Consider the following 41056-nt stretch of genomic DNA (forward strand, 5'->3'; position numbering starts at 1 on the left):
GCCACTTTTTTTTAAACCCCCACTCATAACCCACTGGGGTCCCGGGGGGGGGGGGGGCCGCCGGGGGGACCGGGCCCCCGGCGCCCCCCGCGCCCGCGGGGGCCCGGCCCGGCGGTCGCGCCACCCCTGGCTATGCCGCCGGTGCCTCCCGGACCAGCCGCCGGACCTCGTCGGCGCAGCCCCAGGCCACGGTGACGCCCGCGCCGCCGTGGCCGTAGTTGTGCACGCACCAGGCGCCGCCGGGCAGCCGCTCGCCCTCCAGGCGGACCGCTCCACGGGCGGGCCGCAGCCCCACCCGGTGCGCCAGGACCTCGGCCCCGGCGAGCGCGGGGAACCGCCGGGCGGCGCGCGCCACGATCGCCTCGGCCACCGCCGGGTCGGGCTCCGTCGACCAGGCGTTCTCGTGCGCGGTGCCGCCGATCACCACGCCGTACGGCTGCGGCAGGACATACGTCGTGTCCGTGGCGCCCGAGGCGGCGGAGACGTACCACTCCTCGACGCCCGGGTCGGCGACCACGACCAACTGGCCCTGCACCGGGTGCACCTGCGGGTCCGGCACCAGCTCACGGGCGCCGAGGCCCGAGCAGTTCACCACCGTCGCCGCCTCCTGGCCCGCCTCGGCGAGCGAGGTGAACGTGGCGCGCTCCACCACGCCGCCCGCCGCGCGCAGCCGCTGCTCCAGGTAGTGCAGATGCGTCGGCATGTCGAGGAGCGGGGTCCGGGCCCGCCAGCCGGTGTGGCCCTCAGGCACCTCGTCGGGGCGGGCCCGCCGCAGGCCGGGCACCGCCGCATACCAGGCGGCGAGCGGATCGGCATCGGCCTCCGGTCCGCCGGTGGCCGCGGGCTCCGTCATCGTCCCGGCCACCATCCGCGCACCCGTCTCCCGCGGCCGGTCGGCGAGCTCCGCCAGTACCTCGAAGCCACGCAGCGACCACCGCACCGCGGGGCCGTGGGGCCGGATGCGGTAGGGCCAGCACAGCCCGCCGGCCACCGCCGAGGTGGAGTCGGCGGCCGGGTCCCGGCTCACCAGCCGCACCCGGTGCCCGTCCTCGGCCAGCGCGATTGCCGAGGTCAGACCGATGACACCGCCACCGATCACCAGAATGTCGTTCGCCTCGCTCGTCATGCCTGGACGCTATCGGCTGTCGTCCGACCGGGCGAGAGTGGGCCCGCCCACGGACGGCGTACGCGACCGGGTGACCGGGCCCGGTTCGGGCGCGGGCGCGGTTTCGGCGGGGCGGCGCGCGACGGGCGAACGCCCCGGGCCCGAGGCACGCCCCAAGGGCCGCCTCACCAGGGATGATGGGACAGACCTTAGGCTGGGGACCAGCACCGTCGGCCGATGTCGCCCCTCGGATCGTGTGCGTCATCCGTCGACTGAGGAGGCACATGCCCCGCGCCCCGCGGGCCGTTCCCGCCTGGCTCGCCCACCCGTTCCGCTGGCAGCGCCTGCCCGTGCCGTGGCCCGCCGTCGTCCGCGGCGCGCTCTGCGCGGGCCCGCTGCTCGGCGCCGGGATCGCCACCGGCCACCCCGTGCCCGGCGTCCTGACCGGGCTCGGCTCGATGATGGCCGGGGTCAACGACCGGCCCGGCACCCGGCGCACCGGCATGGTCCACATCGGGCTGCCCGCCCTCGCCTGCGGCCTCGGCACCCTGATCGGCGCCTCGCTGCAGTCCGCGCACGCCGGGTGGTGGACGGTGCCCGCGCTGTGCGCCGTCGCCTTCGTCTCCGGCGTCGCGAGCGTGGCCGGGCCGGTCCGCTCGACCGCCGGGATGCAGATGCTGGCCACCGCCGTCCTCGGCGCGGGCATGCCGCTGCCCGGCGCGCCGTGGGCGAAGAGCCTGTACGTCCTCGCCGGTTGCGCCTGGCTGCTGCTGTTGCGGCTGGTACTGCGCTCCCCGCGGCCGGCCGGCGGTGCCCTCGGCGGCGAGCGGGCCGCCGTCGCCGCCGTCTTCGACGCGCTGGCCGATGCGTTGACCGCGATCGGAGGGGAGGGCGCGGAACCGGCCCGGCGCCGTCTGACCTCAGCCCTGGACCGGGCCGACGAGGCGTTGCGGCTGCGCCGCCTCACCGACCGGCTGCTGCGCCGCGCGGTCCGTGCCGAAGAGGCGCTGCTGGCCGAGCGGTTCGCGGCGGCGACCGCGCTCTGCGAGGCGAGCGTGGCGCTCCTGTGGGAGGGCCGCCCGCTGCCCGCCGCGGTCGCGGAGAGTCCCCGCCGGTTCGCCGCGGCGCTGCGCACCGGCGAGGCACCCGGGCGCCTTTCCGCTCCCACGAACAGCTCGGCCGCGCGCGGCGCCTTCGACCGCGCGTTGCTGGCCGCCGCTGTCGTCTTCGCCCGGTCGGAGCCGTCGGCGGCGTACGGGGCGCAGGAGCCGCGTGAGGCGTCCGCGCCGTACGGGCCTTCGACGCCGTACGGGCCTTCGACGCCGTACGGGCCTTCGACGCCGTACGGGCCGGTCGCGGCGTCGATGCCGTACGAACCGTCGGCGCAGCCTGCGCCGGCCGGCCGGCCGGCCCCGGTGGTGTCGCCGCCCACCGCATCCGGGCCGCGCCGCCCGGGCCGGTGGCGCGCCCTGCCCGGTCGGGTCCGCGGGTTCCTGGACCGGCGTACCCGCCGCGGCCGCGATCTGCTGGGGCCCGCCGCCCGCGACTACGGGCTGCGCGTCGCCGTCTGCATCGGTGCCAGCACGGCGGTCGCGCTGCTGCTCCACCCCGAGCACTGGTACTGGCTCCCGGCCACCGCGACCTTCCTGGTCAAGCCCGATCTGGGCCCGCTGTTCTCACGGACCGTCAACCGCTTCGCCGGGACCGTCGCGGGCGTCCTGATCTTCGCGCTGGGCGGCGCGGTGCTGCCCGGCTCCTGGTGGCCGGCGCTCGCCGCGGGCATCGGCGGCGCGGTGCTGCCGTTCGCCACCCGCCACTTCGCGCTGCAGACCTCGGCGATCACCTTCATGGTGCTGGCGTTCGTCTGGGTGGGCGGCGACCCCCAGGCGGCGGGGGAGCGGATCGCGGACACCGCCATCGCCTGCGGCATCGTCCTCGTCGTCGGCCATCTGCCGCGCCTGGCCGATCCGCGCCGCGGTATCGCGCAGCGGGCGGTGTCGGCGCTGCACGCCACCGAGGCGTTCTTGCGGCACGTCCTGGCGGCCGAGCCCGGCGCCGGGACCACCGCCGAGCGGCTGGCGCTGCGCCGGAACGCCTACCACGCCCTGGGCCAGGCCCGGACGGCGGCCGAGACCGCCGCCGCCGAACTCCTCGCCGCCCGCGACCGCACCCCCGACTGGCCCGCGATCCTCGCCGCCGCCGAACGCATCGTCGACGCCGCGACCGCCGCCGCGATCCGTATCGACCACGGTGCGCGGCGGCCCAGCCCCGAGGAGGCCGCCCGGCTGGGCGAGGCGCTGTCCGCGATGGCCGGTGCCCTGGCCGACCCCGGCCGCCGCCTGCCGCACCTTCACGACCGGCCGGTCGCACCCGTCCCGGACTGCGCCACGCTCACCGACGTGGCGGCCGAACTGGAACGGATGCGGGGCCACACGGGGGCGGTCTGAACGGGCCCGGGCCGCACGGCTGGGCCGTGGGCCGGTACCGATGGCTCGGCTTCCCCGCCGGCCGGGCCTCCGCGGGGACGGCCCACCACGCCCGCCGGGCCCCGGCCCCGCTCAGCGCCGCCGGCCGCCGCCCTCGCCGCCGCCGAGCAGACCGGCCCGGCGCAGCGCGTCGGCCATCGCGTCGTTGGCGGGCGCGGGGCCCTGGCCGCCCCGGCGGTCGCCGCCGCGGCCGCCGCCCGACCGGGGTGCGCCGCCCGACCGGGGTGCGCCGCCCGATCGGGGTGCGCCGCCGCTCCCGCCGGAGCGCTGTCCGCCCGGCCGCTGCCCGTCGCGCCGTTCACCGCCGCCGCGCCGTTCACCGGCCGCCTTACCGTCGCGCCCGGGCTCGTCGTCCAGCCGCAGCGTCAGTGAGATCCGCTTGCGCGGGATGTCGACGTCGAGGACCTTGGCCCGCACGATGTCGCCGGGCTTGACCACCTCGCGCGGGTCCTTGACGAACGTCTTCGACATCGCCGACACATGCACCAGACCGTCCTGGTGGACACCGACGTCCACGAACGCCCCGAAGGCCGCGACGTTGGTCACCACGCCCTCCAGGATCATCCCCGCCGCGAGGTCGCCGATCTTCTCCACGCCGTCCTTGAACGTCGCGGTCCGGAACTCCGGACGCGGGTCGCGGCCCGGCTTCTCCAGCTCCTGGAGGATGTCGCCGACGGTCGGCAGACCGAACGCGTCGTCGACGAAATCGGCCGGGCGCAGCGACCGCAGCACCGCGGTGTTGCCGATCAGCGTGCCCACCGCACCGCCCGCCGCCCCGGCCATCCGGCGCACCACCGGGTACGCCTCCGGGTGCACGCTGGAGGCGTCCAGCGGATCGTTGCCGCCGCGGATCCGCAGGAAGCCCGCGCACTGCTCGTACGCCTTCGGGCCGAGCCGTGACACGTCCTTGAGGGCCTTGCGGGAGCGGAACGGGCCGTTGGCGTCGCGGTGCGCGACGATGTTCTCGGCCAGGCCCGAGCTGATGCCGGAGACCCGCGAGAGCAGCGGCGCGGAGGCGGTGTTGACGTCCACGCCGACGCCGTTCACACAGTCCTCGACCACCGCGTCCAGCGACCGCGACAGCTTCACCTCGGACAGATCGTGCTGGTACTGCCCGACGCCGATCGACTTCGGGTCGATCTTGACGAGTTCGGCCAGCGGGTCCTGGAGGCGCCGGGCGATCGAGACCGCGCCGCGCAGCGACACATCCATCCCCGGCAGCTCCTGGGAGGCGAACGCCGAGGCGGAGTACACCGACGCGCCCGCCTCGGAGACCATCACCTTCGTCAGCTTCAGCTCCGGCTGCGCGGCGATCAGATCGGCGGCCAGCTTGTCCGTCTCGCGGGAGGCGGTGCCGTTGCCGATCGCGATCAGCTCGACGTCGTGCTCCTTCGCCAGCCGCGCCAGCGTGGCCAGCGACGCGTCCCACTTCTGCTGCGGCACATGCGGGTAAATCGTCTCGGTCGCGGTCACCTTGCCGGTCGCGTCCACCACGGCCACCTTCACGCCGGTACGGAAACCGGGGTCCAGGCCCATCGTCGCGCGCGTCCCGGCGGGCGCCGCCAGCAGCAGATCGCGCAGGTTGGACGCGAAGACCCGCACCGCCTCGTCCTCCGCCGCCTGGCGCAGCCGCAGCCGCAGATCGATGCCGAGGTGGACCAGGACGCGGGTGCGCCAGGCCCAGCGGACGGTGTCCAGCAGCCAGCCGTCGGCGGGCCGCCCGCGGTCGGCGATCCGGAACTTCGCGGCGATGGACTGCTCGTACGACGTACGGCCCTCGACGGGCTCCGCGTCCGGCTCCAGCGCGAGGTCGAGGATCTCCTCCTTCTCCCCGCGGAGCATCGCCAGCACCCGGTGCGAGGGCAGGTCGGTGAACGGCTCCGCGAAGTCGAAGTAGTCGGCGAACTTCGCGCCCGCCTCCTCCTTGCCGTCGCGGACCTTCGCGCCGACCCGGCCGCGCGACCACATCCGCTCGCGCAGCTCACCGATGAGGTCCGCATCCTCGCCGAACCGCTCGGTCAGGATGGCCCGCGCGCCCTCCAGCGCCGCGGCCGGATCGGCGACGCCCTTGTCGGCGGAGACGAACGCCGCCGCGGCGGCCTGCGGCTCCACCGACGGGTCGGTCAGCAGACCGTCGGCGAGCGGTTCCAGCCCCGCCTCCCGCGCGATCTGCGCCTTCGTCCGCCGCTTCGGCTTGTACGGGAGGTAGACGTCCTCCAGCCGCGCCTTGGACTCCGCGCCCCGGATCCGCTCCTCCAGCGCCGCGTCCAGCTTGCCCTGGGACCGTACGGACTCCAGGATCGCGGTGCGCCGCTCCTCCAGCTCCCGCAGATAGCGCAGCCGCTCCTCCAGCGCGCGCAGCTGCGCGTCGTCGAGCATCTCGGTGGCTTCCTTGCGGTAGCGCGCGATGAACGGGACCGTCGAGCCGCCGTCCAGCAGCGCGACCGCGGCCATCACCTGCCGCTCCTTGACGCCGAGTTCCCCGGCGATCCTCGCTTCGATGGACACCATGACCTCGGTGGATGCCGTCACGTTGAACCAGACCCGCCTTCCCGCGCTCGCTTGAGCCTGCATTGTGCAGGTTCACCGGCCGCGGTGTCGCACCGCCCGGCCGGGAGCGCCGGGGTGTGAGAAGGCGCACGCCCGCCCGGCGCTCCCGTACGGGAACGGCGGACGGGCGTGCGGCCGGTGATCGGCCGGAGAGCGGGGCCTACCGGCCGAACAGCTCCGCCGGGAACGCGCCCGCCGCCATCGCCGCCTGGGTGAACGCCCCACCGATCTCGGTGAGCCGCGCCACGCCCTCGGCGCCGAGGTGCTCGTACGGTGCCCGGTCCAGCCGGTCGGTGGTGTCCTCCAGGTCCTCGCGCAGCCGCAGCCCGGCCTCGGTCAACTCGCCGCCGGCGTCCAGCAGTCCGCGCCCGCGCAGCCGCTCCTGCGCGGCGGCCCACTCCTCCTCGGTCCAGCCGCGGGTGCGCATGACGCCCAGGTAGCTCATGCCGCGGCCGCTGGCGTGATGGGTGACCAGCGCCTCCAGGCCGTCCAGTTCCGCGTCGAGCAGCGCCATCAGATGGGCGTCGCCGCGGTGTTCGCGCAGCAGCGTCGCGGCGTGCCAGTACGCCAGGTGCGGGGCGTCCGGGACCGGCAGATCGGCGTGGGCGGCGAACAGCGGCCGGGCGTACCGGGTGCCCGCCCCGGCGGCGCGCAGTGCCAGCTCCGCCGCCTCGGCCATCTCCGGCGACTCCAGCGCCTGCTCGCCCAGCAGCCGCCGCAGCGTGGTGTCGGCCGCCCGCAGCCGCGCCTCCAGGACGGCCTCGGGCGTGACGGTGTCCCAGACGGCGGGGACGTGCCGGGCGACCAGGGCGTGGCTGAAGTTGTAGAACGTCGCGGTGACCGTGCCGGGGCCGACCGCGCCCATGGCGGCGGCGCGGACGGCGAAGTACCCGGCGCTGCGGTTCTCGATCCCGGTCTTCGCCAGCTCGGCGCCGAGGTCGGGGGAGAAGTAGTGCGTCGAGTGGAACGGGTTGACGACGTGGTGGCAGTGCCGTCCGGCGCGCGGCGCCAGAGAGGTCGCAGAGGTCATGCCAGGCAGGTTACCGACCCGTTGGTATGGCGGGAAGGGCGGTGGGGGGGGGGCCCCCCCCCCCCCCCCCCCACCACTCCGCCCGCGGCCGGGGGGGCGCGGGCGGTGCGAGCCCGCCCGCGGGGGCCCCCCTCCGCCGTGTCGCCGCCGGCGTGCGCCCGGGCCGCCCAGTGCGCGGCCCGGCGGACGGCCTCCTCCGGCGGGACGTCCCACACGCCGTCGGCCAGCTCCTTCGCCGCCGTCTGCGTCATCGACGACCGGCTCGCCAGCACCGCGGTGAACTCCGCGATCCGCGCGTCCAGCCCGTCCGCCGCGCTCACCTCGTCGACCAGCCCGGTCCGCAGCGCCCGCGCACAGTCGATCAACTCCCCGGAGAACAGCAGGTACTTGGCGGCCGACAGCCCCACCAGGCGCACCAGCCGCCGGGTGGCCGATGCCGGATAGACCACGCCCAGCTTGGCCGGAGTCACCCCGAACACCGCGCCCTCCTCGGCGAACCGCAGATCGCAGGCGGCCGCCAACTGCGCGCCGCCGCCCACGCAGTGCCCCCGTATCGCCGCCAGCGTCGGCCGGGGAAAGGCCGCCACCGCCTCCTCCGCCGCGACCGACAGCTGCTGCGCCTCGCCCGCGCCCTGCCGCAGCGACGCGATGTCCGCACCGGCGCAGAACGTCCCGCCCTCGCCGGTCAGCACCAGCGACCGGACCGCGCCGTCCGCGGCCAGCCGTGCCAGCAGCGGGGGCAGCTCCCGCCACATCCGTGGCGTCATCGCGTTGCGCTTGGCGGGATTGCTGAGGACGACGGTCGCTGTGCCGTCGCTGACATGCGTGTTCAGGCCCGGTTCCATGCCCGGATATTAGAGGGACCACCGGCGGCCGGGCCGCTACGATCGGTGGTCTGATGTCAGCCACTCTCGTCGCCAAAGACCTCACCGCCGGCCACGGTGAACGCGTCCTCTTCTCCGGCCTGGATCTGGTCGTCGCCCCCGGCGATGTGATCGGACTCGTGGGCGCCAACGGCGCGGGCAAGTCGACGCTGCTGCGTCTGCTCGCCGGGCTGGACACCCCGGAGCAGGGCGCCCTCGCCCTCAGTCCGCCCACCGCCACCGTCGGCCACCTCCCGCAGGAGCCCGACCGCCGCCCCGGCGAGTCGGTCCGTGCCTTCCTCGCCCGCCGCACCGGCGTCGCCCGCGCCCAGACCGATCTCGACGCCGCCACCCAGGCGCTGGTCGACGAGCGCCCCGGCGCCGACGACGCGTACGCCACCGCGCTGGAGCGCTGGCTCGCCCTCGGCGCCGCCGACCTCGACGAACGGTCCGAGGAGACCTGCGCCCAGCTGGGCCTGACCACCGGCCTCGACCGGCCGATGACCGCCCTCTCCGGCGGCCAGGCCGCCCGCGCCTCCCTCGCCTCCCTGCTCCTGTCGCGCTACGACGTCTTCCTCCTCGACGAGCCGACCAACGACCTCGACCTCGACGGACTGCGCCGCCTGGAGGACTTCGTCTCCGGGCTCCGCGCCGGGACGGTCCTGGTCAGCCACGACCGCGAGTTCCTGACCCGAACCGTCACCCGCGTCGTCGAGCTGGACCTCGCCCAGCAGCAGGTCAACACCTACGGCGGCGGCTACGCCTCCTACCTGGAGGAGCGCGAGCGGGCCCGGCGCCACGCCCGCGAGGAGTACGAGGAGTACGCCGACACCAAGGCGTCGCTGGAGACCCGCGCGCACACCCAGCGCAACTGGATGGCGAAGGGCGTCCGCAATGCCCGCCGCAAGGCCCCCGACAACGACAAGATCGCCCGCAAGGGCCGGGTGGAGGCCACGGAGAAGCAGGCGGCCAAGGCGAAGCAGACCCAGCGCCTGATCGACCGGCTCGACGTCGTCGAGGAGCCCCGCAAGGAGTGGGAGCTGCGGATGGAGATCGCCGCCGCGCCCCGCGCCGGATCCGTGGTGGCCACCCTGCGCGGCGCCGAGGCGCAACGCGGCACCTTCCGCTTCGGTCCGGTGGACCTCCAGATCGACTGGGGCGACCGGGTCGCGATCACCGGCCCCAACGGCTCCGGCAAGTCGACGCTGCTCGCCGCGCTCCTCGGCCGGCTGCCGCTGGCCGCGGGCGCGGCGGCGCTGGGCCCCGGCGTGGTGGTCGGCGAGGTCGACCAGGCCCGCGGCCTCTTCACCGGCGACGCCCCGCTGATGGACGCCTTCCGCGCCGCCGTACCGGAGATGGCCCCCGCCGACGTACGCACCCTGCTGGCGAAGTTCGGGCTGAAGTCGGCGCATGTGCTGCGTCCGGCGGACACCCTGTCGCCGGGGGAGCGGACCCGTGCCGCCCTCGCCCTCCTCCAGGGCCGGGGCGTCAACCTCCTCGTCCTGGACGAGCCGACCAACCACCTCGACCTCCCGGCCATCGAGCAGCTGGAGTCCGCGCTCGCGTCGTACGGCGGCACGCTGCTGCTGGTCACACACGACCGGCGGATGCTGGACGCGGTGCACACCACCCGCCGGATCGAGGTCGACGCCGGGACGGTCACCGACCGGGCGGTGTGACGCGGTGACCAGCGGCGGGGCGGTTTCCGATCATCGATTTGGTCCTGCGCCGGGCGGCCCGTATGGTGGGGCGAACCGACGCGGGGTGGAGCAGCTCGGTAGCTCGCTGGGCTCATAACCCAGAGGTCGCAGGTTCAAATCCTGTCCCCGCTACTCACAGGCGAAGGCCCGGTGCCCAGGCACCGGGCCTTCGCCGTTCCCGTCCCCCGCTCGCTCTGCCCCGCCCGCCGAAACGCGGTATACCGGGACGAAGTGGGCTTTTGGAGGAGGCGGCGATGACCGGCAGATCCGCTCGCGACCGTACGCCGGAGCAGCGCTCCGCCGAGTTGGGCCGCGGCTTCGGCAGGCTGATGGCGCTCGGCATCGTCCTGGTCATCGCGGGCGCGGTCGGCCTGGCGTACGCAGGTCTCGCCACCCTCACCTCGATGCTGCTCTTCGGCTGGCTGCTGCTGATCGGCGGCGCGGTGGGGCTGCTGCACGCCCTCCAGGCGCGGGGGTCGAACTTCGTCTGGCTGGCGGTCATCGTGGCGGCGCTGAACCTCGCCGCCGGTGTCGTGGTGATCGTCCGGCCCGATGTGACCGCGGCGGCGCTGACGATGTTCGCCGCGCTGCTCTTCCTGACCGGCGGCGTATACCGGCTGGTCGGCGGGGTGGTGGTGCGCGGGCCGCAGTTCGGCTGGACGCTGGTGCAGGGCGTCTTCGACCTCCTGCTGGGCATCCTGGTGCTCAGCAACTGGCCGCACAGCAGCCGCTATGTGCTGGGCATCTTCATCTCCCTCGCGCTGCTCTTCGACGGCCTCGGCCTCTTCGCGATGGGGTTCGGCGGACGCCGGATCGTCGGCATGGTCGAGGAGGGCCGGTACGACGAGGCCCGCCACGGGCCGGGCCGGACGGGGCAGGGCGTGGCGAATGGCTCGGAACATGCGTCCGCCGCGCCCTGGAGCTCCCTGACGAAGAAGCAGAAGCGACAGAATCGGTCATCCGAGTGAGTAAAACCCGCTGAATCGGTCGGGTGCCGATTGGCGCTGACTTGTGTTCGGTGGGCCGGGCCGGGCCGGCCCACTCCCCACACTCGACCTGTGAGGACGCCTCCCGGCCCACCCGCCGTGGCCTGCTGCTACCGGCCTACCAGCCCGCCGCGGCCCCCGTGAGCTCCCGCACCGCCGGACGTGCCGCGTCCAGCACGGTCATGAACCACGCGGAGAACGGACCCTCGGCGTGCCGCTTCTCCAGCTCCTGCGGCGTCACGAACGCGATCTCGCCGATCTCCGCCGGATCCGGCTCCGGCACCTGGCGCACCAGCCCGACGAAGAGGTGGTTGTACTCCTGCTCCACCAGGCCGGACGCCGGGTCCGGGTGGTTGTAGCGCACCGTGCCCGCCTCGGCCAGCAGCGACGGCGCCAGCCCCAGCTCCTCCGCCGTCCGGCGCGCGGCCGCCGCGAACGGCTTCTCGCCCGGGTACGGATGGCCGCAGCAGGTGTTGGACCACACGCCGGGGGAGTGGTACTTCCCCAGTGCCCGGCGCTGCAGCAGCAGCCGCCCCTGCTCGTCGAAGAGGAAGACCGAGAACGCGCGGTGCAGCTGCCCGGGGGCCTGATGGGCGGCGAGTTTCTCCGCGGTGCCGATCGTCGCACCGTCCTCGTCGACCAGCTCCAGCATGATCGGCCCGGCGGCGCCGTCCGGTGCGTTCACCGCCGCGAGCTCGGCGGTCTGTCCGTTGGCAGGTGTGATCGGCATGCCCATCCTTGTCGTCGGTCTTCGACGCCAAGTCTGCCCCACCGCCGTCCCCGTCACGGTTCAGGCGCCGCGCGGCGGTGTGCCCGCGTCGCCGGGCCCCGTCCCCGTCCGCCCGTGAGAAGGTCCACATCCCGCGCGGGCCCCGAGAAACCGGCGCACGCCTCCGGCCAGGGCACCCGCGCGGCTCCCGGGATGTGCCGGACGCGTCACGGATCAACCCGCACCACCCGTGACCAGCCCCCGCATAACCGGCGCCGGAACGTGCCGCCGCACCGGTCGCCAGTTGTTCCGGCGCCACCCGATCCACCATGATGATCGCGGCAGGCGCAGCCGTCGGTCACCCGATCGTGCGGTGAATCCGCGGTGAACGGCCTCAACCCGCATCCGATAGCCTCTGCCGACGTGCCACCGGCCCCACGGGGCGAGGTGTGCCGCGCCCACTGCCCGGGTAGTTCGTGCCGAATGCGGACCGGCCGGCGCGGCCTTGTCAGCATTCAAGGAGTGAGTTCGTCTGTCGACCGCCATCCTCACCGGTCCGCCGGTCGCCGGGTCGCCGCTCGAAGGCGATCTGCGTGCGCTGGGCTTCGACATCCGTACGGCACAGGACCCCGCGTCCGCGGCCGAGCTGATCGCCGCGGTCCCCGCCCATGAGCGGATCGCCGTCGTGGACCCCCGCTTCGTCGGCCACCGGCACACCCTGCGCCTCGCGCTCACCGACCCCCGCTTCCCGGCCGCCGCCGTCGAGGGCGCGCTCACCGCGCAGCCCGCGGCCCGCGCCACGCTGGACCGCGCGGCCGCCCGGATGCCCGTCGGCGCCGGAAGCGCCCACCTCACCGACGTCCTCACCGGCACCCTGACCGACGCCCTGGAACGCGCCGACATCGGCCTCCAGCGCATCGAGCCGGGCAGCCTCGTCGCCGCCGTCCCGCTCACCCCGGCCCGCCGCGAGGAGGCCCACGAGGCCGTCGCCGCGGTCGACGAGGAGGCGGTACGGCTGCGCAGCGCGGTCAAGTCCCGCGACGGGTTCTTCACCACGCACTGCATCAGCCCGTACTCCCGCTACCTCGCCCGCTGGTGCGCACGGCGTGGCCTGACCCCGAACCAGGTCACCACCGCCTCGCTGCTCACCGCGCTGATCGCGGCGGGCTGCGCGGCCACCGGCACCCGCGGCGGTTTCGTCGCCGCCGGTGTCCTGCTCCTCCTCTCCTTCGTCCTCGACTGCACCGACGGGCAGCTCGCCCGCTACTCCCTGCAGTACTCGACGATGGGCGCCTGGCTCGACGCCACCTTCGACCGGGCCAAGGAGTACGCGTACTACGCCGGTCTCGCCCTCGGCGCCGCCCGCGGCGGCGATGACGTCTGGGCACTGGCGCTCGGCGCGATGATCCTCCAGACCTGCCGTCATGTCGTCGACTTCTCGTTCAACGAGGCCAACCACGACGCCAGGGCCAACACCAGCCCCACCGCCGCCCTCTCCGACCGGCTCGACAGCGTCGGCTGGACCGTCTGGGCGCGCCGGATGATCGTGCTGCCGATCGGTGAGCGCTGGGCGCTGATCGCCGTCCTCACCGCCTGCACCACGCCCCGCATCGTCTTCTCCGTGCTGCTGATCGGCTGCGCGCTGGCGGCCTGCTACACCACCGCCGGACGCGTGCTGCGCTCGCTGACCCGCCGGGCCCGGCGCACCGACCGCGCCGCCCGCGCGCTGGCGGACCTCGCCGACACCGGCGCACTCGCCGAGCTGATCGCCCGCCCCATGCGCGGTCGCGGCCGCACCGGCTCGTTCCTCGCCCCGGCCATGGCGTTCCTCGCCGCCGCCGTCCTGCTGAGCGCGGTGATCTTCGAGGACGATCCGGCGTCCTGGCCGACCGTGGGCCTCGCCTGCTGCGCCGCGCTGCTGACCGGCGCCGCCGTGGCCCGCCCGCTCAAGGGCGCCCTGGACTGGCTGGTGCCGCCGTTCCTGCGCGTCGCCGAGTACGTCACGATCTTGGTCCTCGCCGCCCGCAGCGGTGCGCACGGCGCGCTGCCCGCGGCATTCGGGCTGGTCGCAGCGGTCGCCTACCATCACTACGACGCGGTCTACCGCATCCGCGGCGGCAGCGGCGCGCCGCCGCGCTGGCTGGTGCGGGCCGCCGGCGGCAGCGAGGGGCGGATCCTCGTGGTCACCGTCCTCGCCGCTCTGCTGTCCCCCTCTGATTTCCCCCTCGCGCTCGCGGTGCTCGCCGGCGCGCTGGGTCTGCTGGTGCTCGTCGAGAGCATCCGCTTCTGGGTGCGTGCCGCGAAGACCGGCGCACCCGCCGTACACGATGAAGGAGAACCCGCATGATCGGCCTCGTGCTGGCCGCCGGCGCCGGACGGCGTCTGCGCCCCTACACCGACACCCTGCCCAAGGCGCTGGTGCCGGTTGATGGGGACACGACCATCCTGGACCTGACGCTCGGCAACTTCGCCGAGATCGGCCTGACCGAGGTCGCGATCATCGTCGGCTACAGGAAGGAAGCCGTCTACGAGCGCCAGGCCGCGCTGGAGGCCAAGTACGGTCTCAAGCTGACGCTCATCGACAACGACAAGGCCGAGGAGTGGAACAACGCCTACTCCCTGTGGTGCGGCCGTGACGCCCTCACGCACGACGTGATCCTCGCCAACGGCGACACCGTGCACCCGGTCTCCGTCGAGAAGACGCTGCTCGCCGCCCGCGGCAACGGCCAGAAGATCATCCTCGCGCTGGACACCGTCAAGCAGCTCGCCGACGAGGAGATGAAGGTCGTCGTCGACCCCGCCAAGGGCGTCCAGAAGATCACCAAGCTGATGGACCCGGCCGAGGCGACCGGCGAGTACATCGGCGTCACCCTCATCGAGGGCTCCGCCGCCGCCGAGCTGGCCGACGCCCTCAAGACCACCTTCGAGCGCGACCCCGACCTCTACTACGAGGACGGCTACCAGGAGCTGGTCAACCGCGGCTTCCAGGTCGACGTGGCCCCCATCGGCGATGTCGTGTGGGTCGAGATCGACAACCACGACGACCTCGCGAAGGGCCGTGAGATCGCATGCCAGTACTGACCCGCCTCATTCCGTCCCCGGTCGTCGTCGACATCAACGCCGGCGCCCTGGACGACCTGGCGGGCCTCCTGGCCGATCAGCGCATCTCCGCATCCGGGAAGCTCGCGATCGCCATCTCCGGCGGTTCGGGCGCCCGGCTGCGGGAGCGGCTGTCCCCCGCGCTGCCCGGCGCGGACTGGTACGAGGTCGGCGGCGGCACGCTCGACGACGCGATCAAGCTCGGCGACGCCATGAAGAAGGGGCACTACGACGCCGTCGTGGGCCTCGGCGGCGGCAAGATCATCGACTGCGCCAAGTACGCCGCGGCGCGGATCGGCCTGCCGCTCGTCGCCGTCGCGACGAACCTGTCGCACGACGGCCTGTGCTCGCCGGTCGCCACGCTCGACAACGACGCGGGCCGCGGCTCCTACGGTGTGCCGAACCCGATCGCCGTCGTCATCGACCTCGACATCATCCGTGAGGCGCCCGTCCGCTTCGTCCGCTCCGGTATCGGTGACGCCATCTCCAACATTTCCGCGGTCGCGGACTGGGAGCTGGCCCACCAGGAGAACGGCGAGGCGATAGACGGGCTGGCCGCCGCGATGGCGCGCCAGGCCGGTGAGGCCGTGCTGCGTCACCCCGGCGGTGTCGGCGACGACAAGTTCCTCCAGGTGCTGGCCGAGGGCCTCGTCCTCACCGGCATCTCGATGTCCGTCGCGGGCGACAGCCGGCCGGCCTCCGGTGCCTGCCACGAGATCAACCACGGCTTCGACATCCTCTTCCCCAAGCGGGCGGCGAGCCACGGCGAGCAGTGCGGCCTCGGTGCCGCATTCGCCACGCACCTGCGCGGGGACGCGGAGATGTCCGCGCTGATGGTCGAGGCGCTCCAGCGGCACGGCCTGCCGGTCACGCCGGGCGAGATCGGCTTCACGGACGAGGAGTTCGTCCAGGTCGTCGAGTTCGCCCCGAAGACCCGGCCCGGCCGGTACACCATCCTGGAACACCTGGACCTGTCCACCGACGAGATCAGGGACGCATACGCCGACTATGCCAAAACCATCCGTAGCTGAACTCCGGCCGGTCGTTCACCCTCCGGGCGTGAAGGACCGGCGGAGCGGCGAGCACTGGGCCGGTCGGCTCTACATGCGCGAGGTCTCCCTCCGCATCGACCGGCACCTGGTGACCACGAAAGTCACGCCCAACCAGCTGACCTACGTGATGACCGTCGCCGGTGCCCTCGCCGCCCCGGCCCTGTTGGTGCCGGGGATCTGGGGCGCCGTGCTCGGCGTGGTGATGGTCCAGCTGTATCTGCTGTTCGACTGCGTCGACGGTGAGATCGCCCGCTGGAAGAAGCAGTACTCGATGTCCGGGGTCTACCTGGACCGCGTCGCCGCCTACCTGTGCGACGCCGCGGTCCTGGTCGGCTTCGGCCTGCGCGCCGCCGATCTGTGGGGCACGGGCCGCATCGACTGGCTGTGGGCCTTCCTCGGCACCCTCGCCGCCCTCGGCGCGATCATGATCAAGGCGGAGACGGACCTCGTCGGCGTGGCCCGGCACCAGCAGGGCCTGCCGCCGGTCAAGGAGGCGGCGTCCGAGCCGCGCTCCTCCGGTGTGGCGCTGGCGCGTAAGGCGGCCGCGGCCCTCAAGTTCCACCGGCTGGTCCTCGGCGTCGAGGCGTCCCTGCTGATCCTGGTCCTCGCGATCGTGGACACCGTCCGGGGCGATCTCTTCTTCTCGCGGCTCGGCGTCGCGGTGCTCGCCGGTATCGCGCTGCTCCAGACGCTGCTCCATCTCGTGTCCATCCTCGCTTCCAGCAGGCTCAAGTGACGAAGACCCCTCAGAAGATGACGGTCGGCGCGGTGGTCCTCACCATGGGCAACCGCCCCGAGGAACTGCGCGCGCTGCTGGACTCGGTCGCCGGGCAGGAGGGCGATCCGGTCGAGGTGGTGGTGGTCGGCAACGGCTCACCCCTGCCCGAGCTGGACGTCCCCGGGCTGACGGTGCGGACCGTCGAGCTGCCGGAGAACGTCGGCATCCCGGCGGGCCGCAACGTCGGCATCGAGGCGTTCGGCCCCGGCGGCACCGACGTCGACATCCTGCTCTTCCTCGACGACGACGGCCTGCTGGCCCGGCCGGACACCGCCGAGCTGTGCCGCCAGGCGTTCGCCGCGGACGAGAAGCTGGGCATCATCAGCTTCCGGATCGCCGACCCGGACACCGGGGAGACCCAGCGCCGCCACGTCCCGCGGCTGCGCGCGTCCGACCCGCTGCGCTCCTCGCGCGTGACCACCTTCCTCGGCGGCGCCAACGCGGCCCGTACGGCGGTGTTCGCGCAGGTCGGCGGCTTGCCCGACGACTTCTTCTACGCGCACGAGGAGACCGATCTGGCCTGGCGCGCGCTGGACGCGGGCTGGCTGGTCGACTACCGCGCGGACATGCTGCTGCTCCATCCGACGATGGCGCCGAGCCGGCACGCGGTCTACCACCGGATGGTGGCCCGGAACCGCGTCTGGCTGGCGCGGCGCAATCTGCCCGCTCTGCTGGTTCCGGTCTATCTCGGTGTCTGGTTCCTGCTGACCCTGGCCCGGCGCCCCTCCTGGCCGGCGCTGCGCGTCTGGCTGGCCGGTTTCAAGGAGGGCTGGACGACCCCTTGCGGCCCGAGGCGTCCCATGAAGTGGCGTACCGTGTGGCGCCTGACCCGGCTGGGTCGCCCTCCCGTCATCTGACAAGCTCAATATCCGAGAGCATCAGGCGCGAGCCGGGGCGTGGCCCCGGCAGCGCACCTTGAGGACGAAAGTGTCAACTGTGAGCGAGACCACGCACGACGGTGCGGTCGCCATGAGTGCCCCGCCATCCCCCGACGAGGGGCTCACCCCTGCCCAGCTGGCCCAGAAGTACGGGCTGTCGCAGAGCGGAGCCCGGCCCGGCCTGTTCGAATACGTCCGGCAGCTGTGGGACCGGCGCCACTTCATCGCCGCCTTCTCCAGCGCCAAGCTGACCGCGCAGTACAGCCAGGCGAAGCTGGGCCAGGTCTGGCAGGTGGCGACGCCGCTGCTCAACGCGCTGGTGTACTACTTCATCTTCGGTCTGCTCATGGGCGGCCGGGGCAGCATGTCGAACGACGTCTACATCCCGTTCCTGGTGACCGGTGTCTTCGTCTTCACCTTCACCCAGAGCTCGGCGATGGCCGGTGTCCGGGCGATCTCCGGCAACCTCGGGCTGGTGCGTGCGCTGCACTTCCCGCGCGCCTCGCTGCCGATCTCGTTCGCGCTCCAGCAGCTCCAGCAGCTGCTGTTCTCGATGATCGTGCTGGTCATCGTCCTGCTCGGGTTCGGGCACTACCCGTCGATGTCGTGGCTGCTGGTGTTCCCCACGCTCGTCCTCCAGTACGTCTTCAACACCGGTCTGGCCATGATCATGGCGCGCGCCGGTGCGAAGACCCCGGACCTGGCGCAGCTGCTGCCGTTCCTCATGCGGACGTGGATGTACGCGTCCGGCGTCATGTACAACCTGACCGAGCAGCTGCGGAACAAGCACGCCGCCGAGTGGCTGATCAACTTGCTGGCGTCGAACCCGGCGTCGGTCTATATCGACCTGATGCGGTACTCGCTGCTCGGTCACGGCTTCAACCACGCCGACCTGCCGCCGCACGTCTGGGCGCTGGCCCTCGGCTGGGCGCTGCTCATCGGCGCCGCAGGCTTTGTGTACTTCTGGAAGGCTGAGGAGCGTTACGGCCGTGGCTGAGCAGCAGCAGGACACCGGTGCCGCCGCGCAGGCTGCCCCGGTCACCCCCACCGTGATCGCCGACGATCTGCACGTCGTCTACCGCGTCTACGGCGGCGGCGGCAAGGGCAGCGCCACCGCGGCGCTCAACCGCATCATCCGCCGCAAGCCGGGCGGCAGCGTCCGCGAGGTGCACGCGGTCAAGGGCGTCACCTTCACCGCGTACCGTGGCGAGGCCATCGGGCTGATCGGCTCCAACGGCTCGGGCAAGTCGACGCTGCTGCGGGCCATCGCCGGTCTCCTCCCGGCCGAGCGCGGCAAGGTCTACACCGACGGCCAGCCGTCGCTGCTGGGCGTGAACGCCGCGCTGATGAACGATCTGACCGGCGAGAAGAACGTGGTGCTGGGCGGGCTGGCGATGGGCATGTCCCGCGACCAGGTCCGCGAGCGCTACCAGGGCATCGTCGATTTCTCGGGCATCAACGAGAAGGGCGACTTCATCTCGCTGCCGATGCGCACCTACTCGTCCGGTATGGCGGCCCGTCTGCGGTTCTCCATCGCGGCGGCGAAGGACCACGACGTGCTGATGATCGACGAGGCGCTGGCCACCGGCGACCGCAAGTTCCAGAAGCGCTCCGAGGCCCGCATCCGCGAGCTGCGCAAGGAGGCCGGTACCGTCTTCCTGGTCAGCCACAACAACAAGTCGATCAGGGACACCTGCGACCGGGTGCTGTGGCTGGAGAAGGGCGAGTTGCTGATGGACGGCCCGACCGACGAGGTCATCAAGGCGTACGAAAAGGAGTCGGGCAAGTAGTCCGCCTCCGGCCCGGGCCCCCGCGTGACGTTCGCGGGGGCCCTGCGGCCGTCATGGACCGGCCAACCCCCACCGGTCGGAGGGTGGTTGGGCCTCGCGCGGCGTGGTGCCGGGCGTGGTCCGGGGGTGCGGGACCCGGTCATCCGTCGCGAAGATCCACGGCGTAAGCTGTACGGGTACTGATCAGAATAAGTGGTATAAGTCGGGCAATGCTCGCCATTCGTGAGCGTCGAACGGTCCCGTCGGGCGTGCCGTTACCTGTGGCGTGTCCGAAATGGGATGTTTTAGCTTGGCGGTGTAGAACGGGAGACGTGACGGCAATGGCTACTGGATCGCTCCGGCTCCGAAACGTGCCGGGCAGACTTCGGTGAGCCGAGAAACGGCCCAGGCCCCCGCCGGCCGGCCGGTGGACGATCCCTCGCGCGCCGTCCTCGACCAGGCCGCTCACGAGAACTTCCCGGTCGCGCCCTTCTTCCTGCCCCGCGCCTGGCGCGGAGACCTCATGGCGATCTACGGCTATGCCCGCCTGGTCGACGACATCGGCGACGGCGACCTCGCCCCCGGTGGCGGCGACGCCGTCCTCCTCGGGCTGGAGCGCGACCGTGCCGACGACCGCCCCGCGCTGCTCGACGCCCTCGAAGCGGACCTGTACCGCGTCTTCAGCGACCGTGCCCCCGGCCCCCGCCATCCGCTCCTGCGCCGCCTGGGCCCGACCGTCCGCCGCTGCGGGCTGACCCCCGAGCCCTTCCTCGGCCTGATCGAGGCGAACCGCCAGGACCAGCGGATCTCGCGCTATGCGACCGCCGCGGACCTCGACGCGTACTGCGAGCTGTCCGCCAACCCCGTCGGCCGTCTCGTCCTCGGCATCACCGGCACCACCAGCCCCGAACGCGTCCGGCGTTCCGACGAGATCTGCACCGCGCTGCAGATCGTCGAACACCTCCAGGACGTCCCCGAGGACCTGGCCCGCGACCGGATCTACCTTCCCGAGGAGAGCCGGAAGCGCTTCGGCGTCACCGAGGCGGACCTCGCCGCCCCGCACGCCGGTCCCGCCGTGCGCGCGCTGATCGCCCACGAGGCGGACCGCGCCGCCCGGCTGCTGGACGCCGGAGCCCCCCTGGTGGGCAGCGTGCACGGCCGCCTGCGGCTGCTGCTGGCCGGTTTCGTCGGCGGCGGGCGTGCCGCGCTGCGGGCCATCGCCGCCGCCGACCACGACGTACTCCCCGGACCGCCCAAGCCGACCAAGCTCAGCCTGCTGCGCGAGGTGGGGGCGACATTGCGAAGAGAGGGGTGAGTCGGACCGTGGAGGAAACCGCACAGACATCCGCGCCGGTGCTCGCCGCATACCGCTACTGCGAGGCCGTCACCGGGCATCAGGCCCGGAACTTCGCCTACGGCATCCGGCTGCTGCCGGCAGCCAAGCGGCAGGCCATGTCGGCGCTCTACGCCTTCTCCCGCCGCGTCGACGACATCGGCGACGGCTTGCTGGAGCCGGAGGCCAAGCGCGTCCGGCTGGAGGACACCCGGGCGCTGCTGGGCCGTATCAAGGACGGCGAGATCGAGGAGGACGACACCGATCCGGTTGCCGTCGCCCTCGCCGACGCCGCCCGGCGCTTCCCGCTGCCCCTGGTCGGTCTCGACGAGCTGATCGACGGCGTCCTGATGGACGTCCGCGGCGAGACCTACCGCACCTGGGACGAGCTGAAGCTCTACTGCCGCTGCGTCGCCGGGGCCATCGGGCGGCTCTCGCTCGGCGTGTTCGGCACGGTGCCCGGCGCACCGGACGCCGCGCGCGCCCCCGAGTACGCCGACACCCTCGGCCTCGCCCTGCAGCTCACCAACATCCTGCGCGACGTCCGCGAGGACGCCGCCAACGGCCGCACCTACCTGCCCTCCGAGGACCTCGCGAAGTTCGGCTGCTCGGCCGGGTTCGACGCGCCGGTGCCGCCGCCGGGCGCGGACTTCGCCGGGCTGGTGCACTACGAGGCCGCCCGCGCCCGCGCGCTCTTCGCCGAGGGCTTCCAGCTGCTGCCGATGCTCGACCGCCGCAGCGGCGCCTGTGTCGCCGCGATGGCCGGGATCTACCACCGGCTGCTGACCCGCATCGCCGACGACCCGGAAGCCGTACTCCGTGGCCGGGTGTCGCTGCCGGGCCGCGAGAAGGCGTTCGTCGCGGTGCGCGGCCTGTCGGGTCTGGACGCCCGCGCGGCCGGCCGCCGCATCGCCGGGAGGCGCTGATGCACGACCGCACCACCGCACGGCACAGCCACCCGGGAACCCGGCAGCCGCGCCCCGCGGTACCCGGGGCAACCCTCCGGGTGATCACCGCGTCCCTGAGGACGGTATCGGGGGAGGACACATGACAGCCGGAGCACGGCGCACCGGCGGCGCGGTGGTGGTCGGCGGCGGGCTGGCCGGTACGGCGGCCGCGCTGGCGCTCGCCGACGCCGGGGCGCGCGTCACCCTCGTCGAGGGCCGCCCGCGCCTGGGCGGCCTGGTCTTCTCCTTCCGCCGCGAGTTCGGCAGCGGCGAGCTGAGCGTCGACAACGGCCAGCACGTCTTCCTGCGCTGCTGCACCGCCTACGGCGCCTTCCTGGAACGGCTCGGCGCCACCGGCATGGTGCCGCTCCAGGACCGGATGGACGTCCCCGTCCTCGACGCCGACCGCATGCGGCTGGGACGCCTGCGGCGCACCGCGCTGCCCGTCCCGCTGCACCTCGCGGGCAGCCTCGCCCGCTACCCGCACCTGACGCCCGCCGACCGTGCCTCCGTGGTCCGCGCCACCCTTGCGCTCAAGGGCCTCGACCTCGACGACCCGGCGCTCGACGCGGTCGACTTCGGCAGCTGGCTGCGGCGCCACGGCCAGTCGGCCCGCGCCGTCGAGGCGCTGTGGGACCTCGTCGGCGTCGCCACCCTCAACGCCACCGCGTCCGGCGCCTCCCTCGGCCTCGCCGCCAAGGTCTTCAAGACCGGTCTGCTCTCCGCGCCCGGCGCCGCCGACATCGGCTGGGCCAGGGTCCCGCTCGGCGACGTCCACGACACCCTCGCCCGCACCGCCCTGGAGAAGGCCGGCGTCCGCGTCCTGCTGCGCACCCGTGCCACCGGCCTCACCCGTACGGAGTCCGGCTGGCGCGTCGCGGTCTCCGACGGGCCGGACGCCACCGACCCGCTCGACGCCGGCACCGTCGTGACGGCCCTGCCGCAGCGTGAGACCCACGCCCTGCTGCCCGAGGACACCCTCGACGACCAGGACCGGCTGCTCGACATCGGCACCGCGCCGATCCTCAACCTCCATGTCGTCTACGACCGCAAGGTGCTGCGCCGCCCGTTCTTCGCCGCGGTCGGCTCGCCGGTGCAGTGGGTCTTCGACCGCACCGAAACCTCCGGCCTGGCCTCCCTCCCCGAGGGCGCGGGCTGCCAGTACCTGGCGGTGTCGCAGTCGGCCGCGCAGCAGGAGATCGGGCAGCCGGTCGCCAAGCTGCGCGACCGCTACCTCCCGGAGCTGGAGCGGCTGCTGCCCGCGGCGCGCGGCGCCCGCGTCTGCGACTTCTTCGTCACCCGCGAACGCACCGCGACGTTCGCGCCCACTCCGGGCGTCGGCAGGCTCCGCCCCGCCGCCCGGACCCGTACCCCCGGCCTGTTCCTGGCCGGTGCGTGGACCGCCACCGGGTGGCCCGCGACCATGGAAGGCGCCGTGCGCAGCGGTCATGCGGCCGCACGCCACGCGCTCACCGAACTCGGCTTCCCCCGGGGCCGGCTGCCCCGGGAGGCAGCATGACAACGAGCACCAGCGCTCCCATGAGCACGAGCATCGGAAACAGAGGAGAAACCGTGAACCCGGCTTCCCCAGCTATCGACACCGAGAGCGTCACCGCGCTGCTGGAGCGCGGGCGCACGCTCGCCACTCCCGTGCTGCGTGCCGCCGTGGACAGACTCGCTCCTCCCATGGACACCGTCGCCGCCTACCACTTCGGGTGGATCGACGCCGCGGGCCACCCCTCGGCGGGCGACGGCGGCAAGGCGGTACGTCCCGCGCTCTCCCTGCTGTCCGCCGAGGCCGCGGGCGCGGCGCCGGAGGTCGGCATCCCCGGCGCGGTCGCCGTCGAGCTGGTGCACAACTTCTCGCTGCTCCACGACGACCTCATGGACGGCGATGAGCAGCGCCGCCACCGCGACACGGTGTGGAAGGTGCACGGCCCCGCCCAGGCGATCCTGGTCGGCGACGCCCTCTTCGCCCTCGCCAACGAGCTGCTGCTCGAACTCGGCACCGTCGAGGCCGGGCGCGCCACCCGCCGTCTGACCACCGCCACCCGTAAGCTGATCGACGGTCAGGCGCAGGACATCTCGTACGAGCACCGGGAGCGGGTCACCGTCGCGGAGTGTCTGGAGATGGAGGGCAACAAGACCGGCGCGCTGCTGGCCTGCGCCGTCTCCATCGGCGCGGTGCTCGGCGGCGCCGACGACCGCACCGCCGACACCTTGGAGAAGTACGGCTACCACCTCGGCCTCGCGTTCCAGGCGGTCGACGACCTGCTCGGCATCTGGGGCGACCCGGAGTCCACCGGCAAGCAGACCTGGAGCGATCTGCGCCAGCGCAAGAAGTCGCTTCCGGTCGTCGCCGCGCTGGACGCCGACGGCCCCGCCTCCCGTCGTCTCGCCGAGATCCTGGCGGCCGACGCGAAGAAGTCCGAGACCGAGATCGCCGACTTCACCGAGGAGGAGTTCGCCTCCCGCGCCGCGCTGATCGAGGAGGCCGGGGGCCGCGAGTGGACCTCCCAGGAGGCCCGCCGCCAGCACGCCACGGCCATCGCCGCGCTCGACGAGGTCGAGATGCCCGAGAAGGTCCGCGCGCAGCTCGTCGCGCTCGCGGACTTCGTCGTCGTACGACAGAGATGAGCACTATCGACACGAACTGATCGCAGTCGCCGGCCGGTGCCAGCCGGGCGCCGGCCGACGGAATCCCTGAGCACGCTTCACAGTTCACTGCAGAAGGGGAAGCCATGACAGCGACGACCGACGGAAGCACCGGGGCCCTGCAGCCCCGGGCTCCCTCGGCCAGCGATGCCGACGACCGCACCGAAGACCCGGTGGGCATCGCACAGCAGGCCCGGCGTGCGACGGAGCGCGCCACCGCATATCTCCTCTCCGTCCAGGACCCCGCCGGATGGTGGAAGGGCGACCTCGAAACCAACGTCACGATGGACGCCGAGGACCTGATGCTCCGCCAGTTCCTGGGTGTCCGGGACGCGAAGACCACCGAGGCCGCCGCCCGGTACCTCCGCGGCGAGCAGCGCGAGGACGGTGCCTGGGCCACCTTTTACGGCGGGCCCGGCGACCTCTCCGCCACCGTCGAGGCGTATGTCGCCCTGCGGCTCGCCGGGGACGCGCCCGACGCCCCGCACATGGCCCGCGCGGCCGCCCGGGTCCGGGAGGCGGGCGGCATCGCCGCGTCCCGTGTCTTCACCCGCATCTGGCTGGCCCTCTTCGGCTGGTGGAAGTGGGACGACCTCCCCGAACTCCCGCCGGAGCTGATCCACCTCCCGAAGTGGTTCCCGCTCAACATCTACGACTTCGGGTGCTGGGCGCGGCAGACGATCGTGCCGCTCACCATCGTCTCGGCCAAGCGCCCGGTGCGGCCCGCGCCGTTCGCCCTCGACGAGCTGCACACCGACCCGGCCGACCCCAACCCGCCGCGCCCGCTCGCGCCGGCCACCAGCTGGGACGGCCTCTTCCAGCGCCTCGACCGGGCGCTGCACCTCTACCGCAAGGTCGCGGTGCGCCCGGTGCGCGCCGCCGCGATGCGGTCCGCGGCCCGCTGGATCATCGAACGCCAGGAGAACGACGGCTGCTGGGGAGGCATCCAGCCGCCCGCCGTCTACTCCGTCATCGCCCTGCACCTGCTCGGCTACGACCTCGACCACCCGGTCCTCAAGGCGGGCCTGGCGTCGCTGGACCGCTTCGCCGTGTGGCGCGAGGACGGTTCCCGGATGATCGAGGCGTGCCAGTCGCCGGTCTGGGACACCTGCCTGGCCACCATCGCCCTCGCCGACGCCGGGCTCCCCGCCGACCACCCGCAGCTGGTCAAGGCCGCCGACTGGATGCTCGCCGAGCAGATCGACCGCCCCGGCGACTGGACGGTCCGCCGCCCCCACCTCCCGCCCGGCGGCTGGGGCTTCGAGTTCGAGAACGACAACTACCCGGACATCGACGACACCGCCGAGGTGGTCCTCGCGCTGCGCCGGGTCGACCACCCGGACCCGCGGCGGGTCGAGGAGGCCGTCGAGCGCGGGGTGCGCTGGAGCGCCGGGATGCAGTCGAGGAACGGTGCGTGGGGCGCGTTCGACGCCGACAACACCAGCCCGTTCCCCAACCGCCTGCCGTTCTGCGACTTCGGCGAGGTCATCGACCCGCCGTCCGCGGACGTCACCGCCCATGTCGTCGAGATGCTCGCCGACACCGGCCGCGCCGACCATCCGCGCGCCCGCCGCGGCCTCGCCTGGCTCCTCGCCGACCAGGAGCCCTGCGGCGCCTGGTTCGGCCGCTGGGGCACCAACTACCTCTACGGCACCGGCTCGGTGCTGCCCGCGCTCGCCGCGGCCGGGATTCCCGGCTCGCATCCGGCGATCCGGCGCGCCGTCGCCTGGCTGGAGCGGGTGCAGAACGCCGACGGCGGCTGGGGCGAGGACCAGCGCTCGTACCAGGACAAGGAGACGTGGGCGGGCCGCGGCGCCTCCACCGCCTCGCAGACGGCCTGGGCGCTGATGGCGCTGCTGGCCGCCGGGGAGCGGGACGGCGAGGCCGTCCGCCGCGGGGTGCGCTGGCTGGCCGGCACCCAGCTGCCGGACGGTTCCTGGGACGAGCCGTACTTCACCGGCACCGGCTTCCCCTGGGACTTCTCCATCAACTACCACCTGTACCGCCAGGTCTTCCCGCTGACGGCGCTCGGCCGTTACGTGGGCGGCGGGCCGGCCACCGCACCGCTGGGGGCCTGATGCCGAGACGGCCCCCGCCGGAGACCGAACCGCCCCTGCTGGTCGCCTGTGCGCTCGGCATCGAGCGGTACGCGCTGCGCGACGGGGGCCGCGACTCCACCCCGTCCGCGCGGGTCACGCTCCGCACCGGCATGGGGCCGCACGCCGCCGAACGCGCCATGGAGCGGGCGCTCGCCCCGGGCGCGCCCACCGCGCACTCCCCGGTGATCGCCAGCGGCTTCTGCGCCGGGCTCGCCCCGGGCATGCGCCCCGGCGATGTGGTGGTGGCCGAGCGGACCCGCGACCACCGACCGGACGCATCCGACGTGCTCTGTCACGGCGGCCCGCTGACCGAGGCGCTGCGCTCGCGCGGGCTGACCGTCCACACCGGGCTGCTCCAGGGCAGTGACCACGTGGTGCGCGGTGCGGAACGGGCGGCGCTGCACGCCGCGGGCGCGGTCGCGGTGGACATGGAGTCCGCCGCGACGCTGCGCGCGGCGCGGGCGGCGGGCGACCGCCCGGTTGCGGCCGTCCGGGTGGTCGTGGACGCTCCAGAACATGAACTGCTGCGCCTGGCCACCCTGCGCGGAGGAATATCGGCCTTCCGCGTGCTGCGGTCAGTCCTTCCTGTTTTCTTCGAATGGCACCGTTCTTTGCTGCTCCCCTGGAGGTGAGCCAGATGGCCATGCCGCTCCGCCAGTCCATCCGGGTCGGGACCTATCTCTTTGAACAGAAGATGCGGAGGCGCGACAAGTTTCCGCTGATCGTCGAGTTGGAGCCGCTGTTCGCCTGCAACCTCAAGTGCGAGGGGTGCGGGAAGATCCAGCATCCGGCGGGCGTCCTCAAACAGCGGATGCCGGTGGCGCAGGCGGTGGGGGCGGTGCTGGAGTCCGGCGCCCCGATGGTCTCCATCGCCGGCGGCGAGCCCCTGATGCATCCCCAGATCGACGAGATCGTCCGGCAGCTGGTGGCAAAGCGGAAATACGTTTTCCTCTGCACCAACGCGATGCTGCTCCGTAAGAAGCTGGAGAAGTTCACCCCCTCGCGGTACTTCGCCTTCGCGGTGCACATCGACGGCATGCGCGAGCGCCACGACGAATCCGTAGCGAAGGAGGGCGTGTTCGACGAGGCGGTGGCCGCCATCAAGGAGGCCAAGCGGCGCGGCTTCCGGGTCACCACCAACTCCACCTTCTTCAACACCGACACCCCGCAGACCATCATCGAGGTGCTGAACTTCCTCAACGACGACCTCCAGGTCGACGAGATGATGCTGTCGCCCGCCTACGCGTACGAGAAGGCACCCGACCAGGAGCACTTCCTCGGCGTCGAGCAGACCCGGGAGTTGTTCAGGAAGGCGTTCGCCGGGGGCAACCGCGGCCGCTGGCGCCTCAACCACAGTCCGCTCTTCCTCGACTTCCTGGAGGGCAAGGTGGACTTCCCGTGCACCGCGTGGGCGATCCCCAACTACTCCCTCTTCGGCTGGCAGCGCCCCTGCTATCTGATGAGCGACGGCTACGTCCCCACGTACCGGCAGCTCATCGAGGAGACCGACTGGGAGAAGTACGGCCGCGGCAAGGATCCGCGGTGCGCCAACTGCATGGCGCACTGCGGCTACGAGCCGACCGCCGTGCTGGCCACCATGGGGTCGCTCAAGGAGTCGCTGCGCGCGGCGCGGGAGACCGTCACGGGGAACCGTGACTGACGTGCCCGGCCACGTCGGACCGGCCCGGGCGGCGCGCACCGCCCGGGCCGTGGGGAGAAGCGGGGAGAGGAGCCACCGGTGACCGGTTTCGATCTGGGCCGTCTGCTGGCCGAGCGCGGCGGCGAACGCTACGACCTGCACAGCCGCCATCTCAACCACCAGCTGCCGCGGATGCTCCACACCCTCGGCTTCGACAAGGTCTACGAGCGGGCCGAGGGCGCGTACTTCTGGGACGCCGACGGGCAGGACTACCTCGACATGCTCGCCGGTTTCGGGGTGATGGGCCTGGGGCGCCACCACCCGGTCGTCCGGCAGGCGCTGCACGACGTCCTCGATGCGCAGCTGGCGGACCTCACCCGCTTCGACTGCCAGCCGCTGCCCGGTCTGCTCGCCGAGAAGCTGCTGTCCCACGCGCCCCATCTGGACCGGGTGTTCTTCGGCAACAGCGGTACCGAAGCCGTCGAGACCGCCCTGAAGTTCGCCCGCTACGCCACCGGCAGACCCCGCGTCCTGTACTGCACCCACGCCTTCCACGGCCTGACGACGGGCTCCCTGTCGGTCAACGGCGAGGACGGCTTCCGCGACGGCTTCGCCCCGCTGCTGCCGGACACCGCCATCGAACTGGGCGATCTGGCGGCGCTGGAGCGCGAGCTGCGCCGCGGGGACGTGGCGGCGCTGGTCGTCGAGCCGATCCAGGGCAAGGGGGTGCTGCCGGCCCCGCCCGGTTTCCTCGCCGCCGCCCAGGAGCTGCTCCACCGCCACAAGGCCCTGCTGATCGCCGACGAGGTGCAGACCGGCCTCGGCCGCACCGGCGACTTCTTCGCCTACCAGCACGAAGCGGGCGTCGAGCCGGACCTGGTCTGCGTCGCCAAGACGCTGTCCGGCGGCTATGTCCCCGTCAGCGCGACGCTCGGCAAGGACTGGATCTTCAAGAAGGTCTTCTCGTCGATGGACCGGGTGCTGGTGCACTCCGCCAGCTTCGGCGCCAACGCCCAGGCCATGGCGGCGGGCCTGGCGGTGCTCGCCGTGCTGGAGGACGAGCAGCTCGTCGCCCACGCCCGGCACACCGGCGATCTGCTGCGCACCCGGCTGGCCGCGCTCACCGACCGGTACGAGCTGCTGCACGAGGTGCGCGGCCGGGGCCTGATGATCGGCATCGAGTTCGGCCGCCCGAAGTCGCTGGGGCTGCGCGGCCGCTGGGCGATGCTCCAGGCGGCCCGCAAGGGCCTGTTCGCGCAGATGGTCGTGGTGCCGCTGCTGCAACGGCACCGCATCCTCACGCAGGTCTCCGGCGACCATCTGGAGGTCATCAAGCTGCTCCCGCCGCTGATCATCGGCGAGCGGGAGGTGGACCGGTTCGTCACGGCGTTCACCGCCGTCATGGACGAGGCCCACGCGGGCTCCGGCCTGATGTGGGACTTCGGGCGGACGCTGGTGAAGCAGGCGGTCGCCCACCGCTGACGGGGTGGCGCACGGAAGGGGAGCATGACGCCGAAGAGCGACGACACCACGGTGCGGGCCGTCAACGCGATGACGGCCCGCTGGGCGCGGGCGGCTGTGGGGGAGCGGGGCACGGTCCTGGCCGCCGCCGGGGTCTGGCCGCTGCTCGCGCTGCTCGCCACCCCGGCCGCGGGCCGGGCCCGCGCGGAGCTGTCCGCTGCCCTCGGCACCGCCCCGGAGCACGCGATGGACGAGGCCCGCGCACTGCTCGCCACGGTGGACGCGATGGACGGTACGGCGGCGGCCGCCGGGGTGTGGGCCGCCCGCTCCGTGGCGCTGTGCCCGGAGTGGCGCGCGCGGCTGCCGGAGGGCGCACTCGGCGAGCTGACCGGCGAAGCGGCGGCCGACCGCGCGGCGCTGGACGCCTGGGCGCGGCGCGGCACCGACGGGATGATCGAGCGGATGCCGGTGACGGTGGGCCCCGGGACGCTGCTGGTGCTGGCGAGCGCGCTGCTGCTGCGCACCACCTGGGAGACGCCGTTCGCCGAGCGCCCGGTGCGCCCCGCCGAGGGCCCGTGGGCGGGGCGGACGCTGACGGAGCTGTACCGCCGTACGGAGGGTGACGCGGGGCTGCGGGTGCACACCACCCCGGACGGGCCGGTGACCGACGCGCGGGTCGCGGGCACGGGCGGCCTCGACGTGCATCTGCTGCTCGGCCCGGAGCGGCTGCCGGGCGCTGCGGTGCTGGCGCACGGGGTGGCGGCGCTGGGCGGGGCGTATCCGGTGGTGCCCGGGGCGGAAGGCAACGGTCCGGGGCTCGCGCTCTCCTCGGTTCCGTCCCCGCACGGCCGCCCGCTGACGGAGCTGAGCACCGCGCGGTGGACCGTCGACGCCGACCATGATCTGCTGCGGTGGCCCGAGGTGTTCGGGCTCGGCGCCGCGGTCCGGGCGTCGGCGGGGCACTTCCCGGGGATCGCCACGCGGCCGCTCGCGGTGTCCGCGGCGCGGCAGACGGCGACGGCGACGTTCGGGCCGCTCGGCTTCCGGGCGGCGGCGGTCACCGCGATCGGGATGCGCGCGGCGGGGATGGTGCAGCCGCCGCCGCTCCGCTCCCGGCTGGTGACGGCGCGCTTCACGCGGCCGTTCGGCTTTCTGGCGGTGCACCGGGCGAGCGGTCTGGTGCCGGTCGCCGGGTGGGTCACCGACCCCGATCCGTACCCGGCGGTGTGACGGCCGGGTACGGGCGCGGGGTTCAGCTTTCCAGGAGCCGATCGCGGAGCCGCTCGCGGACGTCGGGGGTCAGGCCCAGCCCCTCGGTGAGGTAGGTCTCGGTCGAGCCCCAGGTCGCGGCGATCGCGTCGTAGGCGGCCGTGAGGTAGGCGGCGTCGGCGCCGAACAGCGGCGACAGCAGCTCCATGACCTCGGGGGACATCGCGGCGGGGGAGTTGTCCGAGCGGCGGATCTTGTAGCGCCGGTGCGGGTCGTTCGACTTGAGGTAGTCGGCCTCGATCGCCTCCCGCTCGACGCCGACGGCGAGCAGCGTCACGGCGACCGAGAGTCCGGCGCGGTCCTTACCGGCGGCGCAGTGCAGCAGGGCGGGCATGCTGTCCTCGGCGAGGGCGTGCAGCAGTCGGCTGTGGTCGGCGGTGCGGGTGGTGATGATGTGGCGGTAGCTCCGGGCCATCCGGGCCGCCGCTTTGCCGTCGCCGAGTATGTGCCGCAGCTGGTCCAGCGCGCCGTCGCGGACCATGGTCCAGAATTCCGCGCCGTCGGCCGGGTCGGTCAGCGGGATGTTGACGTTCCGTACGCCGGGGAGCGTCACGTCGGGGCCTTCGAGGGAGATGTCCGAGGCGTTGCGGAAGTCGAAGACCGTGTGGAGGCCGAGGCCCCCGAGGAACGCCGTGTCGGCGTCGGTCGCATGCGCGAGATGGCCGCTGCGGAACAGCCGCCCCGCCCGTACCCGCCGTCCGTCCACGGTCGGCAACCCGCCCACGTCGCGGAAGTTGCGGACCTCCACGAGGGGGGAATCAGCCGGTGGGACCTGCGGCGTCTGCGTCACGGGCGCTCCTCGGTTCGGCCGCCGGCGCGGTCGCCGGCGAGACGTGGCCGTTCCCGACGATACGACACAGGTGCCGTAGGCAACCATGGTGGGAAGTGACGCTTCCGGCCCGGGAGATGCCCGATGTCGATATGGCGGGCTGCTTTTCGGTGACACCTGGCGATCGTTGTGTATTCCAACTTGAAGAGAATTTGACCGGGTGGTGTTAATCACCCCCCGTCAACCCCTGGTTACGGTGGCGTAGGTCACTTCTCGCGGTGAAGTATGTCCTGACGTGGGAGACGATTCGAAACACATCAGCAGCGGCGCCGTGCGCGCCATCGGGTCGTACGCATCCGTCGGGGACAGCTTCACCGAGGGAGTCGGGGATCCGGGTCGTGACGGGGCGTACATCGGTTGGGCGGACCGCCTCGCGGTTCTCCTCTCGGACCAGCGCGCGGAGGGCGAATTCCGCTACGCCAACCTCGCGGTCCGCGGCCGGCTCCTGGACCAGATCGTCGAGGAGCAGGTGCCCCGCGCCAAGGAGCTCGCCCCCGGGCTGGTGACCTTCTGCGCGGGCGGCAACGACATCCTGCGGCCCGGCTCCGACCCGGACGACGTCGCCGAGCGGTACGAGGCGGCCGTCGCGGACCTGCGCGAGAGCGTCGGCACGGTCCTGCTCTGCACCGGCTTCGACACCCGCGGCATGCCCGTTCTCAAGCATCTGCGCGGCAAGATCGCGACGTACACCGCGCATGTCCGCGCCATCGCCGACCGGCACGGCTGCCCGGTCCTCGACCTCTGGTCGCTCAAGTCCGTCCAGGACCGGCGCGCCTGGAGCGACGACCGGCTGCACCTGTCCGCCGACGGCCACACCCGGGTCGCGCTCCGTGCCGGTCAGGTGCTCGGCCTCCAGGTCCCGGCCGATCCGGACCAGCCCTGGCCCCCGGAGGCGGAGCGGTCGGCCGCCGCCGCGCGCCGCGACAACATCCACTGGGCGCGCGAACACCTGGTGCCCTGGATCGGCCGCCGGTTGCGCGGTGAGTCCTCCGGCGACCACGTCGAGCCGAAGCGCCCGGACCTGCTGCCCCTGTAGGGCGACCACGACGGCCCCGGATTCCCGCGAAGGGATCCGGGGCCGCCGTCGTGTTGCGGGCCGCGCCGCCCGGAGTCAGCCGGTGGCGCCGTCGCGCGGGACCTCGGCCCACACCACCCGGCCGCCGCCGCGCTCGTCGGGCCGGGTGCCCCAGTTCCGGGAGAGCGCGCCGACCAGGAAGAGGCCGCGGCCGCACTCCTTGTCCACGCTGCCCGGCCGCACCCGCGGCGCCGACGCGCCCGGCCCGCCCTCGTCGGTGACGGCTATCCGTACGTATCCGGCGTGCAGCGACAGCTCGCAGCCGACCCGCTCGCCGGCGGCGTGCCGTACCGCGTTGGTGAACAGCTCGCAGGCCACCAACTCCACGTCGTCGCGGACGTCTTGGCCGGTGCCCCAGGAGTCCAGCAGCGCGGTGACGCGCCGCCGCGCCTCGGGGACGGAGGCCCGGCGCGCCGGCAGATGGAACGCGTCCCGGCGCCCGGCGGCGAGGCCGCTGAGCGCCAACGAGGGGGCGTTGCTGGAGGAAGGCACTACGCAACTATGTGTGAAGCCGGTGATCGATGGCAAGGATCAATCTGCAAATTACAGAATCGAATTATGCAGTCTGTTCGCGTAACTGACGGCATGACACACTGCTGCCCGGAAGCAGGCAGAAGGGAATCGGACGTGGTGGAAGCACGGTCGGGCGGGGCGCCGACCGTCCTGCGGGTGGTGCTCGGGAAGCGGTTGCAGGACCTGCGTGAGAAGGCCGGCCTCTCCTTCGAGCAGGCCGCCGCGGCCCTCGATGTCACTCATGCGACGGTACGGCGGATGGAGAAGGCCGAGGTCGGCCTCAAGATCCCGTACGTGGAGAAGCTGCTGGCCACCTACGGCATCGCCGACGCCACCGAGATCGAAGGCTTCGTCTCCCTGGCTCGCGAGGCCAACCGCCCCGGCTGGTGGCACCGCTTCCGCGATGTGCTGCCCGACTGGTTCAGCGCCTACGTCAGCCTGGAGAGCGAGGCGAACCTCATCCGCGGCTACCAGCCCGCGTACGTCCCCGGGCTGCTGCAGACCGAGGAGTACGCGCGGGCGGTGCTGCGCGCCGGGATGCCGCACGCCTGCGACGACGACATCGACCGCAGCGTTGCGCTGCGCATGGAGCGGCAGTCCCTGCTCACCCGCGAGAACGCGCCGACGCTGTGGGTGGTCATGGACGAAACCGTCCTCCGCCGCCCGATCGGCGACGACCCGCGGGTGATGCGCGACCAGATCGGCCGCCTCGTGGAGGCCACCGCGCTGCCCAACGTCCGGCTGCAGATCATCCCGTTCGCCGCGGGCCCGCACCCCGCGATGTACGGGCCGTTCCACATCTTCCGCTTCCCGATTCCGGAGCTGCCGGACATCGCGTACGCGGAGAGCCTCGTCGGAGCCCAGTACTTCGACCAGCGCAACGACGTCTCGCAGTTCCTGGAGGCCCTCGACCGGATGTGTGCGCAGGCCGCACCGGCACACGCCACCGAGGACACCCTGGGTGGCTTTCGCAAGGAGATCTGAACCATGGATCGCATACGCATCTACAACGGCATGCCCGCCAAGGAACTGGGCACCGACGGCTGGCACAAGCCGTGGAGCGGCGGCAACGGCGGCGAGTGCGTCGAGGCGATGAGACTGGGCGACGGCCGCGTCGCGCTGCGCCAGTCCACCGACCCCGACGGCCCCGCGCTGATCTACACCCACCACGAGATCGTCAGCTTCATCGAGGGAGCCAAGGCCGGTGACGCCGACTTCCTGCTGACCAGCGGGCCGTACCGCCATCCCGAACGGAGGACGGTATGAGCGACGCGGAGATCGCCCGGAGGCCGCTGCGTCCGCCGCTGCCCGGCGGCACCGCCCACGGCGGCTTCCGCCCCGAGGAGATCGACACCGGCACCCCGCACCCGGCCCGGATGTACGACTACTACCTCGGCGGCCGCGACAACTACGAGGTCGACCGGATCGCCGCGGACCGCGTCATCGAGGTCCACCCGCAGGTCCGGCTCAGCGCCCGTGCCAACCGCGCGTTCCTCGGGCGCGCGGTCCGCACCCTCGTCGACGGCGGCATCCGCCAGATCATCGACCTCGGTACCGGCCTCCCCGCCTCGCCCCACACCCACGAGGTGGCCCGCGCCGGCGCCCCGGACACCCGGGTCGTCTACGTCGACAACGACCCGATCGTCGCCACCCACGCCGGGGCGCGCCTCACCGACGCCGACCGCACCGGTTTCGCCCTCGGCGACGTCCGCGACGTACGGTCGGTCCTGGCACACCCGACCGTACGGCGGCTCATCGACTTCGACCGGCCGGTGGCCGTCCTGCTCCTCGCGGTGCTGCACTTCGTCCGGGAGGACGAGGACCCGGCGGGCATCGTCACCGCCCTCGCCGACGCGCTGCCCTCCGGCAGCCACCTCGTGCTCTCGCACGCCACCGAGGAGCCGTACGAGGGGTTCCCCGGCGGACGCGTCGATGTGACCGCCCGCGACGGCGTCGTCAACGTCTACAAGAACGCCACCGCCACCCTCAACCTCCGCTCCAAGGCCCGGATTACCGAGCTGTTCGGGCCGTTCACGCTGCTGGAGCCCGGTGTCGTCCGCGTCCCGCTGTGGCGCCCGGACGGCGAGATCCCCGACGCCGAGGAGCTGAACAACACCATCTTCTACGGGGCGATGGGCCGGAAGGTCTGACCGCGCGGGGGACGGCCGCCGGGCCCCGCGCTCAGGCCGGAACGGTGTCCGCCGCCCTGGACTCCGGCTCCCCGTCGGCCGCCGCCGGCGCCTCCGCGTCCAGGGGTGCGCTGTGCGCCCCGTGCGCGACGCAGGCGTGCGCGCCCGCGAGCGCGCCCCGGCGCGCGCACTCCCCGAACTCCAGCCCGGCGAGGTGCCCGTGGAGGAACCCGCTGGTGAACGCGTCTCCGGCGCCGTTGCTGTCCACCACCGGGCCGGGCGGCACGGCCGCCGGGACGTGGCGCGGGGTGCGGTCCTCCGGGGTGAGCAGGTACGCGCCCCCGGCACCCGCCGTCGCGATCACCGCGGACGCCCGGCCCTCCCGCAGGATCTCCCGCATCACCGACCCGATCCGCTCACCCGCCCCGGCGGTGCTGAGGAACACCAGATCGGAGCGGAACGCGAACTCCTTGTGGTGGCAGGTGAGTCCGTCCCAGTCGTGCAGATCCGTGGAGACCGGCAGCCCCAGCGCGGCGATGTCGTCGTACAGGAACCGCGCGAAGTGGGTGATCGACAGATGGACGTGCCGGGCGCGGCGCAGTGCGGGGAGGTAGTGCTCGGGCGGCATCCGCAGGTCGAGCGGGTCGCGGGCGTCGTGGAGGGAGGTGCGGCGGCCGTCCGGGGCGACGAGGTTCACCGAACGGCGGGTGCCGTGCGGGGAGATCAGCGGCCGGAAATCGACGCCGCTGCCGGCCAGTCGCTCCCGGATCAGCGCGCCCTGTGGGTCGTCACCGAGGAAGTCGACGAATCCGGTGCGCAGCCTGAGCGCGGCGCAGCCCAGGGCGACGCCGGTACCGGTGTGGCCCGCGTACTCCCGGATGGGGTCCACCGGAAGGGAGTCGACCGCGGGGACCGGCAGGGTGGGCACCCGCACGACGGTGTCCACCCCCGATCCGCCGACGACCAGGACGTCATAGGGCTCGGTTCCCGGCTGATGTGTCACAGGCGTCCTTGCATCACTGGCTGGCGGCGGTCTGCGGACAGGCCGCGTCCGCAGGCCGGATTCTAGCCCCAAGATGCCGCAAAACGGGGCGTCAGGTGCAGGTGCGAGGAGCGGTGGTGGGGGTGGGAAGAGGTGTACGACGGCGTGGTGGGCGGCCCGCGTTCCCGGGGACGCCGGGACCGGACGGGGATGTCGCCGGGCGCGCCGCGTGGGCGTTGACAAGGTGCGGCGCGCGCTGAAGTCTGTGCGCCGGAGCCGCAGTTGATCACTTGCGGCGGGCGGCCGACCGGCGGCCGTCCGAGGGGAGCGGGTATGGAAGAGCAGCACACCGGCGGCGCGCGGGACGCGATCGTGATCGGCGGCGGCCTGGCCGGAATGCTTGCCGCCACCGCCCTGTTGGGCCATGCCGACACCGTCACGGTCATCGAACGCGACCGCTACCCCGAGAACCGCGACTTCCGCAAGGGCGTTCCCCAGGCGCGGCACCTCCACATCCTGATCACCGGCGGCCAACGCGCCTTGGAGGCCCTGCTGCCCGGCAGCTGCGCCGCGCTCACCGAGGCGGGCGCCCACCGCCTCGACCTGCCACGCGACCTCCTCACCCGCACCCCCACCGGCTGGCCCCGCCGGTTCGACGAAGGCCGTCACCACATGCTCAGCGTGACCCGCCCGGTGCTTGACGCCGTCGTCACCGAGCGGGCGCGGGCCGCGTTCGCGGCCTCCACCACCCACGTGACGGTCCTGGAGGCCACCGAGGCCGTCGGGCTCACCGGCGACGCGGGGCGGGTCACCGGCGTCCGGATCCGCCCCCGCGACGGCGGCGCGCCGCGCACCCTCACCGCCGGACTCGTCGTGGACGCCTCGGGCCGCAGCTCCCGCGCGCCCCGCTGGTACGCCGAACTGGGCCTGACCGCCCCGCAGGAGGAGATCGTCGACACCGGCCTCGGCTACGCCACCCGGCAGTACCGCCCCGGCCCCGGGCGCGCCCCGGACACCGGCGTCAACGTGCCCAACTGGCCGGGCTCCCCGCGCGGCGGCTGCTACCTCCCCGTCGAGGACGGCGTCTGGATGCTGACCCTCGCCGGGATGCGCGGCGACCATCCGCCCACGGAACCGGAAGGATTCCTTGCCTACAGCGCCACCGTCGGCGACCCGTACCTCCATTCCCTGGTCTCCGGCGCCGAACCGCTCACCCCCGTCCACGGCTTCCAGGACACCCGCAACCGCCGTCGCCGCTACGAGCGTTCCGGCGCCTCGCCGCAGGGTTTCCTCGTCCTCGGGGACGCGCACTGCACCTTCAACCCCGTCTACGGCCAGGGCATGTCGGTCGCCGCCCTGGGCGCCCGTGCGCTGCGCGACACCCTGGAGCGCACCGGCGGTCTGCTGCCGGACATCGCTACCACGGTGCAGCGGGAGGTCGCCGCCGTCACCGATCCGGCATGGGTCGCCGCGGTCGGCGCCGACCTGCCCTACCTCCGCGACGCCGAGGAGAAGCGGTCGGCCGGGGAGCGGCTCACGTCCTGGTACCTCGACCGGCTGGCGGCCCGCGCGGCCGTCGACCCGGTCGTGGGCGCCGCCTTCCGCGACGTCTTCTGCCTCACCGCCCCGCTGCCCCGCCTCTTCAGCCCCCGGATAGCCGCCCGCACCGTCCTGCTGCCCCGCCGCCCCGCGTTGCCCGCACCGCCGACGGCGGCCGAGACGGTCTGAATCCGGGGCCCGGCGGGGCGCGGACCACAGGCGTACGGGGACGGGGTTCGGGGCGCGCCACGGTCCGGCGCCCGGGCCTCGCACGTGACGGTGCAGGCCGGCGGGCGCTCCGGAAAATCCGGTGCGTCCCGGGCGGCCCCCGCAGGAGACTCGGGCATGACCTGGACCACGACAGCGGATCCCGACGCCTTCGAAGCGGCCGCCGGAGCCTTCCTGCGGGCCCGGCCCGTGGCACACACCATGCTCCTCTCCGTCGCCGCGACCGTCCGCGCGACCGGCGCCGACGCATACGGCGACCACCCACCCCGGTACGGCTGGTGGCGGGAGACGGCGGAGGTGGGCGCCGCCTTCCTCTGGACGCCGCCGCGCCCGGTGCTGCTCTCCGCAATGCCCGAACGAGCCGCGAGCGCCCTGGCCGACACCCTGACCGAGGAGGGACACCACGTCCCGGGCGTCGGCGGTGACCTCGTGGCCGCCGACGCCTTCGCCGCCACCTGGCTGCGCCACCACGGCGGCACCACCCGCACCGGCGAACGCAACCGCCTCCACCGCCTCGGCACGCTCCGGCCCCCGCGCCCCGGCCCCCAGGGTGCGGCCCGCCCGGCCACCACCGCCGACCGCGCCCTCGTCCTGGAGTGGTTCGCGGCCTTCGCCACCGACGCGGGAACCGCCCCGCCGCGCGACGCCCGTACGGTCGACGACCGGATCGCGCACGGCCGGGTGCTGCTCTGGGAGGACGGCGGACGGCCCGTGGCGATGGCCGCCCACACCGGCGCGGAGGACGGCATCACCCGCGTCGCCCCCGTCTACACCCCGCCCGAACTGCGCGGACGCGGCTACGCCGGGGCCGTGACGGCGGCCCTGTCCCAAGCGGCCCGCGACGCCGGTGCCCGCGAGGTCCTGCTCTTCACCGACCTCGCCAACCCGACCGCGAACGCGCTGTACCGGCGGCTGGGGTACGAGCCGGTGAGGGATCGGGTGGTGGTGGAGTTCAGCGGGGCGGACCTGGCGGGGGTCGGGGACGACCAGGGGCGGGGGTGAGCTGGGGTCCGGGGCGGAACCGGGGCTCGGGCTGAGTGGCGTTCAGGGGGCGCGCTTCCGGGGGCGCTGCCTCGTAAGGCAACGGGCCGCCGTCCGCGCGCCCCGCAGGTCGCGCCGCCCCTCGCGTGGGGAGAGGCTGTGGAAGTGCCCGGGTGCCGTGGCCCCCGGGTGGGCCGGGGGCGGAACCTGTGGTCCGCCCGGGCCGTTCAACGTGGCGACCGTCCCCACATTGGAGGTTCCGTGACCGGTCCCCGCCCCCGCCGCACGCCGTGGCGCGCGCTGCGCCCCGCGAGCTTCGGCGCCGCGCCCACCGGCGAGCGACTGGCCAGGATGCGCCGGTCGCCGCAGTTCGTTGACGGCCAGTTCCGCAACCCGACTCCGACCCGTCAGCTGCTGAACGGCTCGGCGCTGCCGATGGCCCGTTCGCAGCTGAACCGCGAGGGACGGCTGCGCCGCGCGCCCGTCGGCCCGATACCGGTGCACCGCCGGGCCCCGGGGGAGACCACCGGGCCGCCGCGGACCGGGCTGCGCGTCACCTGGATGGGGCATTCCAGCGTGCTCGCCGAGATCGACGGCCACCGGGTGCTCTTCGACCCGGTGTGGGGGGAGCGCTGTTCGCCGTTCGCCTGGGCCGGGCCCAAGAGGCTGCACCCGGCCCCCGTAGAGCTGGCCGCGCTGGGGCCCGTCGACGCCGTGGTGATCTCCCACGACCACTACGACCACCTCGACATGGCGACGATCCAGGCCCTGACCGCCACCGGAGCCGCCTTCGTGGTGCCCCTGGGCATCGGCGCCGACCTGGAGTTCTGGGGCGTACCGCCGTCCCGCGTCACGGAGCTGGACTGGCACGAGTCCACCCGCGTCGGCGAGCTGACCCTCACCGCCACCCCCGCCCAGCACTTCTGCGGCCGGGGCCTGCGCGGTCCCCAGCACACCCTGTGGGCCTCCTGGGCAGTCGCCGGGCCCGAGCACCGCATCCACCACAGCGGCGACACCGGCTACTTCCCCGGCTTCGCCGCGATCGGCGAACACCACGGCCCGTTCGACCTGACCATGATTCAGGTCGGCGCGTACAGCGAGTTCTGGCCCAAGAACCACACGGACCATACGCCGCTGCCCGGCGCCTGGCCGGACATTCACATGACGCCTGCCCAGGGGGTTCAAGCACACCTTGACCTCCAGGGAGGTGCTCCGGCCGGGGTGCTGCTGCCAATCCACTGGGGCACCTTCAACCTCGCCCTGCACCCGTGGGCGGAGCCGGCGGAGTGGATGAAGGATGCGGCCGAGGAGGTTGGCCAGGCGGTGGCGTTCCCGTGTCCTGGTGAGCCGTTCGAGCCTGCGGGGAGGCTGCCTGAGGAGTCGTGGTGGCGGGCTGTGTCCTATCCGATCGCGCATCCGTGGCGCCGTCCCCGGAGCGCCGAGGCTGAGGTCGAGACGCGCAGCGGCGATCTCGATGTCGCGGGCGAGCGGTGATGTGGATCGGGGACGGCCTCACCGAGGTTGTGCGGATGCTGGAGCGTCTCCCGGCCGAATGTGCCCCACGTCGTGCCGCACTCGTGGGGTCGTGTAGATTATTCGGGTTGCCACGGAGCCGACAGGCCCCACAGCAGCCATCCCGCCGCTCCGAGCGGCACGCCACTACTGCGCGACTCCTCACCGGGACGAATTTCGGCATGCCTGAAATTCACACCGCGACGTGATTATGCGTCACCGAGGAAAACCGCTAAAGTAGTGACCACGCCAAGGCGCCGCAAACGAAAGTAAGCGGACCGAGGCAAACCCCTCCGACGGGCAATCGGAAACGAATTCGGACCGGAAACGGCAGCGAATCGGATCTGGTAGAGTCGGAAAGGCCGGAAAGTGAAAGCAAGAAGGCCAACCCCGCTCCAACAGGGGGCCGGAAACGCCCAGCGGATCTGGTAAGGTGGGAACCGCGGAAAAGCCGAAAGGCCGGACCGCACCGGCGAAAATCAGGGCCGAAAGGATCTGATAGAGTCGGAAACGCAAGACCGAAGGGAAGCGCCCGGAGAGCCTGGTGAAACAGGCACAAAGGAAGCGTCCGTTCCTTGAGAACTCAACAGCGTGCCAAAAGTCAACGCCAAATATGTTGATACCCCGTCTCCAGCATCACGCTGGGACGAGGTTCCTTTGAAAGTCCACCGCACCCACGGGTGACGGTGGCACACACAGCGAGGACGCTGTGAACGAGCAACCTATTCCGTTGCTCGTTCCGCTCCCGTGTGTGTAACCCGGATGACCGGGAAACATTCACGGAGAGTTTGATCCTGGCTCAGGACGAACGCTGGCGGCGTGCTTAACACATGCAAGTCGAACGATGAAACCGCTTCGGT

Annotated in this window: 34 protein-coding genes, 1 tRNA gene and 1 rRNA gene; 28 read left to right on the top strand and 8 right to left on the bottom strand. The window is 73.2% G+C overall.

All coding sequences use genetic code 11. The features are described from left to right. Window positions 1-130 precede the first annotated feature (130 nt). Window positions 131-1126 (bottom strand): FAD-dependent oxidoreductase, encoded by a 996-nt coding sequence (locus ACFWWQ_RS01120; protein ID WP_384588046.1) that lies wholly within the window; start codon window positions 1124-1126, stop codon window positions 131-133. A 263-nt stretch (window positions 1127-1389) separates the two neighbouring features. Between ACFWWQ_RS01120 and ACFWWQ_RS01125 the strand changes: the two genes are divergently transcribed. After that, a complete protein-coding gene (locus ACFWWQ_RS01125) occupies window positions 1390-3552 on the top strand; it encodes an FUSC family protein (protein ID WP_384588049.1) in 2163 nt (720 codons plus the stop codon). Between the two features lie 111 nt (window positions 3553-3663). Here ACFWWQ_RS01125 and ACFWWQ_RS01130 read toward each other — a convergent pair whose 3' ends face one another. The 3 genes from ACFWWQ_RS01130 to ACFWWQ_RS01140 form a co-directional block, all read right to left on the bottom strand. Continuing rightward, the gene (locus tag ACFWWQ_RS01130) at window positions 3664-6102 is read right to left on the bottom strand and encodes a Tex family protein (protein ID WP_384588157.1); all 2439 of its coding nucleotides are present in this window, start codon (window positions 6100-6102) and stop codon (window positions 3664-3666) included. Between the two features lie 199 nt (window positions 6103-6301). Next, window positions 6302-7171, bottom strand: coding sequence for a hypothetical protein (locus ACFWWQ_RS01135; protein WP_384588052.1), 870 nt, complete (start codon window positions 7169-7171; stop codon window positions 6302-6304). Further along, complete coding sequence (locus ACFWWQ_RS01140) at window positions 7168-8016, bottom strand: enoyl-CoA hydratase/isomerase family protein (protein ID WP_384588055.1); 849 nt, start codon at window positions 8014-8016, stop codon at window positions 7168-7170. The genes ACFWWQ_RS01135 and ACFWWQ_RS01140 overlap by 4 nt, the downstream gene beginning before the upstream one ends. A 53-nt stretch (window positions 8017-8069) precedes the next feature. Here ACFWWQ_RS01140 and ACFWWQ_RS01145 point away from each other — a divergent pair, with 53 nt between their 5' ends. The 3 genes from ACFWWQ_RS01145 to ACFWWQ_RS01155 all read left to right on the top strand — a co-directional run bounded on the left by ACFWWQ_RS01145 (window position 8070) and on the right by ACFWWQ_RS01155 (window position 10702). Continuing rightward, window positions 8070-9713: an ABC-F family ATP-binding cassette domain-containing protein gene (locus ACFWWQ_RS01145; protein ID WP_384588058.1), complete on the top strand. Its 1644-nt coding sequence runs from the start codon at window positions 8070-8072 to the stop codon at window positions 9711-9713. A 79-nt stretch (window positions 9714-9792) separates the two neighbouring features. Next, window positions 9793-9866 (top strand) — tRNA-Met (locus ACFWWQ_RS01150). A gap of 122 nt (window positions 9867-9988) precedes the next feature. Next, on the top strand, window positions 9989-10702 hold the full coding sequence (locus tag ACFWWQ_RS01155) for an HdeD family acid-resistance protein (RefSeq protein WP_384588061.1): 714 nt from the start codon (window positions 9989-9991) through the stop codon (window positions 10700-10702). A 136-nt stretch (window positions 10703-10838) separates the two neighbouring features. On the opposite strand, the gene idi is transcribed toward ACFWWQ_RS01155, so the two are convergent. Next, window positions 10839-11450 carry an isopentenyl-diphosphate Delta-isomerase gene (idi, locus tag ACFWWQ_RS01160; protein WP_384588064.1) on the bottom strand — a complete coding sequence of 204 codons (612 nt, stop codon included), beginning with the start codon at window positions 11448-11450 and terminating at the stop codon, window positions 10839-10841. Window positions 11451-11961: 511 nt separating this feature from the next. Between idi and ACFWWQ_RS01165 the strand changes: the two genes are divergently transcribed. The 16 genes from ACFWWQ_RS01165 to ACFWWQ_RS01240 all read left to right on the top strand — a co-directional run bounded on the left by ACFWWQ_RS01165 (window position 11962) and on the right by ACFWWQ_RS01240 (window position 30369). Further along, window positions 11962-13776, top strand: coding sequence for a DUF5941 domain-containing protein (locus ACFWWQ_RS01165; protein ID WP_384588160.1), 1815 nt, complete (start codon window positions 11962-11964; stop codon window positions 13774-13776). Then, the gene (locus ACFWWQ_RS01170) at window positions 13773-14510 is read left to right on the top strand and encodes a sugar phosphate nucleotidyltransferase (RefSeq protein WP_384588067.1); all 738 of its coding nucleotides are present in this window, start codon (window positions 13773-13775) and stop codon (window positions 14508-14510) included. The genes ACFWWQ_RS01165 and ACFWWQ_RS01170 overlap by 4 nt, the downstream gene beginning before the upstream one ends. Beyond that, complete coding sequence (locus tag ACFWWQ_RS01175; RefSeq protein ID WP_384588070.1) at window positions 14498-15559, top strand: iron-containing alcohol dehydrogenase family protein; 1062 nt, start codon at window positions 14498-14500, stop codon at window positions 15557-15559. Before ACFWWQ_RS01170 ends, ACFWWQ_RS01175 begins: the two co-directional genes overlap by 13 nt. After that, a complete protein-coding gene (locus ACFWWQ_RS01180; RefSeq protein ID WP_384588073.1) occupies window positions 15537-16316 on the top strand; it encodes a CDP-alcohol phosphatidyltransferase family protein in 780 nt (259 codons plus the stop codon). The genes ACFWWQ_RS01175 and ACFWWQ_RS01180 overlap by 23 nt, the downstream gene beginning before the upstream one ends. A 17-nt stretch (window positions 16317-16333) precedes the next feature. Continuing rightward, complete coding sequence (locus ACFWWQ_RS01185) at window positions 16334-17215, top strand: glycosyltransferase family 2 protein (RefSeq protein ID WP_384588163.1); 882 nt, start codon at window positions 16334-16336, stop codon at window positions 17213-17215. A gap of 79 nt (window positions 17216-17294) precedes the next feature. Beyond that, on the top strand, window positions 17295-18233 hold the full coding sequence (locus ACFWWQ_RS01190) for an ABC transporter permease (RefSeq protein WP_384588076.1): 939 nt from the start codon (window positions 17295-17297) through the stop codon (window positions 18231-18233). Then, complete coding sequence (locus ACFWWQ_RS01195) at window positions 18226-19026, top strand: ABC transporter ATP-binding protein (RefSeq protein ID WP_384588079.1); 801 nt, start codon at window positions 18226-18228, stop codon at window positions 19024-19026. Before ACFWWQ_RS01190 ends, ACFWWQ_RS01195 begins: the two co-directional genes overlap by 8 nt. Before the next feature lie 367 nt (window positions 19027-19393). Beyond that, entirely contained in the window at window positions 19394-20320 is a 927-nt protein-coding gene (gene hpnC, locus ACFWWQ_RS01200; protein WP_384588082.1) for a squalene synthase HpnC, read from the top strand. Continuing rightward, window positions 20317-21264 carry a presqualene diphosphate synthase HpnD gene (gene hpnD / locus ACFWWQ_RS01205; protein WP_384588085.1) on the top strand — a complete coding sequence of 316 codons (948 nt, stop codon included), beginning with the start codon at window positions 20317-20319 and terminating at the stop codon, window positions 21262-21264. The genes hpnC and hpnD overlap by 4 nt, the downstream gene beginning before the upstream one ends. A 121-nt stretch (window positions 21265-21385) precedes the next feature. Next, window positions 21386-22804 (top strand): hydroxysqualene dehydroxylase HpnE, encoded by a 1419-nt coding sequence (hpnE, locus tag ACFWWQ_RS01210; protein ID WP_384588088.1) that lies wholly within the window; start codon window positions 21386-21388, stop codon window positions 22802-22804. 20 nt (window positions 22805-22824) lie between these two features. Next, on the top strand, window positions 22825-23922 hold the full coding sequence (locus tag ACFWWQ_RS01215; RefSeq protein ID WP_143941269.1) for a polyprenyl synthetase family protein: 1098 nt from the start codon (window positions 22825-22827) through the stop codon (window positions 23920-23922). 104 nt (window positions 23923-24026) lie between these two features. Further along, the gene (gene shc / locus ACFWWQ_RS01220) at window positions 24027-26018 is read left to right on the top strand and encodes a squalene--hopene cyclase (protein WP_384588092.1); all 1992 of its coding nucleotides are present in this window, start codon (window positions 24027-24029) and stop codon (window positions 26016-26018) included. Next, window positions 26018-26671, top strand: coding sequence for a 1-hydroxy-2-methyl-2-butenyl 4-diphosphate reductase (locus tag ACFWWQ_RS01225; protein ID WP_384588095.1), 654 nt, complete (start codon window positions 26018-26020; stop codon window positions 26669-26671). The genes shc and ACFWWQ_RS01225 overlap by 1 nt, the downstream gene beginning before the upstream one ends. Window positions 26672-26676: 5 nt before the next feature. Beyond that, window positions 26677-27699 (top strand): adenosyl-hopene transferase HpnH, encoded by a 1023-nt coding sequence (gene hpnH, locus ACFWWQ_RS01230; protein WP_384588098.1) that lies wholly within the window; start codon window positions 26677-26679, stop codon window positions 27697-27699. A 78-nt stretch (window positions 27700-27777) separates the two neighbouring features. Continuing rightward, window positions 27778-29160, top strand: coding sequence for an aspartate aminotransferase family protein (locus tag ACFWWQ_RS01235; protein WP_384588101.1), 1383 nt, complete (start codon window positions 27778-27780; stop codon window positions 29158-29160). 24 nt (window positions 29161-29184) lie between these two features. Further along, on the top strand, window positions 29185-30369 hold the full coding sequence (locus tag ACFWWQ_RS01240; RefSeq protein WP_384588104.1) for a serpin family protein: 1185 nt from the start codon (window positions 29185-29187) through the stop codon (window positions 30367-30369). 22 nt (window positions 30370-30391) lie between these two features. Here the strand turns inward: ACFWWQ_RS01240 and ACFWWQ_RS01245 are convergent, their stop codons facing one another. Further along, window positions 30392-31198, bottom strand: coding sequence for a tyrosine-protein phosphatase (locus ACFWWQ_RS01245; RefSeq protein ID WP_384588107.1), 807 nt, complete (start codon window positions 31196-31198; stop codon window positions 30392-30394). Between the two features lie 274 nt (window positions 31199-31472). On the opposite strand from ACFWWQ_RS01245, the gene ACFWWQ_RS01250 reads away from it, so the two are divergent. Next, window positions 31473-32273: an SGNH/GDSL hydrolase family protein gene (locus tag ACFWWQ_RS01250; RefSeq protein ID WP_384588110.1), complete on the top strand. Its 801-nt coding sequence runs from the start codon at window positions 31473-31475 to the stop codon at window positions 32271-32273. A gap of 75 nt (window positions 32274-32348) precedes the next feature. Here ACFWWQ_RS01250 and ACFWWQ_RS01255 read toward each other — a convergent pair whose 3' ends face one another. Further along, window positions 32349-32804, bottom strand: coding sequence for an ATP-binding protein (locus ACFWWQ_RS01255; RefSeq protein ID WP_384588113.1), 456 nt, complete (start codon window positions 32802-32804; stop codon window positions 32349-32351). 135 nt (window positions 32805-32939) lie between these two features. Here ACFWWQ_RS01255 and ACFWWQ_RS01260 point away from each other — a divergent pair, with 135 nt between their 5' ends. Genes ACFWWQ_RS01260 through ACFWWQ_RS01270 form a run of 3 tightly spaced genes read left to right on the top strand, consistent with a single transcriptional unit; the run spans window position 32940 to window position 34975 of the window. Further along, window positions 32940-33809 carry a helix-turn-helix domain-containing protein gene (locus ACFWWQ_RS01260; protein ID WP_384588116.1) on the top strand — a complete coding sequence of 290 codons (870 nt, stop codon included), beginning with the start codon at window positions 32940-32942 and terminating at the stop codon, window positions 33807-33809. Window positions 33810-33812: 3 nt separating this feature from the next. Beyond that, the gene (locus tag ACFWWQ_RS01265) at window positions 33813-34091 is read left to right on the top strand and encodes a DUF397 domain-containing protein (protein ID WP_384588119.1); all 279 of its coding nucleotides are present in this window, start codon (window positions 33813-33815) and stop codon (window positions 34089-34091) included. Further along, complete coding sequence (locus ACFWWQ_RS01270) at window positions 34088-34975, top strand: SAM-dependent methyltransferase (protein WP_384588122.1); 888 nt, start codon at window positions 34088-34090, stop codon at window positions 34973-34975. The genes ACFWWQ_RS01265 and ACFWWQ_RS01270 overlap by 4 nt, the downstream gene beginning before the upstream one ends. A gap of 31 nt (window positions 34976-35006) precedes the next feature. Here ACFWWQ_RS01270 and ACFWWQ_RS01275 read toward each other — a convergent pair whose 3' ends face one another. Beyond that, the gene (locus ACFWWQ_RS01275) at window positions 35007-35957 is read right to left on the bottom strand and encodes a carbohydrate kinase family protein (RefSeq protein WP_384588125.1); all 951 of its coding nucleotides are present in this window, start codon (window positions 35955-35957) and stop codon (window positions 35007-35009) included. Between the two features lie 312 nt (window positions 35958-36269). Between ACFWWQ_RS01275 and ACFWWQ_RS01280 the strand changes: the two genes are divergently transcribed. The 4 genes from ACFWWQ_RS01280 to ACFWWQ_RS01295 all read left to right on the top strand — a co-directional run. After that, window positions 36270-37664 carry an NAD(P)/FAD-dependent oxidoreductase gene (locus ACFWWQ_RS01280; RefSeq protein WP_384588128.1) on the top strand — a complete coding sequence of 465 codons (1395 nt, stop codon included), beginning with the start codon at window positions 36270-36272 and terminating at the stop codon, window positions 37662-37664. Between the two features lie 156 nt (window positions 37665-37820). Continuing rightward, window positions 37821-38705, top strand: a complete 885-nt coding sequence (locus tag ACFWWQ_RS01285; RefSeq protein ID WP_384588131.1) for a GNAT family N-acetyltransferase — start codon at window positions 37821-37823, stop codon at window positions 38703-38705. A 330-nt stretch (window positions 38706-39035) separates the two neighbouring features. Further along, on the top strand, window positions 39036-40178 hold the full coding sequence (locus ACFWWQ_RS01290) for an MBL fold metallo-hydrolase (protein WP_384588165.1): 1143 nt from the start codon (window positions 39036-39038) through the stop codon (window positions 40176-40178). Window positions 40179-40972: 794 nt separating this feature from the next. Next, window positions 40973-41056: ribosomal RNA gene (locus ACFWWQ_RS01295) — 16S ribosomal RNA — on the top strand; the annotation flags it as partial.

Origin of the sequence: Streptomyces sp. NPDC059080, assembly GCF_042739975.1 — a bacterium.
GTDB lineage: Bacteria > Actinomycetota > Actinomycetes > Streptomycetales > Streptomycetaceae > Streptomyces > Streptomyces benahoarensis.

Coding starts and splice junctions, on each gene's coding strand:
- ACFWWQ_RS01120 (WP_384588046.1), bottom strand. CDS start 1,126: ATGACGAGCGAGGCGAACGACATTCTGGTGATCGGTGGCGGTGTCATC.
- ACFWWQ_RS01125 (WP_384588049.1), top strand. CDS start 1,390: ATGCCCCGCGCCCCGCGGGCCGTTCCCGCCTGGCTCGCCCACCCGTTC.
- ACFWWQ_RS01130 (WP_384588157.1), bottom strand. CDS start 6,102: ATGGTGTCCATCGAAGCGAGGATCGCCGGGGAACTCGGCGTCAAGGAG.
- ACFWWQ_RS01135 (WP_384588052.1), bottom strand. CDS start 7,171: ATGACCTCTGCGACCTCTCTGGCGCCGCGCGCCGGACGGCACTGCCAC.
- ACFWWQ_RS01140 (WP_384588055.1), bottom strand. CDS start 8,016: ATGGAACCGGGCCTGAACACGCATGTCAGCGACGGCACAGCGACCGTC.
- ACFWWQ_RS01145 (WP_384588058.1), top strand. CDS start 8,070: ATGTCAGCCACTCTCGTCGCCAAAGACCTCACCGCCGGCCACGGTGAA.
- ACFWWQ_RS01155 (WP_384588061.1), top strand. CDS start 9,989: ATGACCGGCAGATCCGCTCGCGACCGTACGCCGGAGCAGCGCTCCGCC.
- idi (WP_384588064.1), bottom strand. CDS start 11,450: ATGCCGATCACACCTGCCAACGGACAGACCGCCGAGCTCGCGGCGGTG.
- ACFWWQ_RS01170 (WP_384588067.1), top strand. CDS start 13,773: ATGATCGGCCTCGTGCTGGCCGCCGGCGCCGGACGGCGTCTGCGCCCC.
- ACFWWQ_RS01175 (WP_384588070.1), top strand. CDS start 14,498: ATGCCAGTACTGACCCGCCTCATTCCGTCCCCGGTCGTCGTCGACATC.
- ACFWWQ_RS01180 (WP_384588073.1), top strand. CDS start 15,537: ATGCCAAAACCATCCGTAGCTGAACTCCGGCCGGTCGTTCACCCTCCG.
- ACFWWQ_RS01185 (WP_384588163.1), top strand. CDS start 16,334: ATGACGGTCGGCGCGGTGGTCCTCACCATGGGCAACCGCCCCGAGGAA.
- hpnE (WP_384588088.1), top strand. CDS start 21,386: ATGACAGCCGGAGCACGGCGCACCGGCGGCGCGGTGGTGGTCGGCGGC.
- ACFWWQ_RS01215 (WP_143941269.1), top strand. CDS start 22,825: ATGAGCACGAGCATCGGAAACAGAGGAGAAACCGTGAACCCGGCTTCC.
- shc (WP_384588092.1), top strand. CDS start 24,027: ATGACAGCGACGACCGACGGAAGCACCGGGGCCCTGCAGCCCCGGGCT.
- ACFWWQ_RS01225 (WP_384588095.1), top strand. CDS start 26,018: ATGCCGAGACGGCCCCCGCCGGAGACCGAACCGCCCCTGCTGGTCGCC.
- hpnH (WP_384588098.1), top strand. CDS start 26,677: ATGGCCATGCCGCTCCGCCAGTCCATCCGGGTCGGGACCTATCTCTTT.
- ACFWWQ_RS01240 (WP_384588104.1), top strand. CDS start 29,185: ATGACGCCGAAGAGCGACGACACCACGGTGCGGGCCGTCAACGCGATG.
- ACFWWQ_RS01265 (WP_384588119.1), top strand. CDS start 33,813: ATGGATCGCATACGCATCTACAACGGCATGCCCGCCAAGGAACTGGGC.
- ACFWWQ_RS01270 (WP_384588122.1), top strand. CDS start 34,088: ATGAGCGACGCGGAGATCGCCCGGAGGCCGCTGCGTCCGCCGCTGCCC.
- ACFWWQ_RS01280 (WP_384588128.1), top strand. CDS start 36,270: ATGGAAGAGCAGCACACCGGCGGCGCGCGGGACGCGATCGTGATCGGC.
- ACFWWQ_RS01285 (WP_384588131.1), top strand. CDS start 37,821: ATGACCTGGACCACGACAGCGGATCCCGACGCCTTCGAAGCGGCCGCC.
- ACFWWQ_RS01290 (WP_384588165.1), top strand. CDS start 39,036: ATGCGCCGGTCGCCGCAGTTCGTTGACGGCCAGTTCCGCAACCCGACT.